The sequence below is a fragment of the Thauera sp. SWB20 genome (genome assembly GCF_000831325.1).
GTDB classification, from domain to species: domain Bacteria; phylum Pseudomonadota; class Gammaproteobacteria; order Burkholderiales; family Rhodocyclaceae; genus Thauera; species Thauera aminoaromatica.
The window spans coordinates 111,999-168,707 of the sequence record NZ_JTDM01000019.1 but is presented as its reverse complement, the minus strand read 5'-3'; the positions used below and the strand labels follow the sequence as shown (position 1 = coordinate 168,707).

The window sequence follows — 56,709 nt, the reverse complement described above, 5'->3', positions numbered from 1 at the left end:
GGATGGCGCCGGCGCGTCTCGGAGAAGCGCGCGATCAGCGCGTCGTCGCGCGCCTCGAGGAAGATGAAGCGCAGGTCGCGCACCGTCGAGCGCAAGACCTCGACCTGCTGCGGCAGGGCCGCGATGCTCGCGCCCGAGCGCATGTCCACCGCAACCGCCACCCGCCGCCAGCCCGCACCGTGCAGGTGCGCCGCCAGCTGTGGCAGGAGCACCGCCGGCAGGTTGTCGACCACGTAGTAGCCGGCATCCTCGAGCACGTTGAGCGCGATGCTCTTGCCCGAACCCGACAAGCCGCTGATTAGAACGATCTGCATTGCCCTTCCGGATGAAAAAGCCCGCCCACACTATAGCCCAGTGTCGGCGGGCGGGTCCTGCACGCGGGGACGGCGGGCTTCCCCCGCCCGATCAGCCTTCGCGCTTCCTGCGATCGGCGATCTTCACCCACAGGTCGGCATTCACGATGCCGAGCGCGCGCGGGTCGAACTGGGGCTCGAGGCGTCCCTGGGCCTGCTGCGCCTCGTAGTCCTTGAGCGCCAGCAGCGCCGGCTTCTGCAGCACCAGGATGGCAAAGATGTTGAGCCACGCCATCAGGCCGACGCCGATGTCGCCCAGGCCCCAGGCCAGGTCGCTGGTGCGCACGCAGCCATACAGGGCCGAACCGATCAGCGCCACGCGCAGCACGAAGATCAAGGCCTCCGAGCGCAGATTGCGCGTCAGATAGGCGACGTTTGTCTCGGCGATGTAGTAGTAGGCGATCACCGTGGTGAAGGCGAAGAAGAACAGCGCCACCGCCACGAACATCGAGCCGAAGCCCGGCAGCACCTGCTCCATCGCCGCCTGGGTGAAGCCGGTGCCCGCCGAGATGTTGGCCAGCCCGGTGAACACCTGCGCGCCGTCCGGTCCGGTGACGTTGTAGGTGCCGGTGATCAGCACCATGAAGGCGGTCGCCGAGCACACGAAGAGGGTATCCACATACACCGAGAAGGCCTGCACGAGGCCTTGCGCAGCCGGGTGCGGCACTTCGGCGGCAGCGGCGGCGTGCGGGCCGGTGCCCTGGCCGGCTTCGTTGGAATACACGCCGCGCTTGACACCCCACTGGATGGCCAGGCCGATCATCGCGCCGAAGCCCGCGTCGAGACCGACGGCCGAGGACAGGATCAGGCGGATGACCTCGGGCACCTTGTCGACGTTGAGCGCCACCACCACGGCCGCGGCGAGGATGTAGCCGAGCGCCATGAAGGGCACCACCACCTGGGTGACCTGGGCGATGCGGCGCACGCCACCGAAGATGATCAGGCCGAGCAGGATCACGATGATGGTGCCGGTGACCGCCGGCGCCACGCCGAAGGCGTTTTCCATGCTGGCCGCGATGCTGTTGGTCTGCACGCCGGGCAGCAGCACGCCGCACGCGAACACGGTGGCGACCGCGAACACGATCGCATAGACGCGCCAGCCCAGGCCCTTCTCGATGTAATACGCCGGACCGCCACGGTAGAGGCCGTGGTGTTCGGTCTTGTAGATCTGCCCGAGTGCCGACTCGACGTAAGCCGTGGCGGCGCCGAGGAAGGCCACCATCCACATCCAGAACACCGCGCCCGGACCGCCGAAGCCGATCGCGGTGGCGACGCCGGCGATATTGCCGGTACCCACCCGACCGGAGAGCGCGATGGTGAGCGCCTGGAAGGACGACACGCCCGCCGCGGAGCTCTTGCCGCGGAACATCGCCCGCACCATCTCGCCGATGTGGCGCACCTGCATGAAACGGGTGCGGATGGAAAAGTACAGGCCCACGATCAGGCACAGGTAAACGAGGGCGGGGCTCCAGACCCAGCCGTTGATCCAGTCGACGGTCGCTTGCATTCTTGTGTTTTCCCGAGAAACGAGCCGCGATTGTATCTGCTTGTTGCGAGCGGATGAGCGGCAGCATCGTTGGGAATAACCCGGACACTGCCCATTCAACGCCCTCCGCCGGGCTCCGCCCGAGCCGGCCCGCCCGGGGGCGCCAGAGCCAGCCACGCACTGCCCAGCAGCAGGAGCACGAGCCCGCTCCACAGCAGGGAGATCAGGGGGAAGACCTTCACCACGACGAACACCGCCCGGCCTCCAGCGCGTCCCGCAAGCGCCTCCACCACACCCGCGGGGGAAACCCAGAACTGCACCGCATGCTTCCAGCCCTGATCGACCAGGGGGTCGAGCAGATAACCGGGCCTGCCCATGTGGCGGGCGTAACGGTAGTCCAGCATCTCGCAGATCTGCCGCAGCGGGCCATCGTAGCGCTCCGGGGGCGCGCGCGAGTCCCGGTAGAGCGTCTCTCCGTCGAAGGTCCTGCCCGAGGGAGCGCGCGCCTCGATCGCGGTCAGCGCATGCACGCCGGCGGCGCCACCGACGCCTCCATCGCCTGCGCTCGCGACCCTCAGATCGACCAGCCTGAAGGCGTAGCCGTGGCGATCGCGCGTCCACGCGCTCGGCGCGCCGTCGAAGACGATCTCATGCTGCGAGTAGCTGTTCAGCGCGGTTGCCAGCAGGCCGCCGGAAAGGGCCAGCGCGACCCCCGCGTGGATGGCCAGCAGTGGCAAGGCCGGCGCAATCCCGCGCAGCCCATGCCGATGCACCATGAATACCGTCCACGCGCCACCGCCGAGCGCAAGATACGCACAGCCCGCGAGCACGGCGTCGAACTGCGGCAGGAGCGCCACGATCTGCTGGGAGAGGATCCCCGCACCCTCGTAGTGCCGCGTCATCAACCCGCCCCAGGCTGCGCTCGCCCCCGTCACAGCCAGCGCCGCCAGCAGCGACAGGCGGCCCGCCCCGACCGAGATGCGGCGGAAGAAGTACCAGCCTCCAGCCAGTCCGGCCCCGGCCAGCGACGGCAAGAGGCCGCGTGCGAGCACATGGCCGTCCACGTCCCACTGCTCGAAGGCCGCGCGCAGCGCCTCCAGTTCGCCTCCGCTCACGAGGTTGGCGAGCATCGCGAGGAAGGGCTTGTATTCCTCCGGACGTGGCGCGCCGCTCGCCGCCGCAGCGGACGCAAGCAGCAACTGCACCACGGCGACAGCGGCTGCGCCCAGGAAGCAGAGCTGTGCCAGCCACAGGCCCAGGCCAGCGGACGAACGCGCACCCCCCTGCCGCAGGCTCGCGCCGGCATCGCGACCGGAAAACGCTGCGACGAGGGCGAGCACCAGCAACGCGCTGCCGAGCGCACCATGTGCCACCCAGGACTCGGCCCCCACGTAGCGGTGCGAGCTCGCCAGCACCGGATTGCGCGTCACCGCCATCACGCAGGGCACCGCCGCAGCGGCCAGCACGGCGGCCAGCGGCATCATGCGCCAGTGCCTGCGGCCCACGCCCCAGCCGTTGATCCCGTGCAGGTGCGCCCCCAGCAGGCACCACAGGACGAACACCGCGGTCTGGACCGGATCCCAGTGCCACACCTGGCCATACATCGCATCCTCGAAGGCCCACAGCATGCCGAATCCGATCCCTGCGGTGAGCAGCAGCCAGGCCCTCCGCGCACGCATGCGCGCGCGCGCCGGCCACCTGCCCTGCCCGCCGCGCAGGGCGTCGAGCGCAGGCCCGGCGAGTGCCAGCACCCAGGCGTAGGCGGCAATCACCAGCGGGGCGTGGAACAGCATCCAGGGTTTCATCAGGTGCGCGTTCATGCCCTGCGAGGGCGACTGTGCCAGCCAGTCGGCGGGCGTTGCGGCGAAGGGAGCCAACCACAGGACGACCGCGCCATAGGCGGCGACGATCGCAGCCGCCACCGAGCGACGCCCGCTGTCCAGTCCGGCGCGGGCGCCACTCGCCGCCAGGCTCGCGCAGCAGGCCACCAGCAGCAGCGTGGTGCCTTCATCGCCGCCCCACAGGTTGGCGATCTTCAGGTGCAGCGGCAGCGCTGTGCTGCTGTACAGCCAGACGTAGCGCAGCGCGAAATGGTCGACTGCGAAGTGCCAGCCCAGGGCGAGCGTGCAACTCCAAAGCAGCGCCGCCGACAGGGCGAGCGCACTCGCGCGCCCCGTCGATCTGCACGCCGCATACGCCCCCAGCGCCGCTGCGGCGGCGAGGACGAACGCCCCCAGCTCCGCCCGGCATGCCAAGGCGATGGTCGCGGCGGCGACCAGCATCCAGACCGCCAGGTCACGACGTGGCGCGCTCACTTCAGCATGCCTCCGCCCGCAGCACTTCGGGGTAGTAGCACATGTGGCCGGTGGCGCAATGCGCCTCGGACGGCCGCAGGCGGGTGGCGAACGCGCGCACCGCGGCGGCATCCGCCCCTGCGCAGACCCGGTCGAGCACGGACCTCACCATGCGCACGCTCGCCAGTTTGCGCGCCGTCGGCGCCTCGCGCCCGGCGATCTTGACCGCGGCCACCCGTCCGCGCCTGAGCGCGGGCAGCGCGCACAGCCCGCATGGTCCGAAGGGCAAGCCTTCGGGCGTGGTGCTGAAGCCGCAGGAAAAGCGGTACCACAGCCAGCGCTCGTAGGCCTCGTCGTTCTCCTGCAAGCGTGCGGCGAGGCGTGCCGACAGCTCCCCGCCGTCGCGCCGACGATGGCGGAAGCGGTAGCGGTCGAGGCAGATCGGCCCGCCCAGTTGCCCCGGGAGGTGGATCGTGTGGCAGGCGCCCTCCTCGAAGATGCAGCCATCATTGAGCACGAAGGCTTCGATCTCGATGTCCGGCACCTCTTCGGCAATGGCCGTGGCTTCGGCGAGGGTCACGTCGCGCGGCAGGATCAGCCGGCGCGCACCGAGGGCTTGGCACAGCCGCGCCGCCGCCGCGTTGCGGCAGGTCGCCACCGAACTGACGTGCACGCGCAGCGCCGGGAAACGCGTCGCCAGGCGCTCCACCAGGCCCAGGTCGCTGACGATCAGGGCATCGCCACCGAGGTCCGCAAAGCGCCCGGCGATCTCTTCCGCGGCCTCGATCTGCGCTGCAGCGTAGTGCTGGGCATTGAGCACCAGCGACAGCGCGGCAGCGTGGGCATGCGCGCTCCGCACCGCCTCCGCCAGGTCTGCATAGCTCGCAAGATTGCCCGACGGCCGGCGATTGGCGCTGATCGACTGGAAGCGTCCGCGCCAGTCGGGCGGCACCAGGCCGCAATACAGCTCGGTGGCGCCGGCCTCGGCGAGCACTGCAACCTCGGCGACGCGCGAAACAGGCGCGACGATTCTCACAGCGGTTCTCCGGCAACGACCAGGCGGGCGATCCGCCCTGCGTCGGCGGCCCGCCGCAAGGCCTGCGCCATCGCGTCCGAATGGCGGCTGAACAAGGTGTTGCCGAGCTGGATCGTCCGGCAGGCATCGTCCCGTCCCGGGCGTGAGGCCTCGGCGGCAAGGCGCAGGCACTCCTTGCGGCAGCGGCGTCCGACGGCGAAGCGCTCCGGCCCCTTCATGGAAAGCCCACCCGCCCGGCACATGCGGCCCTTGGCCACATAGACGCAGGGCAGATGCACGCCGGCGGGGAGCGGCAGCCCCTCGAGCGCCCCATCGTCGGCAAAGACCGGCATGTCGAGCTCGAGCCGGAGGATGCCGAGGCGCTCGAAAAGTGCGCGCATCGTCGGCGCGGCCAGGCCGTGACCGCAGCGCCCCGCCCAGCCGGGATGCAGGCGCGGATCCTTGGTCATGCGGCACAGCACGCGGCCCGCCACCGGAAGCAAGGCCGGAAAGCGCGTGTGCAACTCGTGCGCCACACCCCAGTCGTTCGCCACCACTTCCGTCCCGGCGGGGAGCATGGGCAGCAGCCCGTGCAGTCGGGCCAACACATCGGGCGAGGCGACCGGCGTGAGCAGGACGAAGCGCAGGCTCGCCTCCTCCACCCACCGCAGCGCCTCGCGCAGCACCCGCTCCGAAGGCAGCAAGTGCTCGCAAAACTCGCTGCCGAAATGAAGATGCGTCGGCTGCAGCCCCGCGAGCCAGGCGGCCAGGGCAGCATCGCCATGGATGCGCAGCCAGTGGCGTTCGCGCTCCGCGGGCCCCCCCGCCGCCCACGCCAGATCGACTGCGTGCGTTGCCGTCACCGCCAACTCGGAAAAACTCATCACGCTTTCTCCCCGCGGCCTCGGGTGCCGCGACAAGGGATCGAAAGGGCATGGAGCGCCGCAGCCGCGCGACGCTCCCCCCTTACAGGGCCATGATCACCGACTTGCCCTCGGTGTACAGGTCGAGCACCGCGCGCCCCATCTCGCGGCCGATGCCGGACTGCTTGTAGCCGCCGAAGGGCATCGAGGCGTCGAGGATGTTGTGGCAGTTGACCCACACCGTACCGGCCTTGATCTTCGGCACCAGCCGGTGCACCCGCGACAGGTCGTTGGACCAGATGCTGGCGCCGAGGCCGTATGGGGTGTCGTTGGCGCGGCGGGCGACCTCGTCGAGATCGTCGTAGGGCATCGCCACCACCACCGGGCCGAAGATCTCCTCGCGCACCACGCGCATGTCGTCGCGGGTATCGACCAGCACCGTCGGCTTGACGAAGTAGCCCTCGCCCTCACCCGCTGCGCCGCCCGCCAGCGCGCGCGCGCCCTCCTCGAAGCCGCTGCGGATGTAGCCGAGCACGCGCTGCTGCTGGACGGCCGACACCAGCGGGCCGATCTGCGTCGAGGGCTCGATGCCGGCGCCGAGCTTCATGTCCGCGGCGATCCCCGACAGCCCCTCCACCACGCGCTCGAAACGACTCTTGTGCACATACAGGCGCGAACCCGCGCAGCACACCTGCCCCTGGTTGAAGAAGATCGCCTGCGCCGCGCCCGCAGCCGCTACCGCCGGGTCGGCGTCGTCGAGCACGATCACCGGGCTCTTGCCGCCCAGCTCCAGCGACACCCGCGTCATGTTGTCGAGCGCGGCCTTGCCGACCAGCTTGCCGATCTCGGTCGAGCCGGTGAAGGCCACCTTGTCGACGCCCTTGTGCGCGGCCAGCGCCGCACCCGCGGAGTGGCCGTGGCCGGTGACGACGTTGAACACCCCCGCGGGGTAGCCCGCCTGCTGCACCAGCTCGGCAAAGCGCAGCGCCGACAGCGGCGTCTCCTCGGCGGGCTTGAGCACCATCGTGCACCCGGAGGCGAGTGCCGGCCCCGCCTTCCACGCCACCATCAGCAGCGGGAAGTTCCACGGGATGATCGCCCCCACCACGCCCACCGGCTCGCGCCGGGTGTAGCCGAAGAACTCGCGGTCGCGCACCAGGGGGACCGACACCTCCATCGTCGAGCCTTCGATCTTGGTCGCCCAGCCGGCCATGTAGCGCAGGAAGTCCACCACCAGCGCCACGTCGACCGCACGCGCCATGGTCACCGGCTTGCCGTTGTCGAGCGCCTCGATCTCGGCCAGTTCCTGCGCATGCGCCTCCACCAGCTCGGCCAGGCGCAGCAGCAGGCGCTCGCGGTCCACCGGTCGCATGCGCGGCCAGTCGCCCTGCTCGAAGGCGCGCCGCGCCGCCGCCACCGCGCGGTCGATGTCGGTCGCCTCGCCCGCCGGCACGCGATCGAACACCTGCCCGCTGGCGGGATCCACCACCTCGAGCATGCCACCGCCGAGGGCCTCCACCCATTCGCCGCCGATCGCCATGCGCTTGGGCTGCGCCAGGAAGCGGCGCGTGTCGTCGCTCAGCAGTTCACCCTTGTATCGGTCCATTCCTCGTCTCCGTGTTTGATGTGTGTTGCCCGGGACGGCCGCAGGCCGCCCCCTCAATAGTTGAAAATCAGCACCGCCTGCAGATAGACATTGCGGCGGTCGTTGCCCTGCAGCGCCTTCACGTCCGCACCGCGCGGCTCGTAGAGGCCGATCAGGGGCACGAAGGTGAAGTGCTTGTCGATCTGCCAGAACGCGAACAGATCGAACTCGCGCCCGGCCAGGTCCGCGGCCTCGCCCTCGGGCGCGAACTTCCAGTACTGCACGCCGATGGAGAGATCCTCGCGGGGTGCCAGGCTCAGCTCCACGCGGTCCACCCGATTGCCGCTGTTGGCCGGGCCGGCGTAGTTGGACGCGACCTCGCCCTGGAACCAGGTCCCCAGGCCGCGGCTGAGGCCGAAGAACAGCGGGTCGAAGGCCTCGTTGCGGGCGGTGGCGGACTTGTCGGCGGAGAAGCGTGCGTGGCGGTAGTCGAGCGTGGGGCGCCAGGGCAGGTCGGCGAAGGTCCACCCGCCCTCGACGTGCCAGGCGTCGGCGTCGTTCTTCACCGCGGCGCTGCCGCCGCGCTGGTCGACGTACTCGAAGGCGAGGAACAGGTTCTCCACGCCGAGGCTGCCCTGGCCGCGTACGCTGGCGATGCGCATGCCGTCGCGACGGTCGAAGATGCCCAGCCCGGCGCCCTGGTCGACGTCGAGCACCTTCATCCAGCTCAGCCCGAGCGTCCCATGCGTCTCCGACACATACTCCAGGTTCGCGCCGCCGAGCTCGGTGTCCTGCTGGTAGGGGTTGCCCGACTGCAGCCAGAAGGCGTCGCCGCGCCAGGGCCCCTCGGGATCGATGCGCACGATCGCGGTGTTGCGGAAGCTCTTCTTGGCGGCGAGGTAGTAGGCCCCGCCCCGATCCACGTCCACACCGAGCGCATCGAGCCCCTTGCCGAGGTTGATCCGGTCGCTCGCGATCAGGAAGCCGTCGCCCAGCACGAACTGCTGGCGGCCGAACGAGACGTCGAACGCGCCACCTGCGCTGCGCCAGCCGACGTACGCATCCTCCAGGTCGACGTCGCGCTCGCGGCCGTCGGTATAGCCGCCGGCATCGCCGTCGCCCCAGGTGCCTTGTGCGATCGCGCCCAGGCCGCCGTACAGCTTGCCGCCGCCGGCACGGGTGGTGCCCGCCAGCACGCCATGGATGAAGCCCTCGCGCCACTGCCTGCCGCCCTCGCCGAGATAGTCCTCGCGCGTGGAGAAGGCGCCGGCCATGCCGTCGATATTCGCGCTCAGCGTGGTGCCGTCGCGTTCGTGCAAGGTCTCTGCCCGGGCCGTGCCGAGCGCCGCCAGTCCGGCCAGCAGGACGGCCGTGGTGATGCGCATGCGCATGATGTTCGTCTCCTCGATGATTGTTTTGGCGCGCGGGACACCGCGGTGCGCCGCTTGGCGCGCCGTGGTGTCCCGCTGCTGCGGGCTTGCCCCGTCCGGAAGCGGGCGCTCAGCGCACGAAGACCTGCCCGGTACCGAGCGACATGTCCCCGCCCGGCAGCTTCACCTGCCCGACCTTGGCCAGCGTGTCGGCGTCGTGGATGGAGATGTCGTTGAAGGTGCCGGTGAGGTAGAGCCGGCTGCCGGCCTGGTTGCTCAGCACGGTGTAGTAGGTGTGGTCGAGCTCGGCGGCCTGCACCAGCTTCTGCTGCGCGATGTCGTACTTGGTCAGGCGGTGCAGCAGGCCGTAGACGATGTTGCGGTCCTTCGGCGAACGCAGCCCGGTGAAGTAGATCTCGGTCAGCGGTCCGAACTCGCGTGCCTCGGTCTCGCCGCTCTTCAGGTTCACGTTCAGATAGCCGTACTGGTACTCGGCGGTCGCCATGTCCTGCTTGTCGTCCTGGTACTTCGCCGTGGTGTAGAGGATGGTGAAGTCCCGCGTCGGCGTCTGCACCGGCCAGATGTACAGCACATCGAGCGGCGCGTGCGTGGAACGCTGCCAGTCGCGGATCGGCAGGGCGACGGTCATCGCACCGGTGTTCACATCCACCTTGTAGAGGTTCGGTCCGGCCAGGTAGACCGAGCCGTCCTCACCCGCCTGCATGATGTTGGCCTGGCGCGGCGCCGGAAACACACGCACAGGCTTGGCCTCCAGACCGGCACGGGTATCGTAGACCGCGAAGCGCGGCGCCCCCACGCGATAGTGGTCGCGATGGATGGTGGTCGGGTTCTGCACCGCATAGACCTCCTTGCCGTCCGCGCTGACGGTGAAGGATGCGATCGACTTGGCACGCTCGTTGTCGCCCTGCGACATCTCGGCGCGGAAGGTGAGCCTGCAGGTGTCGAGATCGATGCCGTAGATCGTGCCGAAACGGTTGTTGAGGATGTAGGCGGTGCGGCGGTCGGGCGCGATCTGCGTGGTGCCGGGTCCGAAGGCGTCGGGCAGCGGGCAGGTCTTGTAGACGCTCTCGCTGGCCAGATCGACCACGTTCAGGTTGTTCGGGTAGTTGGCCACCATCAGGTATTCGCTGCCCGGCTCGAGCGGCCGCGCCTCGTTTGCCGCTGCGGCGGGCAGGACTCCGGCGGCCAGGCAGGCGAGCGCGGCCGCGCCGCGGCGCAGTGCACCGCCGATCATCGTCTTCTTCATGTCCGCCCCCTTACAGCTTGTCGCCCGGGAAGACCGAGCCGAGATTGCGCCAGTCCTCGCGCGAGTTGGTCGCGTCCTTGTTCCAGTCCGGGTAGGTGTTCATCACGTCCGGCACCTGGGCCGGCCACCAGCACGGATCGGCGCAGCCGTAGAGATCGGATTCCATCGGCTGGCACAGCGAGGACACACCGCCGAAGGCGTCCACTTCCCAGCCCGGGTCCACCGTCGCCGCGCAGCCGGCGATGGCGCTCATCGCCACCACCTCCTCGACCCGGTCCTCCGCGACCGCCTTGTCCAGCAGCCGCGCCTTGTTGTTGATCGCCTTGAGATGTTTCATGACGACGTCCTCGTTGAAATATGCTGTTCGATGAAGACCGGGTTCCCGGCCATGATGCGGCTGTAGACCTCGATGCCGAAGTCCACCCAGTCGCGCATCAGATCGCAGTAGTGGTAGGTGGGATGTGCGGGATCGCCGTAGCGCGCGTAGCTCTCGTGGTAGCAGCCGCCCGAGCACAGGTTGCGGATGCGGCAGCTCGCGCAGCCGGTATCCGTGCGATCCAGGCGCTGGGACAGGAAATCGCCGAGCTGCGCGCGCTGGATACCGTTCTTCACGTCGCCGAAGGTCGGCAGCGTGGAGCCGGTGAAGCGATGGCACAGGTTCAGTTCACCCTTGTGGTCGACCGCGAGCATCTTCAACCCGGCGCCACAGGGCAGCGCCTTCTTGTGGCCTTCGTGCAGGTCGGTGATCAGCTGGTGCATGTTGGAGAAACCGATGTTGCGTCCCTCCAGCGCCGCCTCCAGATAGCGCGCACCGAGCCGCTTCAGCCCGGCGAAGACCTCGACCAGCTCCGCGCCCGTGAGGTTGAAGGTGCTGATGTCGCCCGAGGTCACCGGCGCGAAGCCCACTTCGGCAAAGCCCAGCTCGTTGAACAGGTGGTCCCAGATGCGCTCGACCTCGGTGGTGCCGTGGGTGAGCGTGACCCGTGCCCCCACCGGCCGCGCGTGGTAGCGCGCCAGCAGGCGCTCGGCCTTGCGCCGCACGGTCTCGTAGGTGCCCTGGCCGCCGACGGTGAGCCGGTTGCGGTCGTGGATCGCCTTCGGACCGTCGATGCTGATCGACAGCCCGAAGCGGTGGGCATCGAGCCAGTCGATGGTGTCGTCGGCGAGCAGGGTCGCGTTCGTCGTCATGACGAAATCGACCTGCTTGCCGAGCTCGGCGAAGCGCGCCTCGCAGTACGCGACCACGTCCTTGATCAGCGGCAGGTTGCTGAGCGGCTCGCCGCCGAAGAAGACGACGTTGTAGCGCGGCTCGTCCGGCGACTCGCGCAACATCATCTCGATCGCGTCGCGCGCGGTCCCGAAGGCCATCTTGCGGCCCGCCGAGGGCTTGTCGAGGTCTTCCTTGTAGCAGTAGGTACAGCTCAGGTTGCAGCCGGTGTTGACGTTGAGCACCACCGTGGTGAGCGGGAAGCGCTCGAAGGTGTGCGCGAGCGTGCCGGCGCTGGCGGGGCGGCCGTCGTCGATGAGCTCGAGCGCGACCAGCTCGCGGATCGCCTCGGCCACCTCGTCGGCGTCGAACTCGGTACGCAGGCCATCGATCAGGGCCTCGACGGTGAGGCTCTGACGGCGGATGCGATCGATCAGCGCCGCGCTCAGCGGGTCGAGCGCGAACAGCGAACTGCTCGGGATGTGGAACAGCATGCGCGTCTCATCGATGCGCAGCTCGTGCAGGTTGTCCTGCACCAGATTCAAGACGGCACCCATGGGAGCCTCCTTCGGGGTCGGGATTGCGGAGGGCAGGCCGCGCCTGCCGGAACAGGACGCGCCACCGATCAGGGCAGCGGCGGGTTGTTCCAGCGCGGCGGCGCCACGATCACCTGGCCTTCGCCGCGCAGGCGTTCGCCACCCTGCGCCACCTCGGCCACCACCTTCAGGTTGCCCACGTTGCTCGCCGACATCCGCCGCACCGGGTTGGGACCGGCATCACCCGGCACGAAGACCCCGCTCGCGGCATCCATCAGGCCGGCGAACTCGACGTCCTGGTCGCGCACCGCCGCCTCGTCGAAGGGCTCGACCGACCACTTCGCCGGCACCACGCCGATGCGGAAGTCGTCCTCGGTGCCTGCCTTGCCGTCCGCGCCGGCTGCCCAGGCCTCGGCGTCGAAGCGCGCCTCGACCTTGGCCGTGGGCGTGCCGTTGCCGCCGATGCGTGCGACCGCGAACGCGGGCGACACCTTGACCGCGGCGATGCTGTCGTACAGCGCGAGGCTGCCGCCCGAAGCCTTGCCGACCGCCACCGCGTGCACCCCGCGCGCCGCGGCGTCGCTCTGCACGCGGACCACGACCTCGGTCGCCGATCGCTTGACCGTACCGACCAGCTTCACGCCCTGCGGCAGCGTCACCTCGCCCGCCAGCCCGGAGCCGACGATGCGCAGTTCGGCGCCTTCACCCGCCTTGAGGTAGGCCGGATGCACCGCCAGCACGCGGCTGTTGCCCGCCTGTTGCAGGCTGGCGACGACGTCGGCGCCGACCTCGTCCTGGTCGCGCAGGAACATGCGGCCGCGCATCATGCCGTCCTCGACCGCGAACACCTGGCGCATCGGCGTGCCGTCGACGACCAGGTCGCCGCGCCACTCGTAACCGGTGTAGATCAGCGCCCGCCCCCTGCCCTGCATCGGCCTGCCATCGTCCCAACGCCCGTCGAAGGCGAGCGTGTAGCGGTCCCGGCCCTCACCCGCCGTCACCTTCATCACGCCCGAGAATCCGCCGCGGCCGGTCAGATGGCCGCTCAGGCTCCACTCGCCCTTGACCGCCTGCGGCGCGCGCGCCTGCCACTGCTTCCAGGCCTCGGACTGCAACGGCAGCTTGCTCGCAAGCTCCGGCACCATTTCCTTCAACGCGATGCCGAACCAGTCGCGGTCGCGGCCGAGGGCCTGGTACTCGGTCGTCGGGAACTGGCCGAGATGGAAATGCACCAGATGCTCCCACTCCGCCGCCGGGCGACGCTGCAGCATCACGCGCGCACCGGAATGGCAGCGCGCGCACATCTGGGTGAACTTCTCCGACTCGAAGGCCTCGACGGTATTCAGGCGACGCTCCATCGCGTAGCGCACGCCGGTGGTCTCGGACGGCGCCAGGCCCTGGCGGTCGGCCAGGTGCTTGACCACCGTGCGGCGTTCCTCGTCGGTGATCTTCAGGCCGTGGACGATCTGCATGCGTGCCACCGACATCAGCCAGCCTTCCGGGGTCTTGCGCTGGTGGCTGATGCGGCTGATTCCGTCCTCGGTTTCGGTGTGACAGGGCAGGCACTTGGCGCGGATCAGCGCTTCGGCCGAGGCATGCGCCGGGGGGGCGGCCAGCACGACGCCGAGCGCAGCCATACTGCCCATGGCAGTGGCAAGGGTTCTGATTTTCAAGACCGGATCTCCTCTTCGTGTCCTTGGATGAGGCGTCCACCCGGTGGGCCGGCATCGCCGTCCCGTGCGCGGGGAACACCGCAGCGCTGCACAGACCGAGGGCAAGCACGGACACCGCTCGCGACGGGCGATCCGATCCTGTCTCCTCCTCACGCCACCGCAAGGTCACGCGAGTCCGCTTGCTGCCCTTCTGCGAGGGCCTGCACAACTGCTGCCTCTGCCTCCGCACGCCCGGTCGGCGCCGGGTCGATGTGGAAGGCGAGCAGATCGTAGGCGCGGACCTTCCGTGCGCGTTATCCGAAAACGGCAAGCCACGGCGGCGGCCGGTCCCGGACCCCGGGTTGCAAAACGACCCGCCGCCGTGCCATTCTGAAAAACGGCCGCACAGCACTGGGGAAGCGTTCATCCGCACCCTGAGCGGCAGGGACAAACATAACGACAAGCACGATCGGCCACCGATCGAGAGAGGAAGAGACATGTTGGCCAACGCCACCCGGCAACTGCCCAGGGGGTGCGGGCAATGAGCCCGGCTGCCCAGCCTTCGGGAAACGCCCCGTACTCCTACACCCTGCGCCACACGCTCGATGCCGACGAGCACGCCGCCTGCCTGACCAACTGGCATCAACGCTACGACCAGCTCACCGCGGGCGCCTTCGACGGCGTGTTCGAGGAGTTCTGCTTCGGCAGGGTGCAGCTGTTCCGCGAGGGCCTGAACCAGTCGGTGCATCAGGCTGGCGGGGCGTGGCCCGGCTCGCGCACCTTCGCCGTGCCGGTCGCGATCGAGGGCACGGGCTGGTTCGGCGGCGAGATGTATGACGCGCACTCCATGCTGACACTGGGAGGCGACGACGAGCTCGACTTCCGCACCCCGCGCCGGCTCGAGATCCTCGCCTGCACCGCCGACTCGGCCGCGCTCCACGACTACGCGCATCAGGTGGACCACCGCAACCTCGAGGCCGAGCTCGCCGGGCGCAAGCTGGCACCGACCACCCCGGCGGGAATCGCGGCGCTCGGGCAACTGCTGGCGACCATGACGGCCAGCCTGCGGGCAACCCCCGAGCTGCTTCTGCACCCGCAGATGCGCAAGGCGATGGAACAGGCGCTGTTCGCGACCCTGCTCGACACGCTCTCCTGTGGCGGCGGACGGGCCGGTGCACCGTCCTGTCGCGCCCGCCAGCAGGTGGTGGCGCGCGCGCGCGCCTACATGGAGGCCCACATCGACGAGCCGATCACGGTCGCCGACCTGTGCATCGAGCTCGGCATCTCGCGCCGCACCCTGCAGTACAGCTTCCAGGACGTGCTCGATCTCAACCCGGTCAAGTTCCTGCGCGCGATCCGCCTGAATGCGGTGCGCCGCGCGCTCAAGGCCGCGGACCCCAATGGTCGCGGCACGGTCGCCGACATCGCCGCACGCTGGGGCTTCTGGCACCTGTCGCACTTCTCCGCCGAGTACAAGACGATGTTCGGCGAGCTGCCGTCGGACACGCTCAGGCGCGCGGGCTGAGCAGGCGCGGCGGGCGCAAAATAAAATATTCTGCTGGAACCATTAGCCCAAATCGGCAACACGCTCCGCCGTCCGGGAGACGAAATGGATGCAGGCGGCGCTCAATCCAGCCAGTTCTGTGCCCGCATCCAGGCCAGCAAGGCGGCGGCACGCGCACGCTCGAGCCCGAAACGCGCGCACAGCAGCGCCTCGCCGGCAGCTTTTTCCAGCGCATCGCCTCCCTCTCGACGCAAGGCGGCAAGCATGGGCGCCACCGCCAGACCATCGAGGTGCCAAACGCCGAGCGGCTGGTCGGGCGTCACCACGACGTCTTGCTCGACGATCCGCCCCGCGCACACCACCGGCCCGCGCGCAACACGTACGGTCTCCGGCCTCACCTTGGCGTGCAGCGGCAGGGCATCCGGCCAGCCGCGGCGCGCGGCCCAGAATGGCGCCTGCGGCCAGCGCGCTTCCTGAGCGTAGAAATCGCGCCCGATTCGGGCGAAGCGGTGGAACAGGTGCTCGATACGCCGCGTATGGAAGTGCTGCGCGAGCGCGGTGCGGCCCCGATCGTGACGGAGGGTAGCCACCACCGCCGGTGCCTGCAGCGCGGACGACAGCGCCTGGAAGATGCCGTTGCCCGAGAGCGGATCGACCGCCATCGCCGCATCGCCGACGCGGATCCAGTCGTCGCCGGCCACCGATTCGTTGAGCACCGCCGTGCTGGTGCGCGCGTGCGGTTCGCCGACCGGCTGCGCATCGCGGACGAAGGGCGCCGCCGCCTCGACCGCGTGAAACCGTGCGCTGCAGTAGTCGCCCAGGGCCCTTTTCGGCGGCAGGTCGGCGCTGGCAACGTCCACCGTCAGCTGCAGATAGCGCCGTCCATCGGCCAACGCGGCCATCCACATCCAGCCATCCTCGACGCTGAGAACGGTCGAGCCCGCCTCGCCCGCCGGTCCCTGCCAGTACTGCAGCAGCGACACCGTCTCCACTCCGCGCACCCGCGGCGCCCCCCCGCCGGGCGCGGCGCGGCCGCGCGCCTCGACGAGGAAGCCCGCCGCCATGCGGCGCGGCCCGGCATCGGTGTCGATCTCCAGCTCATGGCCCCCTGGCGCGGGGTGCAGCGCCGTCACCCGGCCGCGCACCACGGGCACGCCGAGGCGCTCCAAGTCCTCGAGCAGCCCCTGGTCGAAGCGCTGGCGGTCGACCAGGCTCTCCACGTTCGCCTCGGTGTAGGTGCCATTCCACACCGCCCGCCGCGGCGAAGGCGGCGCGAACGCCGTCAGCGCCCGCTGCAGGCCGAGGCCGCGCAGCGCGTCGATGACGCGCGCCGAGACGCCCTCGACCGCGGCGAAACGGCGCGGCTCGCCCACCAGCACCACCGGCTCGCCCATCCGCGCCAGTCCGATCGCCACCGCCGCGCCCGCGGGGCCGGCGCCGAGGATGACGATGCCGTCAGCCGCCATGCTGTCTTCTCCTCGGGTCGTCCACACCGTGGTGGCGCGCCTGCTCGACCAGCCAGGCACGCAGTGCGTCCGCGTCGCCGCCCCGCGCGAAGTGCCGCGCGGCCAGTCCGGTGAACCAGGCACAGGCCATGCTCGCACCCGCGCCGGCGAGGCTACCGTCGAGCGGCCGCACATGGGCACCGAAATCGATCTCGGCGGAGCCGATCGCGGCGAGCTCGCCGGGTGCGCAGCGCGCATCTCCGGTCACCCGCAGCACGCCCGGAAAACCCGCCGGATACACGGTCTGGCCGCGCGCGGGCGCCGCCGCGCACAGCACGGTGCCGGCCGCCAGTGCGCGCGCGCAGGCCTCGGCCAGCACCGGCCGCGGTTCGCGCAGGCCCAGACTCAGATTGACGAGCTGGGCGCCGTTCGCCACCGCCCAGTCGATCGCCGCCGCCACCTGCGCCGCGGTGGTCGTGAGGCGCTCGCGGAACACCTGGACGACCAGCAGCTCGGCCTGCGGCGCGCAATGCAGCAGGATCCCGGCCACGCGACCGCCGTGGCCGAGCGCGTCGGCGGTGGCCGGCGCCTGGCGCACGGCACGGTCTTCGAGCACCAGGGCGACCGCGTCCCGCACCTGCAGCGCCTGTGCTGGCGTGCACCCGCTATCGACCACGGCGATCCGCACCGTCATGACCGCACCGTCACCGCCGCCGGCGGCAGCACCTCAAGCCGCCCGCGCTCGAGGTGCACGCGCAGATCGCAACCGGCGAGCGTCGCCGCGCGGTGGCTGATCAGGATCCGCGTGCGTCCGGCGAAGAGCGCATCGACCTCGGCGATGATCGCCGCCTCGGTCGCCTCGTCGACCGCCGAGGTCGCCTCGTCGAGCACCAGGACGCACGGCTCCTGCAGCAGCGCACGCGCGATCGCGATGCGCTGGCGCTGGCCGCCGGAGAGCTGCTGACCGCGCTCGCCGAGCGCTGTCTCCAGCCCCAGTGGCAGGCTTGCGATCAAGGCGTCGAGGTGCGCCCGCCGCGCCGCGGCACGCACCGCCCCCTCGTCCGCCTGCGGCGCGGCGTAGCGGATGTTCTCGGCGAGCGTGCCGCGGAACAGCACGATGTCCTGGCTCACCACCGCCACCGCGCGGCGTAGCGCGCCGAGCGGCAGCGCGCGCAGGTCGGCGCCGTCGAGCCGGATGGTCCCGGCCTGGGGGTCGTAATGACGGTGCAGCAGGTCGATCAGCGTGGACTTGCCGACGCCCGAAGCGCCGCTCAGTGCGACCTTGCTGCCCGCGGGTACCGTCAGTCGGGCGCCGTCGAGCACCGCCTCGGCGCGTCCCTGGTGGTGGAAGACGACCGCATCGAACTCGATCCGGCCCTGCCACGCCGGCACGGCCCGCTGTGCCGCGCCGGGGTGCGCGCCATCCACGACGTCGGCCGGCGCCTCGCGCAGCTCGCTCACCCGCCGCAGACTCACGCTCATGCGCTGGATCGCGACATACAGGCCGAGCAGGCTGTTGACCGGCCCGGTGGCCATGCCGAGGTAGGTGGAGAACGCGATCAGCGCGCCGAGCTGCCAGCTGCCCTCGATCACCCACCAGCCGCCGATCATGAACGCGGCGGCGCGCGTCGCCGAGGTCAGCGTGGACGGGATCGCATGGGTGAGGAACTCGGTGCGCTGCAGGCGCAGCAGATCGTCGAGGTAGCGCGCGCCGAGATCGTCGAGCCGGCTGCGCTCGTCGGCCTCGCGGCGCGAAGCCTGGATGAACTTCATCGCCGGCAGGGTCTCGACCAGAAAGCTCGAGACATCCGCCGCGCGCTCGCGCACGGTGCGCGTGCGCGCCTCGACCTTGCGCCGCATCCGCCGCAACCACAGCGTCTCGAGCGGCACCAGCACCAGCACCAGCAAGGACAGCTTCCACGACAGGCTCAGCATCAGCGCCACCGCGCCGAGCAGGCCGATCACGCTGCTCACCGCGGCGAACAGGCTATCCACCGCGAAACGCTGGATCTCGGCGACGTCGCCGTCGAGGCGCGACAGCAGGTCGCCCATGCGCTGACGGCCGTAGAAGGCGGGCGACAGCGTCTGCAGGTGGCGATAGAGGTCGCTGCGCAGCGCGAACAGGATGGAGCCGGACAGACGGGTGTGCAATTGCCGGTTCACCCCGGCGAGCACGGTGCCGACGATGCCGACCGCGATCATCGCGCCGGCGACCATCAGCAGGGTGCGGTAGTCGCGCGCGAGCAGGCCCTCGTCGATCAGCAGCTTGGTCAGCCAGGGCTGCAGCAGCACCAGCAGGGTGGCCGCGCAGGAGAGCAGCAGCAGGCCGGCAATGCGGCGGCGCTGCGGGCGCACGAAGCCGTACAGCCAGCGCAGGCCGCGGCGCAACTCGTCGGGCCGCTCTGCATGGATCAGGCCGGCGAGCATGACCCGGCTCGCGACGACGACGCGTCCATCGGGCCCGCTGCGCATTGGCGGTCGCGCGCGACGAAGAAGCGGCCAGGCACGCGCATCGCCCGCCTCAGCTCGCGACCAGCATGCCGTGCTCGCGCCGCGCCACGCCGGCGCGCTCGAGCTCCTTCACCAGCCAGGCGGCGAGCGCATCGGCGTCGAGGCCGAGGAAGCGCGCGTTGGCGGTGCGGTACAGCGGGGTCTCGTCGAGATGCCGCGGCAGCTCGACGAGCGCCATGCTGCGCACCTCGAGCAGCTTGAAGGTGATGCAGGCGCGGATCGCGTTGCGTGCCATGCGCGCGCCGTCGTCCTCGAAGGCGCGGAGGCGCGCGAAGGCGCGCTCGAGCGCGTCGTCGAATTCGGCGAAGGGGGCCCCATGGCCGGGAATCACCGCATCCACCGCGAGCCGGCCGATCGCCTCCAGGGTGCGGCGCGCCTCGCCGAGCGCGTCGCCCTGGCCCATCACCTCGGCGAACAGGATGCCGAAGCCGTCGCGCCAGAGCGCATCGCCCGAGATGAGAATGCGGCGATCGGGGTTGTAGTAGGCGAGCGCGTCCATGTCGTGGCCGGGGGCGGCCACCGCCTGCCATTCGAGCTCGCCGGCGACGAAGCGCGCCCCGGCCGCGAGCGTCGCGTCATGGCGGAAGCGCTCGCCGGCCTGCGCGCCGACGCTCAGCAGCAGCGCCTCCTCGTCCCACTCCTCGACCGCGCGCGCCATGCCCTCGGGCACCGTGATGCTGCAGCCGAAGGCGCGCTGCACGCTGGCGTTGCCGCCGATGTGGTCGGAATGCGAGTGCGTGTTGATGAGGCGGCCGAGACTGCGGCCATCGAGCGCGGCGCGCACCAGCTTCACCGTCTGGTCGGCATGGCTCACGTAGCCGGAGTCGATCAGGGTCGCCTCGTCGCCGTCGAACAGCAGCACGTTGTTGGCCGACAGCCAGCCGCGCTCGAAGACCTGCAGGCTGGCAGGCAGATGCGGACGCGCGCTCAATCGCTGCCTTCCCCGACGCGGGCTGCGACGTTGGGCGGCAAGGGCACGCCGGCCGCCTGCGCCGGGGACGCCGCCGCATCGGGCTGCCCCGCGACCTGCGCTCCGGGCGCCGGCGTGGGCACGCCGTTGATCTCGTCGGCAGTGCGACCGCAGCCCAGGCACACGCCCGAGTCCCAATCGATCATGCACACGCCGACACAGAGCGCGTCGCCGCTCATGTGCGCAAGTCCACGGCGGGGGAAGCCGCGGCCAGGTGCGTGCGGCGCTCGGCCACGGCGGCGAGGATGGCGCGGCGGTCGTCGTCGGTGCTGCGGCTCCAGCGCGTGATCTCTTCGATCGTGCGCTGGCAGCCCTCGCACCAGCCGGTGTCGGGACTCATGCGGCAGAGGTTGATGCAGGGGGAAGGAACGCTCATGGCAGTCATCTCTGTAGGGCGGCGGGCGGGCCATGCGTGTGGTCCGCCTCGTGATCCGGAAGCCGGATTATGAAGCAGTCGGCAAGCCATGGCTCGCGAGGACCGCGTTCGACCGCCTCCCCGCCCGCGTCGCACGCACCCTTCGTCGCTTCGTCCCGCGCTCAGGCGCAGGCCGTCTTGGCGCGCTTGGCCAGCACCGCACGCGCCACACGCGAGGCAGGCTCGCGGCCAAGCTGGGCGCTGATCCAGGCGGCGGTGTCGACGAGCGCGTCGAGATCGATGCCGGTATCGATGCCGAGCCCGTTCAGCAACCAGACCACGTCTTCGGTGGCGACGTTCCCCGAGGCGCCCGCCGCATAGGGACAACCGCCCAGGCCGCCGACCGAGGCGTCGAACACCGCCACGCCCATCTCCAGCGACGCGAAGACGTTGGCCACCGCCATGCCGTAGGTGTCGTGGTAGTGGCCGGCGAGCTTGTCCACCGGCACGCGCTTCGCCACCGCTTCGAGCATGCGCCGGATGCCGGCCGGGGTGCCGACGCCGATGGTGTCGCCGAGCGAGACCTCGTAGCAGCCCATCTCCAGCAGCGTCGCCGCCACGTCGGCCACCGCCTGCGGCGCGACCGCCCCCTCGTAGGGGCAACCCACCACGCAGGAGACGTAGCCGCGCACCCTCACGCCGGCCGCGTGCGCCGCCTCGGTGACCGGGCGGAAGCGTTCGAGCGACTCGGCGATCGAGCAGTTGATGTTCTTCTGGCTGAAGGACTCGGAGGCGGCGCCGAACACCGCGACCTCCCGTGCCCCGGCCGCCAGTGCGGCCTCGAAGCCCTTGAGGTTGGGGGTCAGCACCGGGTAGGCGACACCGGGCGCCGCGGCGGCGAGCACGCGCGGCAGCAACTCGGCGTTGTCGCCCATCTGCGGCACCCACTTGGGCGACACGAAGGAGGTGGTCTCGATCGCCTTCAGCCCGGCGCGCTCGAGGCGGCGCACGAGCTCGAGCTTGGTGTCGGTGGAGACGAGCTGCTTCTCGTTCTGCAGGCCGTCGCGCGGCCCCATCTCGACGATGCGGACGGCGGCGGGAAGGATGGAATTCGCCATGGAGGGGGTCTCCTCAAGAAGCGTTCAATTGGGCTGCAGGAGCGGCGATCAGCCGTCTTGGCCGATGCCGCCACGCCGACAAGAACACGCGAGCACGACAGACCCGCGATCAGGCGGTCTTCGCCTCGTCGAGCCCGAGCTCTTCCTTCATCCTCTGGCGGATCAGGAACTTCTGGATCTTGCCGGTCACCGTCATCGGGAAGCTGTCGACGAAGCGGATGTAGCGCGGGATCTTGTAGTGGGCGATCTGGCCCTTGCAATACTCGCGCACCTCATCCTCGGTGAGGCGCTCGCCCTCGCGCGGGATGATCTAGGCGCACAGCTCCTCGCCGAACTTCTGGTCGGGGATGCCGACCACCTGCACGTCGAGCACCTTGGGGTGGGCGTAGAGGAACTCCTCGATCTCGCGCGGATAGATGTTCTCGCCGCCGCGGATCACCATGTCCTTGATGCGGCCGACGATGTTGCAGTAGCCCTCGTCGTCGATCACCGCGAGGTCGCCGGTGTGCATCCAGCCGCCGGCGTCGATCGCCTCCTTCGTCCTGGCCTCGTCGTCCCAGTAACCGAGCATCACCGAATAGCCTCGGGTGCACAACTCGCCGGACTGGCCGCGCGGCACGATGCGGCCCTCGTTGTCGACGATCTTCACCTCGAGATGGGGCTGGATGCGGCCCACGGTGGATACGCGGCGGTCGATGGGGTCGTCGGTGCCGCTCTGGAAGCTCACCGGCGAGGTCTCCGTCATGCCGTAGGCGATGGTCACCTCGGACATGTTCATCTTGCCGATCACCCGCTTCATGACCTCGATCGGACACGGGCTGCCGGCCATGATGCCGGTGCGCAGGCTGGAAAGGTCGAACTCCGCGAAGCGCGGATGATCGAGCGCGGCGATGAACATGGTGGGCACGCCGTAGAGGCCGGTGCATTTTTCCTGGGCCACGGTCTCCAGCACCGCCAGGGGCTCGAAGGCCTCGCCCGGATAGACCATGGTGGCGCCGTGGGTCAGGCAGCCGAGGTTACCCATCACCATGCCGAAGCAGTGATAGAGCGGGACCGGGATGCACAGCCGGTCGCCGGGCATCAGCTTGATCGCCTCGCCGACGAAGAAGCCGTTGTTGAGGATGTTGTGGTGCGACAGGGTCGCACCCTTGGGGTGGCCGGTGGTGCCGGAGGTGAACTGGATGTTGATCGGGTCGTCGAACTGCAGCTTCTCGGACAGCACGGCGAGCGCGGTCAGTTCCTCGCGGCTGGGCGCGCGCAGCAAGTCGTCGAAGCTCATCATGCCGGGCGACTTCTCTGCGCCCATGCGGATCACCATCTCCAGGCTGGGCAGCAGGCCGGGCTCGCAATGGCCGAGCTCGGGCGCAAGGTCGGCGATCATCTCGAGGTAGTTGCTGGTCTTGAAGGCGGGCGACAGGATCAGCGCGCGGCAACCGACCTTCTCGAGCGCGTATTCGAGCTCGGAGCGGCGGTAGGCGGGGTTGATGTTCACCAGCACCAGGCCGGCCTTGGCGCTGGCGAACTGGGTCAGCGCCCACTCCATGTTGTTCTGCGACCAGATGCCGATGCGCTCGCCCGGTTCCAGGCCGAGGCGCATCAGGCCGCAGGCGAGCGCGTCGACCTTGCTCTTCAACTGCGCGTAGGTCAGGCGCACGTCCTGGTGACGCACCACCAGCGCCTCGCGGCCGGCGTGGCGGGCGCAGGCCTCGTCGAAGAAGCGGCCGATGGTCTGGCCGATCAGGGGTTTGGCGGAAGCGCCGTGCACATAGCTCGCAGTGCTGCTCATCGTGTCGTCCTCTCTCCTGTTCTTGTCGTCGCGCGGCATGTCGCGCTCGCAATCCTGTCCATCCCGTGCCCGCGCCACCACGGAACCGTTTCATTCGCGACTTGCGTCGCTCCTACACGAAGCCCCAGACGTGCGCGCCGTTTCCGTCATCACCGACGCACCCGATCGCAAGCGGGCGGGGAGCCCCACACGCGCGCGGTTTTCCGGCATCGCCGACGCACCCCATCGCAGGTGGGCAGGAAGCGCCAGATGCCCGGCGCTTCCCGTAGGAGCGACGCAAGTCGCGATCGGGCGGCTGCGCGGCACAGGCATGGCGCCGGTGCGCCCTGCGGCATGCATGGACGCCTCCTGCGGAAAACCGCCGCGCCTCGGGGGCCATGTGGGAGCGACGCCAGTCGCGATTGCTGCCGGGCACCCGCGACCGCGCCGAACAGGCGCAGGCGCCCCGCCACGGCGTTCGCCTCAAACCGCCGCGGCTTCGAACTCCACCAGCTCGGCACCGTCGCCGACCTGGTCGCCGACGCCGAAGCGGAAGGCCTTGACCGTGCCAGCCGCCGGCGCGGTGATGGTGTGCTCCATCTTCATCGCCTCCAGGATCAGCAGCGGCGCGCCCTTCTCCACCTTCGCCCCCTCTGCGGCGACCAGCGCGATCACCTTGCCCGGCATCGGCGCCATCAGCCCGCCCTCGGCGCCACCGCCCTCGCCACCGTGGTGCAGCGGGTCGACCGCGGCCAGTTGCCAGGCGCGGCCCCTGGCGAAGACGTGGCGACGGCCGGCGGCGGCGATCACGGTGGCGTCCATGCGGGTGCCGTCGAGCTCGACCCGCAGCAGGCCGCGCGGGTTGAGCTCGCCGCGCGCGACCACGCTGCTGCTGCCCACCGTCAGCCGCCAGGCGCCGGGCAGGTAGGCCACCTCGACCGCGCGCTCGCTCTCGCCGTGGCGGAACAACAAGCTGCGGCAGGCGGTGGCGTTCATGCGCCAGCCGTCGCGGGCATGCCAGGGCGAGGCCGGATCGGCGCCGCGCGCCGCGCGGCGGTCGGCGAAGGCGGCGTCGCGCAGCAGCTCGGCAAGCGCGGCGATCTGCAGGACCTCGGCCGGCACGGCCTCGTCGGCTGGAAACAGGTAGGCCTTCTCGCGCTCGATGAGCCCGGTGTCGAGGTCGGCGCCGGCGAAGGCCGGACAGGCCGTGAGGCGCGACAGGAACTCGATGTTGTTGGCCACGCCCACCACCCGGTAGTCGGCGAGGGCCTGCAGCATGCGGGCGAGCGCGCGGTCGCGGTTGATGTCCCACACGATCAGCTTGGCGATCATCGGGTCGTAGTGCGGGCTGATCTCGTCGCCCTCCTCGACGCCGGTGTCGACGCGCACGTGCAGGCTCTCGGCCGGCGGCGCCAGATGCACCAGCTTGCCGGTCGAGGGCAGGAAGCCCTTGGCCGGGTCTTCGGCGTAGATGCGCGCTTCCAGCGCATGGCCGCGGATCTGCAGTTGCTCCTGCGCCAGCGGCAGCTTCTCGCCCGAGGCGACGCGCAGCTGCCACTCGACGAGGTCCAGCCCGGTGATCATCTCGGTGACCGGGTGCTCGACCTGCAGGCGGGTGTTCATCTCCATGAAGTAGAAGGAACCGTCCTGGTTGGCGATGAACTCCACCGTGCCCGCGCCGACATAGCCCACCGCCTTGGCCGCATCGACCGCGGCCTTGCCCATCGCGGCGCGGCGCTCGAGCGTCATGCCGGGCGCGGGGGCTTCTTCGAGCACCTTCTGGTGGCGGCGCTGCACCGAGCAGTCGCGCTCGAACAGGTACACCACGTTGCCGTGGGTGTCGCCGAAGACCTGGATCTCGATGTGGCGCGGCTTGGTGATGTACTTCTCGACCAGCACGTGGTCGTCGCCGAAGCTGGAGATCGCCTCGCGCTTGCAGGAGGCGAGCAGATCGATGAAGTCCTCCGACCTGTCGACCAGGCGCATGCCCTTGCCGCCGCCGCCGGCCGCAGCCTTGATCAGCACCGGGTAGCCGATGGCGTCGGCCTGCTGGTGCAGCCAGGCCGGGTCCTGGTCGTCGCCGTGGTAGCCGGGCGTCAGCGGCACGCCGGCCGCCTCCATCAGCTTCTTGGCCTCGGACTTCGAGCCCATGGCGCGGATCGCCGACACCGGCGGGCCGATGAAGACGATGCCTTCGCGCTCGCAGGCGTGGCAGAAATCCTCGTTCTCGGACAGGAAGCCGTAGCCGGGGTGGATGGCCTGGGCACCGGTCTGCTTCGCGGCAGCGATGATCTTGTCGATCACCAGGTAGCTCTCGCGCGCCGCCGCCGGGCCGATCAGCACCGCCTCGTCGGCCAGGCGCACGTGGCGGGCATTGGCGTCGGCCTCGGAATACACCGCGACGGTCTTGATGCCCATGCGGCGGGCGGTCTTGATGACGCGGCAGGCGATTTCCCCGCGGTTGGCAATCAGGATCTTGTCGAACATTTCGTCTCCAGCGTGTCTTGTGTCGGTTCGGCACGTCGGCCGCTCAAGCCTGCGCGATCCACGCCGCGGGGCGCTTGTCGAGAAACGCCGCCAGGCCTTCCTTGGCCTCGGGCGTGGCGCGCAGGCTGGCGATGCGGCGCGCGGTGTCTTCCACCAACGCATCGCTCAGCGGCCGGTTGGCCACCGCGCGGATCAGGTCCTTGGCCGCGGCCTGCGACTTCGGACCGCCCTGCAGCAGGGCCTCGACGACCTCCTTCACCTTGGCGTCCAGTTCCTCGCTCGCCACCGCCTCGTGCGCCAGGCCGAGTTCGGCCGCGCGCGCCGCGCCGATGCGCTCGGCGGTCTGGAAGTAGCGGGTGGCCTGACGCTCACCGATGGCGCGGATCACGTAGGGGCTGATCGCCGACGGGATGATCCCGAACTTGACCTCGGAGGTCGCGAACACCGCCTTGTCCCCGGCGATGCAGATGTCGCAGGCGCTCGCCAGGCCCATGCCGCCGCCCAGCGCCGCGCCGTGCACGCGCGCGATCGTGGGCTTGTTCATCTCGGCCAGGGTGCGCAGCATGCCGGCAAGCCGCATCGCGTCGGCGAAGTTCTCCGCCTCGCTCGCCTCGCCGGCAGCCTTCATCCAATTGAGGTCGGCGCCGGCCGAGAAGCTTTTTCCCCGCCCGGCCAGCACCACCGCGCGCACCGCCTCGTCGGCATCCAGTTCGATGCAGGCCGTCGTGAGGTCGGCGATCAGTTGCGCGTTGAAGGCGTTGTGCACGTCCGGGCGATTCATCCAGATCGTCGCCACGCCGGCTGCGCGCACGATCTCCAGGGTCTCGTAGCTCATCTCGCCCCCTTACATCCGGAACACACCGAACTTCGTCTGCGGGATCGGCGCGTTGAGCGTGGCCGACAGCGACAGGCCGAGCACGCGGCGCGACTGCGCGGGGTCGATCACGCCGTCGTCCCACAGGCGGGCGGTGGCGTAGTAGGGATGACCCTGCACCTCGTACTGCTCGCGGATCGGCGCCTTGAAGGCTTCTTCGTCTTCCTTGCTCCAGGTGCCGCCCCTGGCCTCGATGCCGTCGCGGCGCACCGTGGAGAGCACGCTCGCGGCCTGCTCGCCGCCCATCACGCTGACGCGCGCGTTCGGCCACATCCACAGGAAGCGCGGCGAGTAGGCGCGGCCGCACATGCCGTAGTTGCCGGCACCGAAGCTGCCGCCCATGATCATGGTGATCTTCGGCACCTGCACGGTGGCGACCGCGGTGACCATCTTGGCGCCGTCCTTGGCGATGCCGCCGTTCTCGTACTTGCGCCCGACCATGAAGCCGGTGATGTTCTGCAGGAACAGCAGCGGGATGCCGCGCTGGCCGCACAGCTCGACGAAGTGCGCGCCCTTCTGCGCCGACTCGCCGAACAGGATGCCGTTGTTGGCGACGATGCCCACCGGGTAGCCGTAGAGGCGGGCGAAGCCGGTGACCAGGGTGGTGCCGTAGCGCGGCTTGAACTCGTCGAAACGCGAGCCGTCGACGACGCGCGCGATGACCTCGCGCACGTCGTAGGGCTTGCGCGGGTCGGCGGGGATGATGCCGTAGATCTCCTCGGGGTCGTAGGCGGGTTCCTCGCTGTCGGCGAGCGCCAGTTCGACCTCCTTGCGCTGGTTGAGGTTGGAGACGATGCGGCGCGCAATGTGGAGCGCGTGGCTGTCGTTCTCGGCGAGGTAGTCGGCCACGCCCGAGATGCGCGTGTGCACGTCACCGCCGCCGAGGTCCTCGGCGCTCACCACCTCGCCGGTGGCCGCCTTCACCAGCGGCGGACCGCCGAGGAAGATCGTGCCCTGGTTCTTGACGATCACCGCCTCGTCCGACATCGCCGGCACGTAGGCGCCGCCGGCGGTGCACGAGCCCATCACCACCGCGATCTGCGGGATGCCCTGGGCGGACATGTTGGCCTGGTTGAAGAAGATGCGGCCGAAGTGGTCGCGGTCGGGGAAGACCTCGTCCTGCGTCGGCAGGTTGGCGCCGCCCGAGTCGACGAGGTAGATGCAGGGCAGGCGGTTGGCCTGGGCGATCTCCTGCGCGCGCAGATGCTTCTTCACCGTCATCGGGAAATAGCTGCCGCCCTTCACGGTGGCGTCGTTGGCCACGATCATGCATTCGAGGCCCTGCACGCGGCCGATGCCGGCGATCACGCCGGCGCTCGGCGCGTCGTTGTCGTACATGCCGTAGGCCGCCATCTGGCCGATCTCGAGGAAGGCCGTGCCGGGGTCGAGCAGGTGGCCGACGCGGTCGCGCGGGAGCAGCTTGCCGCGCGCGGTGTGCTTGGCGCGCGCCGCCTCGCCGCCGCCGAGGCTGACCTCGGCGGCCTTGGCGCGCAGGTCCTCGACCAGGCCGCGCATGGCGCTGGCGTTGGCCTGGAAGTCGGCGCTGCGGGTGTTGATGCCGGATTTGATCACGCTCATGGGGGTGGCTCCGCTCAACGGGTCTCGGAGAAGAGTTCGCGGCCGATCAGCATGCGGCGGATCTCGCTGGTGCCGGCGCCGATCTCGTACAGCTTGGCGTCGCGCCACAGGCGGCCGGTGGCATATTCGTTGGTGTAGCCCACGCCGCCGAGGGTCTGGATCGCCTCGCCGGCCATCCAGGTGGCCTTCTCGGCGGTGTACAGGATCACACCGGCAGCGTCCTTGCGCAGCGTGCGCGCATGGTCGGTGCGGTCGCAGGCCTGGCCCACGGCGTAGGCATAGGCGCGGCAGGCGCTCCAGGTGGAGTAAAGGTCGGCGACCTTGCCCTGCATGAGCTGGAATTCGCCGATCGGGGTGTCGAACTGCTTGCGCTCGTGCAGGTAGGGCACCACCACGTCCATGCACGCCGCCATGATGCCGAGCGGGCCGCCGGAGAGCACCGCGCGCTCGTAGTCCAGGCCGCTCATCAGCACCTGCACGCCGCGACCGATGTTGGCCTCGCCGCCGAGCACGTTCTCCGCCGGCACCTCGACGTCGTCGAAGAACAGCGGGAAGGTGTTGGAGCCGCGCATGCCGAGCTTGTCGAGGTGGGTGCCGTGGCTGAACCCCTTCATGCCCTTCTCGATGATGAAGGCGGTGATGCCCTTGGGGCCGGCGGCGATGTCGGTCTTGGCATAGACAACCAGGGTGTCGGCGTCGCCGCCGTTGGTGATCCACATCTTGCTGCCGTTGAGGATGAAGCGGTCACCCTTGCGGTCGGCGCGCAGCTTCATGCTCACCACGTCGGAGCCGGCGTTGGGTTCGGACATCGCCAGCGCGCCCACGTGCTCGCCCGAGATCAGCTTGGGCAGGTACTTCTGCTTCTGCGCCTCGGTGCCGTTGCGGCGGATCTGGTTGATGCACAGGTTGGAGTGCGCACCGTAGGACAGGCCCACCGAGGCCGAGGCGCGCGAGATCTCCTCCATCGCCACGATGTGCGCCAGGTAGCCCATGTCGGTGCCGCCGTACTCCTCGCTCACCGTCATGCCGTGCACGCCGAGGTCGCCGAGCTTCTTCCACAGGTCGGCGGGAAACTCGTTGACGCGGTCGATCTCGGCCGCGCGCGGGGCGATCTCGGCGGCGCAGAAGGCCTGCAGGGTGTCGCGCAGGGCGTCGATGGTCTCGCCGAGGTTGAAGTTCAGGCTGGGCACGTTCATGGGGTGTCTCCTTCTCGAGGTTGTCCTGGCGCGTGGGGCGGTGCGCGGAAAATCCATTATGGACGGCACATGCCCGCGGTTGGGGCGAGATTAACCGGGCCGCTCGCGCGGCGAGTGCCATCGAGGTTGCAATTCGTGCCACGCCGGCTAGCATTCCGGCACATGAAGATCCTCGCCCCCTCGCCCGCCGAACTCACCCGCGGCCGCGCCGCCACGCCGATCGCCTTCATCCGTGCGATCGTTTCCGGGTATCGGCTGCGGGGCATGGATCCGGCCAGCGCGCTGGCGCAGGCGCAGATCCCGCCCGCGCTGCTGGAAGATCCGGCCGCACATGTCACCGCCGCGCAGATGGAGCTGCTCTCGGGCGTGGCGATGCAGGAGCTCGACGACGAGGCACTGGGCTGGTTCTCGCGCCGCCTGCCCTGGGGCAGCTACGGCATGCTCTGCCGCGCCTCACTGACCTCGCCGACGCTGGAGGTGGCGCTCAAGCGCTGGTGCCGTCACCACCGCCTGCTGACCGAGGACATCGTCTTCGAGCTCGCGCAACGCGGCGGCATGGCCACGATCCACGTCGCCGAGCACGCCGGACTCGGCGAGCTGCGCGAGTTCTGCCTCGTCAGCACGCTGCGCTACCTGCTCGGCTACGCCTGCTGGCTGGTCGATTCGCGCATCGCGCTCGGCGAGGCCGCCTTCCCCTTCCCTGCCCCGGCGCACGCCGACGCCTACGCCTACCTCTTCGCCGGCCCGGCGCGTTTCTCCGCCGCGGCCGCCTGCATCCGCTTCGACGCGCGCTACCTCGCCCTGCCGGTGCGCCGCGACGAGAAGGCGCTGCAGGCCATGCTGCAGCGTGCGCTGCCGCTCACCGTGCTGCAGTACCGCCGCGACCGCCTGCTGGTGCATGGCGTCGCGCAATTGCTCGCCGCCAACCCCGCCGCCGCCCACACCGCCGAGGAGGTTGCCGCACAGCTCAACCTGTCGGTGCGCACCCTGCACCGACAGCTCAAGGAAGAAGGCGTGTCGCTGCAGCGCCTGAAGAACGCGGCGCGGCGGGAGCATGCGGTGAAGCTGCTGCTGCAGAGCGCCAGACCGGTGAAGCAGATCGCGGCCGCCGTGGGCTTCGACAGCGAGAAGAGCTTCGCGCGCGCGTTCCGGGAGTGGACGGGGGTCGCGCCAAGCGCGTACCGGTCAAACGCAGAGCCCGCCTGCTAGCGGACGCCTTTCATCCACGGCCTAGATCAGGTTGCTCGGGTTGGAGCACGCCGACTTCGACACCGCCGGCGCAGGCGGCCGCCCCGAGAGGTCGATCGTCGCAGCGTAATAGGAATTGGAATTCGCGAAGGGTGCGATGCGCTGTCCGAGCTCGAGCCGGAACGGTGCCCGTCCCGGCGCGCTGCCCGAGAACACCCGTTGCCACTCGCCGGCGCCGAATTCCTCGCAAGCGATCTCGGTGAGCGTGACGCCGCGCACGCGCATTGCACCGACGATGTCGTAGGGTGGCTCGGCGCCGACCTCCATCCAGCTCATTCCCAGGGTTTTCGCGGCGGGCGAACCGGTCACCGAGACCTCGAACTTGCCCAGGCGACCGCTCGCCGACAGCTCTCGTGAGCGGGGCCTGGCCGCCCAGCGCACGCCGGCCAGGCGCTGGCGCAGACTCGCCAGCGGCACCGCTTCACCCGCCGAGGCCGGCAGGGCGGCCAGCAGTGCATCGGTCGCCTCCGCACTCTCGGTGACCTTGCCCCAGTCCGCCACACATTGCTCGTCGGCCCAGCGTGCAGCATCCGCACTGCGCGAAACATAGGCCTGGCGGCATCCGGCCAGGAAGCGCGAACGCGCCGCGGGCGGCACCACCAGGGGCGCGGGCGGGGAACCCGCCGCTGCGCCGACACCTGGCGCCGCCGGCACAGGCGCGGCCGCGGATGGTGCCGCCCCCGCATCACTCACCGCGACCGCTTCACCAAAGCCATGCCCGTTCCACGCCAGTTGCGCGGCACACTGCGTGCGGGGGTTGCTGCCTGCACCGCAGGCTGCCCCCTGGCGGGCGATCTGCACCTTGGCCGGCTTGCCGGCGAGCACCCGATAGCCGACGAGCCGATCGGAATAGACGCGGCGCGCCGCGTTGCGCGCATCGACGACGAAGATATCCACCCGCCCTGCGCCCCCCGGGCGGAACAGACCCGGCCGGCCGAGGCAGTCGTAATCGCCCTCGGAGAGCAGATAGTCGAGCCGGCCATCGCCCGTGAAATCCTGCGCCACGACGAAACGCCCTGCCCCGGCGCGACCGCCAGCGGCGACGCAGCGCCGGTCGAGCTCGTCCATGTGATCGAGCACCACGTTCGGGATGGGTGGGCGCGCCTGCGCGAAGACCGCCGAAGCGACGCAGAGGCCAAGAACGAGCGAACAGAATCTTGCGGGCATGGCAGCGACCTCCGGGTGGCTTCTGCAGCCTAGACGCTGCACCCGCCACGGGCAAGGCGCCCGCCCGATCGCGCCCCTCAACCCATCTCGCCACGCTTCACGAACACGTAGTGCTTCGCCACCGTCTCCAGCACCTCGAACACCCCGTTGAAGCCCGCCGGGATCACGCACGCCTCGCCCGGCCCGAACTCGCGTGCGAGACCGCCCTCGTCGGTGATGCGGATGCGTCCAGAGAGCACATGGAAGAACTCGTCGGTGTCGTCGGCGAAGGCGATCCGCCACGCGCCCGGCTCGCAGCCCCACAGCCCGGCGGACATGCCGTCGCGCTCGAAGTGGGCCCACGTGGCGCGCTGCGGATTGCCCGCGACCAGGCGCTCGAGGCGAGGGAAGTCGAAGCTCGGTTGCGTCTTTGCGGCGGAAAAGGCGGTGAGCGTCTTGTGCATGGCGGCAACGGGGAGGCAGTGGAGGCCGCATTCTAGCCTCGCTGCCCGATCTGGCGAGCCGGCCCCGACCAGTCAGCTCGCCAACGCACGCTCCAGCCCAAGGCGCACCGCCGTCCTCCTCCATGCCCGACCGCTCGCGCGGCCCCCTGTCCTCGCGCCCCCACCACGTTCCCCCGGCCGGGAGGCCGCCGCGGACTGCGCGCCGGCGGGTCTAGAATGAGCGTATCAGGACCCCAGGCCCCCACAATGAACGCGCCCTTCCTCGCCTTCCTGACCTGGCCGCAACGCTGGCTGCTGTTGGCCGTGCTGCTTGCCCTTTCTGCGCTCTTGTTGTTCGGACGCATCGCAAGCTTGGACGAGTTCATCAAGGCCAGGGGCGAGGGTGGCATCATGGCGCTCCAGTTCGCTGGATCGGCGGCCCGCGCCGCGCATCTCCTCGTCGCCTGGCGCGGCCTGGAGGATCTCTTGCGCTCGCAGACCCGCTGGGACTTCCTCTTCCTGCTGGTCTACCCGGCGGTACTCTCGCTCGCCTGCGCGATGCTGGCCGAGGCGCGAGGCAACCCTCTGCCGACGATCGGGATCTTCGTCGCCTGGCTCGCACTTGCGGCGATACCGCTCGACGCGATCGAGAATCTGGCCACGCTGCGCATGATCGACCACGGTGCGAGCGAACCGCTGGCGCGATGGATCACCGTCTGCGCAACGATGAAATTCGCCATCGTCCTAACTGCCGCCGGCTACCTGCTCGTGGCGGGAATCGCGACACTCTTCCAGCGCTGATGACCCGGCCGGGATCCCGCATCCCCCGCGGCGGGACGGGTGCAGGTCGACACCACAGCACCACGCCGCACGCCCGGATCAGCGACTCGGGGCGCCCCGGTCCGCGCACACCCCTGCAGCCCTTACACCGGTTCCGGCATGCTGTGCCACCAGATGGCACAGCGCGTGCACACGCCACTGCCGAACTCCGCCTTCAACACGCCGTCGAGCACCATGCGCGGCAGCGGGTCGCCCGGCTTGCGCGCGACCAGGTTGGTGCCGGTGGATTGCGCCCAGATCCGGAACAACTCCTCCGAGGCCACCTGGTAGGTGACGTGCCAGTGCGCGATGCCGCCGGCGGGCGAGGTGGCGAGGATCTCGTAGCGCACCTGCACGTCCTCCTGCAGCTTCACGCGCTGCCAGTAGGCGGCGAGTTGCGCATGTCCGCGCTGCACCGCAAAGGGGGTGTTGTGGTATTCGCCATCCTCCGCGAACAGGGCGCAGAACTGCGCCTCGTCGCGTTCCTCCCAGGCCTTCTTGTACCCTTGCATGAATTGTTCGATATCCATCTTTTAGCCTCCTCGCTCTCTTGTTATCGTCCACCTCCCAGCCACGGCAGTATAGGCGCCACGGCGCGCGGGCCACGAGGGCGGAACGGATCAGAGGGCGGAAGACATGCTGGGAAACAGCGAACGGGAACGGGTGCACACGCGCCGCATCGTGTGCGAGGCCTTTCGGCGCCGCGACGGGCTGTGGGAAATCGAGGCGACGGTGATCGACGAGAAGGGCGAGGACATGCCCTTCCGCTCTCGTCCGATGGTGCGCCCGGGGCAATCCCTCCACGACATCACGATCGCCGTGCTGATCGATGACGACGCCGTGATCCACGACGTCGCCGCGCGGATGCAGACCGTGCCCTGGGCGGCCTGTCCGGAAAGCCAGGCCGCCTACCGCCGCCTGATCGGGCTGCAGATCGGCGCGGGCTTCATGCGCGAGGTCCGCGAGCGCGTGGGCGGGGTGGCGGGCTGCACCCACCTCACCGACCTGCTCGTGCAGGTCGGCAACACCTACACCCAGGCGATCTGGCCCACGCTGATCGCCCGCCAGTTCGCCGCCGAGCCGGACCCACGAAAATGGACCGACCGCCGCGCGGTCGGCTTCGTCGGCGGCTGCGCAGCGTGGCGGCAAGACGGGGACACACTCAGGCAGGAATATCCGGAGCTGGCGGCGGAGTTCGTCGCGAAGCGGGACGAAACCTGAGGCCAGAACCCGGCAACGCCCACCCGCCGGGCGCAGGTCACACCTTCAGATCGACGACCTGCCCGGGCTGGACGCTCAGCGCAGGCCGGACACCGGCCGCGGGGGTGTACAGGTCAGAGGATGCTGTGGGCGCGGGGATCCGGCCGGATTCCTGCAGCCCAAGCCCCTGGGAAGGGCCCGCCTCGGCCGCATCGGCGAGCCGGCCGACCGCCGCCGATAAGGTCTGCGCCACACGGTCCATGCCACGCACCGAGGCTACCGCTTGCTTGCCGATTTCCGCGCGGGTGCGTGCCTGCCCCGCCTGGGTCTGAAGTTCGTCGGCGCGACGTTGGGCAGTGTCCGCCTCGTCACGCGCGCTCGCAGCCTCCGCGGAGAGCGCGGCCGCCTTGGCCTCGAGCTGTTCGGCACTTCGCCGTGCCTGCTCGCGCGAGAGCTGCGCGCCGACCCAGGAGGCCGTGGAGGCGGAGGATCCGAGACCTTGTATGGACATGATGGCCGGCCCTCAGCGGGCTTGAGCACCGCTGCGGGGACTCAGGTACGCAACACGCCCGGCTCGCGCTGGCCCGGCGCCGTCGGTTGCTCAGGCTGGCTCGGGCGCGCGGAAGCATTGTTGGCGCCCACCTGCGACATCGCCTCGTAGGACGCGAGCGCACGTTGCGCGGAGTAGTTGCTGCGCACGTCGCCATTGGCCGCGGCGGCGCGGGCCTGCTCGACCGCACGTGCCTCGACCGAGCCGCCCTGCGCAGGCGGCTGCGCCACGCCCTCGCCACGCGCGGCCGCGCTCAGCGTGACCACCGCGCTCGGCTGCGCGACCTGGCTTGCCGAGGCGTCACGTGCTGGGGGTTCCTGCGCACGCGCCGCCTGTTCGGGCGCGGCGGCCTGCGCCTGACGCGGCTCGCTTGGCCGCATCAGCTCGCGGGTGACGGAATTCATTGCAGGGGACACGGCTTCCATGACGCTCGCCTCGCTGATCGTTCTTCAAGCTTCTTAGCGCGCCCGGGCCTGCAAGCACAAAGCCATTCATTCGCAGCCCGCTCCGACGCTCCTGCAGCGGATGTTCTCACGAACGCGGCCGCTGCGGCTGTGGCACGGGTCACGACCGCCCGGCAGATTGCCCACGAGGGGCGACGGCGGTGCAGGAAACAGCTTCCCGAGCCGCACAGGACGCAAGGCCGCCCCCCGCCCAGGGAAGCCGGCCTGCAGCCGCGCCAGCGCAGGCTCAGCCCGCCAGCGCGCGCCCGATCACCAGCTTCTGGATGTCGCTGGCGCCTTCGTAGATCTGGCACACGCGCACGTCGCGGTAGATGCGCTCGACCGGGAAGTCGGTGACGTAGCCATAGCCGCCGTGCACCTGGATGGCGTCCGAGCACACACGCTCGGCCATCTCGGAGGCGAACAGCTTGGCCATCGAGGCCTCCTTGAGGCAGGGGCGGCCCGCGTCCTTCAGGCTGGCGGCGTGCCACACGAGCTGGCGCGCAGCCTCCAGTTGCGTGGCCATGTCGGCGAGGCGGAAGTTGACCGCCTGGTGCTCGAAGATCGGCTTGCCGAAGCTCTCGCGCTCCTGGGCGTACTTGACCGCAGCCTCCAGCGCCGCACGCGCCATGCCGAGGCACTGCGCGGCGATGCCGATACGGCCGGCCTCGAGGTTCGACAGCGCGATCCTGTAGCCCTCGCCTTCCTTGCCGACCACCGAATCCGCGGGGATGCGGCAATCCTCGAAGAGGATCTGGGTGGTGTCGGAGGCCTTCTGCCCCATCTTCTCCTCGATGCGGCCCACCTGGTAGCCGGGCGCATTGGCCGGCACCAGGAAGCAGGTGATGCCCTTCTTGCCGGCGGCCTTGTCGGTCACCGCGAACACGATGGCAACATCGGCGTGCTTGCCGGTGGTGATGAACTGCTTGACGCCGTTCAACACCCACTCGTTGCCGTCGCGGACCGCGCTGGTGCGGATCGCCGAAGCGTCCGAGCCCACATGCGGCTCGGTCAGACAGAAGCAGCCGAGCTTCTCGCCGCGGGCGAGCGGCTTCAACCACGCCTCCTTCTGCGCGTCGCTGCCGAAGCGGTTGAGGATGCCGCAGGGCAGCGAGTTCTGCACGCTGACGATGGTCGAGGTGGCGCCGTCGCCGGCGGCGATCTCTTCCAGCGTGAGCACCAGGCTCATGTAGTCCATGCCGGCGCCGCCCCATTCCTCGGGCACCACCATGCCGAGCGCGCCGAGTTCGGCGAGCTCGTTCAGCGCCTCGCGCGGGAAGGTGTGGTTACGGTCCCATTCGGCAGCGAAGGGGGCCAAGCGCTCCTGCGCGAAGGCACGCATGGAGTCGCGGATGAGTTCCTGTTCCTGGGTGAGAATCATTGCACTGCTGTCCTTGTAGAAATCCTTGCTGGTGTGGCGCTGCACGTCGTAGGGGCGCCCCGGCGGGTCGCACCTAACGAAACGCGAGTCCTGGCAGAGTCGTCTCGCGAGCGGCCGCAGCGCTTGATCCGATTCAGCCGCAGGCCACCGACGAATCGACCTCGATCGCCATCGCGGTGGCTTCGCCGCCGCCGATGCACAGGCTGGCCACGCCGCGCTTGAGGCCGCGCTTGCGCAGCGCGCCGATCAGCGAGACCAGGATGCGCGCGCCCGAAGCGCCGATCGGGTGGCCGAGCGCGCAGGCGCCGCCGTTCACGTTGACCTTGTCGTGCGGCAGCTTCATCTCGTGCATCGCCGCCATGGTGACGACCGCGAAGGCCTCGTTGATCTCCCACAGGTCGACCTGCTCGGTGGTCCAGCCCGCCTTGGCCAGCACTTTCTGCATCGCGCCCACCGGCGCGGTGGTAAACAGCGCCGGTTCCTGCGCATGCGTGGCGTGGCCGATGATGGTCGCGACCGGCTTCACGCCGAGCTTCTCGGCGGTGGACTTGCGCATCAGCACCAGCGCGGCGGCGCCGTCCGAGATGGAGCTCGAGTTGGCCGGCGTAACGGTACCGTCCTTCTTGAACGCCGGCTTGAGCGAGGGGATCTTGTCGATCTGCGCCTTCAGCGGCTGCTCGTCCTTGTCGACCACCACGTCGCCCTTGCGGCTGGCCACGGTGACCGGCACCACCTCCCAGCTGAAGTCGCCGTTGTTGATCGCGGCCTGCGCGCGCGTGGTCGAGGCGATCGCGAACTCGTCCTGGGCCTGGCGGGTGAAGTTGAAGTGGCCGGCGCAATCCTCGGCGAAGGTGCCCATGAGGCGGCCCTTGTTCTCCTTGGAGTAGCTGTCTTCCAGGCCGTCGAGGAACATGTGGTCGAACATCTGGCCGTGGCCGAGGCGATAGCCGGCACGCGCCTTGGGCAGCAGGTAGGGGGCGTTGGACATCGACTCCATGCCACCGGCGACCATGACCTCGTTGCTGCCGGCGAGGATGAGGTCGTGCGCCAGCATGGTGGCCTTCATGCCCGAGCCGCACACCTTGTTGATCGTGGTGCAGCCGGCCGACAGCGGCAGGCCGGCGCCGAGCGCGGCCTGGCGGGCAGGCGCCTGGCCGAGACCGGCGGGCAGCACGCAGCCCATGATCACTTCCTGCACCTGCGCGGGCGCGACGCCGGCACGCTCGACCGCGGCCTTGATCGCGATCGAGCCGAGCTGCGGCGTGGTGAGGCTGGACAGGTCGCCCTGGAAACCACCCAGCGGGGTGCGAGCGACGGAAACGATGACGACGGGATCGGACATGGAACTCTCCTGTTATGGGTGTTGATCGATTCGATTTGCGCGGCGCTCAGTTGCCGAGCGCCTCCAGCGCCGCGACGTAGCGCGGCATGAGATCGTCGGAACGGCTGAGGTTCATCCCGAGGTCGCGGATCAGACCGTCCTGCAGGCCGTAGATCCAGCCATGCACGGTGAGGCGCTGGCCGCGCCGCCAGGCGTCCTGCACGACCACGGTCTGCGCCACGTTGGCCACCTGCTCGATGACGTTGAGCTCGCACAGGCGATCGTGGCGCAGTTCGGGCGCCAGGCCATCGACGGCCTTCAGATGGCGCACATGGACGTCCTGCACGTGGCGCAGCCAAAGATCGACGAGGCCGACGCGCGCACGTTCGAGCGCGGCCTTGACGCCGCCGCAGCCGTAGTGGCCAACGACCATGATGTGCTTCACCTGCAGTACATCGACCGCGTACTGGATCACCGCCAGCGCGTTGAGGTCGGTGTGCACGATCACGTTGGCGATGTTGCGGTGGACGAAGACCTCGCCCGGCAGCAGGCCGACGATCTGGTTGGCCGGCACGCGCGAGTCGGAACAGCCGATCCAGAGGTACTCCGGGGCCTGAAGCTGCGCCAGCTTGCCGAAGAAGCCGGGGTCGAGCTGCTGCATCTGGCGCGACCACGCCTGGTTGTAGTCGAAGAGGTGGAAGAGGTTCTCGTTGCTGACCTCGTCCTCCGACCAGTTCTCCAGGTCCAGGGTCAGGAAGATCGCACCCTCGATCGGCGAGGGGTAGCAGGCGGGCACTTCCTTGAAGCCGAGCTCGCGGTAGAGCTTGACCGCGATCCGCATCGACGGGATGGTGTCGAGCAGGATGCGGCGGTAGCCGAACAGACGCGCCGCCTTGATGGCGGCGAGCGCGAGCTTGCGCCCCACGCCGCCGCCACGGAAGGCCGGATCGACGTAGAGCCGCTTCATCTCGCACACGCCCTCGGAGAAGCGGCGGATGCCCACGCAGCCGGCCGGCTTGCCATCGACCTCGGCGTAGAACAGGCGGCCGTCGGCGGCGCCGTAGGCCCCCGGCAGGTTGGCGATCTCGTCGGCGAAGCCCTGGAAGCTCAGGTCCACGCCGAGCCAGGCGGCGTACTGGCGGAAGAAGCCGCGCACGTGCTCGAGCTCGACGGTGTCGTTGGCGCCGAGGGCGCACAGACGGGTGGGCATGGCAGGACTCCGGGAAGGTTCGGGGACGGATCTCTCGGGGGAGGGGGAAGAGCAAGCCTTCAGGCGGCGCGCTCCTTCTTGCCGTGCATGGCCATGATCGTCTGCTGCATCAGCGCACACAAGGTCCACTTGCCGTCGCGGATGGCGAAGACCTCGGCCTTGGTGATGATCAGCGTGCGCCCCGGCTTGACCACCTCGCCGCGCGCCACCAGGCGCTCGCCGTCGGCGGGGGCGACGAGATTGAGCTTGTACTCGACGGTGAGCACGCTGGTGTCGGCCGGGGTCAGGGTGTTGGCCGCGTAGCCCGCGGCCGAGTCGGCGATCATGCCGACCACCCCGCCGTGGACGAAGCCGTGCTGCTGGGAGATCTCCGCCTTGAAGGGCAGGTGGATCTCGGTGTAGCCGGGCTCGACCACCGGAATCTCGGCGCCGATCAGGCGCATTGCCTGCTGCAGGGCGAAGCTGGCGCGCACGCGCTCGGCGTAGCCGGGGTCACGGGGCTGGAACTGGGGCAATTCGGGGCGCATCTTCGTGTCTCCGTCGAGTGTGTAATTATGCCAGCCAATACGTTAACGTTAACGTAATCGATCCCATTCCGGAACGGCCCGACGGCGTGAGCGCCGTCCGCGCACGCCGGTCCGCACGCTGAACGTGCCCGCCCCCCGTAGAGGAGACCCCATGAGCCCCCCCGACCCCACGGTCCTCGAATACCCCTTCGACAGCCTGCCCTCGCCCGGTCACTCGATCGAGATCGCCCCCGGCCTGCGCTGGGTGCGCATGCGCCTGCCCTTCGCGCTCGACCACATCAACCTGTGGCTGCTCGACGAAGGCGAGACGCTCGCGGTGGTGGACTGCGGCTTCGCCCGCGACGAGACGCGCGAGGCGTGGGACGCCGTGCTCGCCGCGGACGGCCGGCCACTGCGCCGCGTCGTGGTGACCCACCACCACCCCGACCACATCGGCCTCGCCACCTGGCTGGCCGCGCGCGACGACGCGGCGATCCACATGACCCAGGGCGAGTTCTTCGCCGCCCAGGCAGTGTGGCACCAGCTGCCGGGCTATTGCGCCACCGACATGGTCGAGCAGTTCCGCCGCCACGGCCTCGACGAGATGCGCCGCGACGCCCTGCTGACCCGCGGCAACGCCTACCGCATCGGTGCGCCGCAGGTGCCCGGCCGCTACGAGCGCATGTTTGCCGGCGACGAGTTGCGCATCGGCGCCCATACCTGGCGCGTCATCGTCGGCTTCGGCCACGCACCCGAGCACGCCAGCCTGTACTGCGCGGAGCTCGGCGTGTTGATCGCGGGCGACATGTTGCTGCCGCGCATCTCCACCAACGTCAGCGTTTATGCTGCAACGCCGCATGGCGACGCCCTGGGATGGTTTCTCCACTCATTGCGAGAATTCTGCACCTTGCCCGACGACACGCTCGTGCTACCATCACATGGCAAACCTTTCAAGGGTATCCGGGCACGCGTGGAGCAGCTCGTCGAGCATCATCGCGAACGTTGCGAGGTGCTTGTGGCGGCTTGTGCCATGCCGCAAAGCGCCGCAGCATTGCTGCCGACGCTGTTTCCGCGCGAGCTCGATACCCATCAGGTCATGTTCGCCATGGGGGAAGCGATCGCTCACCTCAACCATCTCGAGAAGAGGGGAGAGCTCTCGAGACGCGTCGATGCGGACGGCCTGATCCGTTTCACCCATTGTCCGTAACATTGTCCGCAACAGACCGCCCCGCCGCAAAAACAGGAGCCCGAACAAGATGGCCGCACCCAGCAACGAGACCCCCGCCTGCGACCTGCCCGACCCGCAGGAAGTCGCCAAGACCTATGCCGAAGTCGCCCGCCGCGCCTCGCACCTGATCAGCGACCACGTGCACCGCCAACTCAAGAAGGGCGTGAGCACCCCCGCCGACGAGCTCGGCATCGCCCAGGCCTTCATGGACATGATGGCCAAGCTGCTGGCCAACCCGTACAAGCTCGCCCAGGCGCAGATGAATCTGGTGTGGGACTACTTCTCGCTGTGGCAGCACTCGATGATGCGTGTCGCCGGCCTGAGCGCCTCGCCCGTCGCCGCCCCCGAGAAGAGCGACAAGCGCTTCAAGGACGAGGAGTGGGAGCAGCACTTCCTGTTCGACTTCATCAAGCAGTCCTACCTGATCGCCGCGCGCCACATCCACGACACCGTCAGCGGCGTCGACGGCCTCGACGAGCAGACGCAGAAGAAGGTCACCTTCTACACCCGCCAGTATATCGACGCGCTGTCGCCGTCGAACTTCGCGATGACCAACCCCGAGGTCTTCCGCGAGACGGTCAAGAGCCACGGCCAGAACCTGCTCAAGGGCCTCAACAACCTGCTGCGCGACGTCGAGGACGGCGGCGGCAACCTGCGCGTCAAGATGACCGACACCTCGGCCTTCGAGCTGGGCAAGAACGTCGCCACCACGCCGGGCAAGGTCGTTTTCCAGACCGAGATGATGCAGCTGCTGCAGTACACCCCGAGCACCGAAAAGGTCCTCAAGAAGCCGCTGCTGATCGTGCCGCCCTGGATCAACAAGTTCTACATCCTCGACCTGCGCGAGAAGAACTCCTACATCAAGTGGGCAGTGGACCAGGGCCACACCGTGTTCGTGATCTCCTGGGTCAACCCCGACGAGCGCCTGGCGCAGAAGAGCTTCGACGCCTACGTCAAGGAAGGCGTCATCGCCGCCCTCGACGCGATCGAGCGCCAGACCGGCGAGAAGGAAGTGAATGCCGCGGGCTATTGCCTGGGTGGGACCCTGCTGGCGACCACGCTCGCCTACCTCGCCGCCAAGCGCCAGAAGCGCATCCTCTCGGCGACCTTCTTCACCACCATGACCGACTTCACCGATCCGGGCGAACTCGGCGTGTTCATCGACGAAGGCCAGGTTTCCAGCCTCGAGAAGAAGATGTTCGAGCGCGGCTACCTGGAAGGCTCGGAGATGGCCGGCACCTTCAACATGCTGCGCGCCAACGACCTCATCTGGTCCTTCGTGGTCAACAACTACCTGCTCGGCAAGGATCCGTTCCCGTTCGACCTGCTGTACTGGAACTCGGACTCGACCCGCATGCCGGCGGCCATGCACAGCTTCTACCTGCGCACGATGTACATGGAAAACCGCCTGATCGAGCCGGGCGGCATCGAGATCGACGGCACCCCGATCGACCTCGGCAAGATCAAGGTGCCGTGCTACTTCATTTCCACGATCGAGGATCACATCGCGCCGTGGAAGAGCACCTACATGGGCGCCCGTCGCTTCGGCGGCCCGACCCGCTTCGTGCTCGGCGGCTCCGGCCATATCGCCGGCATCGTGAACCCGCCCGCCGCCAATAAGTACGGCTACTGGCTCAACCCGAGCGCGAAGCTCGCCGAGACCGCCGACGCCTGGCTGGAAGGCGCTCAGCAGCACCCGGGCTCGTGGTGGACCGACTGGCAGGCCTGGGTCACCGCACACGACAGCGAGCAGACCGAGGCGCGCGATCCGGTGAACGGCAAGCTCGAGGTCCTCGAAGACGCCCCGGGCAGCTTCGTCAAGATCCGCATCGACGCCAAGGCCGCCGCCTGAGCCTTGTCGCGACGAGTACGGGGAGGGGAAGCCCTCCCCGTTTTTCGTTCACCACGCTGCATCGCCGCGCCGGCGACCCGGCTCACCCACTGCGAACGTGACCGAACCCTCCTCGCAAGCCCCCCTGCCGCCCACCCTCGTGCTCGACACCAACACGGTGCTCGCGCTGTGGATGTTCCGCGACCCCGCGCTCGAGGCATTACGCGCGTGGATCGACGCAGGATCGTGCCGCCTGGTCTCGCGTGCAGATGCGCTGGAAGAGTTGCGCCGCGTGCTCGCCTATGCGCAGTTCGGTCTCGACCCGGGCCGCCAGGATGGCCTGCGCGCACGCTACATCGACCGCATCGCAGTGCTGGCGGACGATGCCGACGCCGGCACGCTCCCCAGCTGTCGCGACCCCGACGACCAGAAGTTCCTCGAAATCGCCGGCGCCGCCGGCATGGCGACGCTGATCACCCGCGACAAAGCCCTGTTGCGCCTGGCGCGCCACCGCCTCGTACGCGAGCGCTTCGCCATCCTCACCCCGGAACAAGTGCAGCACACGCTCGCACAGCCGCGCGCAACGCCGGCCTGAGCCCCCGGCTCACGCCAGCCCGCGCCGCAGCGCCATCAGCCAGCGCAGGCCGCGCGCGGCACGGCTACCGTACCACGACACCATCTCGCCATCGACCAGCAGCGCCGGGCGCGCAGCCAGGCGCGCGACCTCGGCGAGATGCGCCGCGCGGAAGCGGTAGGGCTCGGTGGACAGCAGCACGCGCTCGACTCCGGCGAGCCAGGGCGCATTCCAGTCGAAGGCGGGATAGCGCGCCGCTCCGGTCTCGCCACCTTCCACCGCTGGCAGGGTGCTCCAGCCGACCTCGGCGAGCGTGGCGGCGATGTAGGTGTCGCGCGCCACCGTCATCCAGGGCTCGCGCCAGATCAGGTAGAGCACGCGCTCGCCGGCGAGCGCCGCGCGCAACGCCGCGGCCTCGTCGAGCACTGCGCGCAGTTCGTGGGCGAGCCGGGCGGCGGCTCCTTCAGCGCCGAAGACGCCGCCGAGCAGCGCGAAGAGGACCAGGTTGTCCTGCGGCGTGTTGGGATGGGTGACGACGATGTGGGGCACGAAGGCGGCGAGCGCGTCGACGGTTTCGCGGCGGTTCTCGTCCATGTTGACGAGAACATGCGTGGGCGCGAGCTCGCGGATGCGCGCGAGATTGACGTCCTTCGTCCCGCCGACCTTGGGAACGGCGCGCAAGGCCTCGCGCGGGTGTACGCAGAAGCCGGTGCGCCCGACGAGGCGCTCGCCCAGGCCGAGGTCGAACACCAGTTCGGTCAAGGAGGGCACCAGGGAGACGATGCGCGCGTCCGCGCCGGCGGGCGAATGCAGCCGCCCGGCAGCGTCGATCCAGGTCGGGCACCCGTCCTGTGAAGCCTTGGAATGCATGGTCAATGCTCGGATGAAACGTGCGGAGCCGCATCTTATCGCGCCACACCCTCCCGCCCTCGCGCCCTGCGGGGAATTCATGTGCAAGCCGCGCACCTCGGGAAATCCCGAGTGCAGGCAGGAATCGTTTTGTGCCAAGCTTGGCCATTCTTGGTGGGCGCTCGTGGCCGCTTTCGCGGCCACCCGGCTCCCGCCCCGATCCGCAGCACGTGTCCTCCCTGTCGGCGCCCCTTCGGCCAGCCGGCGTTCCACCTTCACGGAGAAAGCTCACATGAAAAGACTGACTGCCCTGGCTGCCGCCTTCGCAATCGCCGGCTCGCTCGGCGCCGCCCCCGCGCACGCCCAGCAGAAGTTCATCACGATCGGTACCGGGGGTGTCACGGGCGTCTACTACGCCGCGGGCGGCGCGATCTGCCGCCTGATCAACAAGGACCGCGCCCAGCACGGCGTGCGCTGCTCGGTCGAAAGCACCGGCGGTTCGGTGTACAACGTGAATACCATCAAGGCCGGCGAACTCGACTTCGGCGTCTCGCAGTCGGACATCCAGTACAACGCGCTCAAGGGCGAGGTCCAGTTCAAGGACGGCGGCGCCTTCGCAGACCTGCGCTCGGTGTTCTCGCTGCATGGCGAGCCGCTGACCGTGCTGGCGCGCAAGGAAGCCAACATCGGCAAGATGGAGGACTTCAAGGGCAAGCGCTTCAACATCGGCAACCCGGGTTCGGGCCAGCGCGCGACCCTCGAGGTGCTTCTGCCGGCGATGGGCATGAGCTTCGCCGACTTCTCGCTCGCCTCCGAGCTCAAGCCCGACGAGCACGGCGCCGCGCTATGCGACAACAAGATCGACGGCTTCGCCTTCGTGGTCGGCCACCCGGCGGCCAACATCCAGGATCCGACCACCACCTGCGGCGCCAAGCTGGTGCCGATCACCGGCGCGGGCGTGGACAAGATCCTCGCCCAGTACCCCTACTTCGCTCCGGTCACCATCCCGGGCGGCATGTATGCCAACAACCCGGATGCGACCAAGACCTTCGGCGTGGTGGCGAGCATCGTGACCTCGGCCAAGGTGCCGGTGGAGTCGGTCTACATCATGGTCAAGGCGGTGTTCGAGAACTTCGAGGACTTCAAGAAGCTGCACCCGGCCTTCGCCAACCTGCAGCCGCAGGACATGATCAAGAACGGCATGTCGGCCCCGCTGCACGAGGGCGCGGTGAAGTACTACAAGGAAAAGGGCTGGATGTAAGTCCACCGCTTGCCACATCCCTGGCGAGCAAGCCCGATGTCACGAGAACGGCGGCGGTCCCGAGGCCCTCGCCGTTTTCTTTCCATCGTCCGTCGAATGCGGACTTTCACGACGAGGTAGGCCATGGCCAGCCCGGAAAAACAAGAACACGGTTTCGAGCTCACCGACGAACAACTCCGCCAGATCGTCGCCGAGGCCGACACGGGTGGGCGCAAGCCGACCGGATGGCCGGCGCGGCTCATCGTGCTGGTCGCGCTGGCATGGTCCCTGATGCAGCTCTGGATCGCCTCGCCGCTGCCGTTCTCGCTCGGCATGTTCGTCTTCAACGACACCGAGGCGCGCTCGATCCACCTCGCACTGGCCGTGTTTCTCGCCTTTCTCGCCTACCCGGCACTGAAGCGCTCTCCACGCGACCGGATCCCGCTCGGGGACTGGGTACTTGCAGCGGTTGGGGCGTTCTGCATGGGCTACCTGTTCCTCTTCTACAGGGAACTGGCCGCCCGCCCCGGCCTGCCGACCACGACGGACCTCGCGGTCGCCGTGTGCGGCCTGATCCTGCTGCTCGAAGCCGCACGCCGCGCACTCGGCCTGCCCATGGTCGTGCTGTCGGTGGTGTTCATCGGCTACGTCTTTCTGGGCCCCTACATGCCCGAGATGATCGCCCACCGCGGCGCCTCGCTGGCGAAGGGGATGAGCCACCTGTGGCTGACCACCGAGGGCGTGTTCGGGGTGGCCCTCGGGGTATCGACCAGCTTCATCTTCCTTTTTGTGCTGTTCGGCTCCCTGCTCGAGACCGCGGGCGCCGGCAACTACTTCATCAAGTCGGCGATCTCGCTGCTCGGGCATCTGCGCGGCGGCCCGGCCAAGGCCGCCGTGGTGGCTTCCGCGAGCACGGGATTGATCTCCGGCTCCTCGATCGCCAACGTCGTCACCACCGGCACCTTCACGATCCCGCTGATGAAACGCGTGGGGTATGCGCCCAAGAAGGCGGCGGCGGTCGAGGCCGCGGCCTCGGTCGATGGCCAGATCATGCCGCCGGTCATGGGCGCTGCGGCCTTCCTGATGGTCGAGTACGTGGGCATTCCCTACACCGAGGTCATCAAGCATGCCTTCCTGCCGGCGCTGATCTCCTACATCGCGCTCTTCTACGTGGTGCACCTCGAGGCGCTCAAGGCCGACATCCGCGGGCTGCCGCGCCGGGTGACGAAATCCGCCGGACATCGCCTGCTGTCCTTCGGCCTCACCGTGTCGGGCCTGATCGTCCTTGCCGGGGCGGTCTATTACGGCATGGGCTGGATCAAGGCGCTGGCAGGCGACGCCTCGGCGATCATCGTCGCGGTGCTCATGTTCGGCTGCTACATCGGCCTGCTGTGGTACGCGACGCGGCACCCCGAGCTGCACATGGACGACCCCAGCAGCCCCCTGACCGAGCTGCCGGAGACCGGCCCGACGCTGAAGACGGGCCTGTACTACCTGCTGCCGGTGGTCGCGCTGATCTGGAACCTGATGGTGGAGGAGCTCTCGCCTGCGCTGTCGGCGTTCTGGGCGACCCTGTTCATGATCTTCATCCTGGTCACGCAGCGCCCGCTCAAGGCGATCTTCCGCAACACCGGCAACGTGGGTGAGGCAACCCGGCAGGGCTTCGCCGACCTCCACACCGGCCTGGTCACCGGGGCGCGCAACATGATCGGCATCGGCATCGCGACCGCGACCGCCGGCATCATCGTCGGCACCGTCACGCTGACCGGTGTCGGCCTGGTGCTCACCGAGTTCGTCGAGGCGGTGTCTGGCGGCAATCTGATGGTGATGCTGGTCATGGTCGCGGTCATCTGCCTGATCCTCGGCATGGGCCTGCCCACCACGGCGAACTACATCGTGGTGTCGACCCTGATGGCGCCGGTCGTGGTCGAGGTCGGCGCGCAAAGCGGCCTGCTCGTCCCGCTGATCGCGGTGCATATGTTCGTCTTCTACTTCGGCCTGATGGCCGACGTCACCCCACCGGTCGGCCTCGCCTCCTACGCCGCCGCGGGGATCGCACGCTGCGACCCGATCGCTGCGGGCGTGCAGGCCTTCCTGTACTCGATGCGGACGGCGATCCTGCCCTTCATGTTCATCTTCAACACCCAGTTGCTGATGATCGGCGTCGATTCGGTGTGGCTGTTCGCCCTGACGGTATCGAGTGCGATCGTGGCGAACCTGATGTTCGCGGCGGCCACCCAGGGCTGGTTCATCACCCGCAACCGCGTGCACGAGTCGATCCTGCTGTTGCTGGTGACCTTCACGCTGTTCCGCCCGGGCTTCTGGATGGACATGCTGTACCCACCCTATCAGGAGCTGCCGGCCTCGGAGCTGACCCGCCTGGTCGAGGAGGCTCCACGCAACGACAACCTGCGCATCTGGGTGGAGGGGATTTCGCTCGAGGGCGAGGAAGTCTCGAAAGGCATGCTGCTTCCGCTCGGCGACACTGCGCCCAGCGCCAGGGAGCGCCTGGGCAGGGTCGGGCTGACCTTGATGAGCCTTGGAGATGAAGTCCAGGTCGCCGCGGTGCGCTTCGGGAGCCAGAGCGAGAAGCTGGGGCTGGAGCAGGGGTACAAGATCGCCCGCATCGAGGTACCGTCCGTCGACCGTCCGTCGAGGGAATGGATGTTCGTGCCCGCGCTCGCGCTGCTGGGCTTCGTCTGGTTCGCGCAGACTCGCCGCGCGCGACGGCAGCAGCCCACGCGCGCCTGAAAGACCGTGGGGGACGGACGTCGCTACCTCCAGAGCGACGTCCGTCCCCCACGACTGCCGGGCACGTCAGGAAGTTTCAGATCAGCGACGGCCCCTCGACGATTGCCGCCGCGTCCTTCTCGCTGATGCGCACGCTCGCGTTCATGATCACCAATGCGATCAGCCAGTCGCGCAAGCGCTCGGCGCCATCGCCCTCGAGCGCGCGGAAGCGGCAGCCCGCCTGCCCGCTCGCAGCGATGAAATTCACCGCCTGCGCCCGACCGCGGATGTGGTCGGGAACGCCCTCGCGCTGCAGCACGAAGTCGAAAGGCTCGCCGCCCGCCGGAGGCGTTTCGGCGGCGATGGCGAAACCATCGACCGAGATGTCGCGCAGCTCAATGCGCTCGTCGCCGATCATCACCCAGAACCAAGGCTGGCCACGGCGCTGGGCCAGGAAGCGCTGAATGCGGCGGCGCTCGGCGGCCTCGACCGCCTGCGGCACGGCGCTGGCGCCACGATCGCTCATCTTCAGCCGCGCTCCTTGCGTACGCGGGCGATCAACTCGTCGGCGACCTTGAGCGTATTCTCGTGGCTGCCGGTGAGCGAGGCCGAGGTCAGGTAGCGTCCGCCGACCACCATGGACGGCACGCCCTGGATCTTCAGCGCGCGCGCGAGCTGGTCGGCGCGCTGCACCATCGAACCCACGCCGAAAGACTTGTAGGTCTCGACGAACTTCGCCGCATCGCCCACCTTGCCGGCGACCCACTCGGAAACCTGCTGCTCGTTGAACAGCGGACGCTTGTCGTCCTGCACCGCGGCGAAGATCGCCGGCTCGAGCGCGGCGAGATCGCCGGTGATCTGCGCGGCGTAGAACAGCCGGGCGAGACCGCTCAGCTGGGCGTTGTTCCACACCGCCGGCACCGCGCGGAAGGCGACGTCGGCCGGCAGCTTCTTCTTCCACGCGGTGATCAGCGGATGAAAGTCGCGGCAGTGCGGGCAGCCGTAGTGGAAGAACTCGAGCACCTCGATCTTCGAGGGATCGTCCGCCTTCTGTGCCGGCTCGATGATCTGGAAGGGCTCGTTCGCCTGCACGACCGAGGCGGCGGGAAGGGCGAGGGCCAGGCCGGCCAGCTTGAGGGCATCACGACGATTCATGCGGAACTCCTTTGACTGAGGCTGGGTGAGACGCGGACGGCGCACGGACGTTCAATCCGCAGCGTGTCCAGGCTCACTGGTTGCGGCTCACCGAGGCATTGAAACCCGCATCGGAGAGGCGGGCCCGCATCGGGTTCATGTCCTCGGGCTTGGCGAAGGGGCCGACGCGCACGCGGTGCACGATGCGCCCGTCGGGCAGCTGGGTGCGCTGCGCGCTCGCCTGGATGCCCGAGAGCGCCAGCCGCGCCTTGAGGTTGTCCGCTTCGGACGGGTTCTCGAACGAGCCCACCTGCAGGTAGATGCGCTCGTTGCGCTGGGGCGCGGGCGGCGTCACCGCCGCGGGCTGCGGCGAGGCCTCGAACACCGGCGCGGGGGCCTGCTGCGCGGGCACGGGCGGGGGCGGCGCCTGCACCTGGGGCGCGGGCACCGGCACGACCTGCGCCGCCGACGAAGGCACGTTGTCGCCCTGCGGCAGGATGCGGTAGAACTCGAAATCCTGCTTGGCCACCGGGCGGTCGCCCGGCTTGCCGGGCAGCGCCGCCGGCCCCTGCTCCGCCGGCGCCTGCACGCGCGGCGCCACCGGCGCAGCCTGGAAGGGATTGCTGCGGGTGAAGTACCACGCCGCGCCAGCCGCGATCAGCGCACCGAAGACGAGGCCGATGAAGATGCCGATCAGCGTTCCGCCGGCGCTCTTGGCCGGTGCGCGCGCCGGCTTGCGGACCGGGCCGCGATCTCGACTCACGATTGCCCCCCCTGCATCACATCGACTCGGGCGCGGACACGCCCAGCGTCTTCAGGCCGGTGACCAGCACCTGGCGCACCGCCGCGGCGAGCGCGAGGCGGGCGAGCTTGAGCGCCTCGTCCTCGACCAGCATGCGCTCGGCGTTGTACCAGCTATGGAAGTCGGCAGCGAGATCCTTGAGGTAGAACGCGATCTGGTGCGGCGCGTAGCCGGCGGCGGCGTCCTGCACCAGCTCGGCGAAGCTCGCCAGACGCGCGCACAGCGCGAGCTCGCGCTCGTTCTGCAGCAGGCCGAGGTCGGCACCGGCCAGCTCCGCGGCCTCGCCGCCCCACTGGTCGAGCACCGAGCACACGCGGGCGTGGGCGTACTGGACGTAATACACCGGATTCTCGTTGCTCTGGCTCTTGGCGAGGTCGAGGTCGAAGTCGAGGTGCTGGTCGGACTTGCGCAGCACGTAGAAGAAGCGGCAGGCATCGTTGCCCACCTCGCGGCGCAGCTCGCGCAGGGTGACGAACTCGCCCGAGCGGGTGGACATCGAGGTCTTCTGGCCGTCGCGGTAGAGCACCGCGAACTGCACCAAGGCCACGTCCAGTCGGGCCGGATCGAGCCCGAGCGCGGCGATCGCGCCCTTCACGCGCGGGATGTAGCCGTGGTGGTCGGCGCCCCAGATGTCGATCATGCGGTCGAAGCCGCGCTCGTACTTGTTGAGGTGGTAGGCGATGTCGGAGGCGAAGTAGGTGAAGAGGCCGTTCTCGCGCTGCACGACGCGGTCCTTCTCGTCGCCGAAGGCGGTGGAGCGGAACCACTTCGCGCCGTCCTGGAGATAGATGTGACCGGCCTTCTCGAGCTGGATCACCGCGCGCTCGACCAGGCCGGTGTCGAACAGGCTCTGCTCCGAGAACCACTTGTCGAAGCGCACGCCGAACTCCTGCAGGTCCTCGCGACCATCGCCGAGCTGCTCGTTGAGCGCGAAGCCGTGCACCCAAGGGTAGTCCTCGCCGAGCAGCTTCTTGGCGTTGGCGATCAGCGCGTCGAGGTGTTCCTCGCGCTGTTGCTTGGCCTCGTCGTCCTTGCGATCGGAAGGCGGCAGGCCGGGCGTCCCGGCCAGGATCTGCATGGCGGTGACCTTGGCGAAGCGGTCCTGGTGGGCGTCGCGCATCTCGCGACCCATGTCGACCACGTAGTCGCCCCGGTAGGCGTTGGGCGGGAAGGGAATCTCGATGCCGAAGAAGGCGAGGTAGCGCAGCCAGGTCGACAGCGCCAGGATGTCCATCTGGCGGCCAGCGTCGTTCACGTAGTACTCGCGGCTGACCTCGTAGCCGGCGAAGGCGAGCACGTCCGAGAGCGAGGCGCCATAGGCGGCGCCGCGACCGTGGCCGACGTGGAGCGGGCCGGTGGGGTTGGCGGAGACGAACTCCACCTGCACCTTGATGCCCTTGCCTGCCCCGCGGCCGAAATCCGCGCCCCTGGCCAGCACCTCGCGCACCACCGCGGTCTTGGCGTCGGAGGCGAGCGTGAAGTTGATGAAGCCGGCGCCGGCGACCTCGGCCCTGGCGACCAGCTTCGAGGGCGGCAGCTCGGCGAGCAGCAGGCCGGCGAGCTCGCGCGGGTTGCGCTTGAGCGGCTTGGCGAGCTGCAGCGCGAGGTTGGTGGCGAAGTCGCCGTGGCTCGCCTGCTTGGGGCGCTCCAGCAGGATGGGGGTGGCTGCCAGCTCCGGCGCCACGCTCTTCAGCGCAGTCTGGAGCAGGTCGGTCAGCAGGACTTTGGGATCGGCGCTCATGGCACTCGGAATGAATTCGAAACGCGCGATTATAGCGGATCGGCACGGTCCGCCCCGGCGAGGATGTGAGCGCAGGTTGCGCTGCGGTGCGCTCCCGCCCGTTCCCCCGCAGGCGCTTTCGGGCTAAAGTCCGCGGTTTGCGTCTGCCCGGCCTGTTAACGTGCGCCTCTTCCGCCTCGCCAAGATCGTCTCCGTCAGCCTGCGCTTCGGCCTCGACCGCATGGTGCTCGACGCCGACAGCAGTGGCCGGCTGGCGCACGTGTGGCACAAGGTCTTCTTCTGGCGCACCTTTTCCGAGTCGCGCGGCGCGCGCCTGCGCCAGGCGCTGGAGTCGCTCGGGCCGATCTTCGTCAAGTTCGGCCAGATGCTGTCGACCCGGCGCGACCTGTTGCCGCCCGACCTCGCCGACGAGCTCGCCCTGCTGCAGGACCGCGTCCCGCCCTTCCCGACCGAGCAGGCGCTCGAAGTGCTGGAAGGCTTCTACGGTCGTCCGATCGACGAGGTCTTCGACGACTTCGAGCGCACGCCGGTGGCCTCGGCCTCGGTGGCGCAAGTGCATTTCGCGCGCCTGCCCGACGGCACCGACGTCGCGGTCAAGGTGCTGCGCCCGGGCATCGAGCGCGTCATCGAGCACGACCTCGCCCTGCTCGAAGTCGCCGCGGTGCTGCTGGAGAAGATCTGGCCCGAAGGCCGCCGCCTCAAGCCACGCGAGGTGGTCGCAGAGTTCAGCAAGTACCTGCACGACGAGCTCGACCTGATGCGCGAGGCGGCCAACTGCTCGCAGCTGCGGCGCAACTTCACCGACTCCTCGCTGCTGATCGTGCCCGAGGTGTATTGGGACTGGTGCGGCAGCAAGGTCATGGTGATGGAGCGCATGCGCGGCGTGCCGATCTCGCAGACGCCGGCGCTGCTCGCCCAGGGCACCGATTTGAAAGCACTCTCCCGTGCCGGCGTGGAGATCTTCTTCACCCAGGTCTTCCGCGACGGCTTCTTCCACGCCGACATGCACCCGGGCAACATCTTCGTGCATCAGGACGGGCGCTACATCGCGCTCGACTTCGGCATCATGGGCACGCTCAACGAGGTGGACAAGAACTACCTCGCGACCAACTTCCTCGCCTTCTTCAAGCGCGACTACCGGCGCGTGGCGCTCGCCCACATCGAGGCCGGCTGGGTGCCGGCAAAGACGCGGGTGGACGAGTTCGAGGCGGCGATCCGCACCGTGTGCGAACCGATCTTCGACAAGCCCTTGAAGGACATCTCCTTCGGCAAGACCCTGCTGCGCCTGTTCCAGACCGCGCGCCGCTTCGAGATGGAGGTGCAGCCGCAGCTCGTGCTGCTGCAGAAGACCCTGCTCAACATCGAGGGTCTGGGCCGCCAGCTCGACCCCGAGCTCGATCTGTGGAAGACCGCCAAGCCCTTCCTCGAGCGCTGGATGGACGAGCGCATGGGCGTGCGCGCGCTGGTGCGCGGGGTCAAGGAAGAGGCGCCGGCCTGGGCCGGCACCCTGCCGCAGCTGCCGCGCCTGGTGCATCAGGCGCTCACCGAATCGGCCCGTCACCAGAGCGCCCAGCAGCAGCGCCTCGAAGAGCTCGCCGCCGGGCAACGCACCCAGGGCCGCCTGCTGCTCTTCATCGGCGCCGTCGCCATGGGCCTGCTCGGCCTGGAGCTCTACCGCCTGTTCGGCTGACGCGCGCCGCGGCATTCAACGCCGACGTTGCGCCCATGCAATAAAGCGCGAACGATCAAGCCCTTGGCGCGCGCATCCCGCCCCCCGCGGCGGCGTTCTGTTGGTACACTCGCGCCCTCTTTTTTCGCTCACCGCGCGCGGATGCGCCAACACGAAAGGCCCAACCATGCTGCTCTGGCTTGTCGTCGCCTACCTGGTCGTCTCCATCGGCATCGGCCTGTATGCCGCCACCCGGGTGCACAATGCGCGTGACTACATCACCGCAGGGCGCAACCTGCCGATGATCGTCGTGCTGGCGATGGTGTTCGCCACCTGGTTCGGCGCCGAGACCGTGCTCGGCATCTCCGCCACCTTCCTCGAGGAAGGCTTCCACGGCCTGATCTCCGACCCGCTCGGCGCCTCGGCCTGCCTGGTGCTGTTCGGCCTCGTCTTCGCCCGCCCGTTGTACCGCATGAACCTGCTCACGCTGGGCGATTTCTTCCGCGTGCGCTACAACCGCACGACCGAACTCGTGCTGTCGATCTGCATCGTGCTCTCCTACCTGGGCTGGGTGGCGGCGCAGGTCACCGCGCTCGGGCTGGTGTTCAACGTGCTCTCGGGCGACGCGGTCACGATGAACCAGGGCATGCTGATCGGCGCCGGCGTCGTCCTCGTCTATACCCTGTTCGGTGGCATGTGGTCGGTGGCGATGACCACCTTCGTGCAGATGATCGTGATCGTGATCGGCCTGGTCTGGGTGAGCTGGATCGCCGGCGACATGGCGGGCGGCTTCGACAACGTGATCGCCAAGGCCGCGGCCGAAGGCAAGTTCGAGTTCCTGCCCGCGCTGGACGCGGTCGAGATCGTCGCCTGGATCGCCGCGTTCGCCACCATGGCGCTCGGCTCTATCCCGCAGCAGGACGTGTTCCAGCGCGTGAATTCCTCCAGGAACGAGCGCGTCGCGATCTGGGGCACGACGCTCGGCGGGGTGAGCTACTTCTTCTTCGCCGCGGTGCCGCTCTTCCTCGCCTACACCGCCAACATCATCGATCCCGGCATGGTCGAGCGCCTGATGGAGCAGGACTCGCAGCTCATCCTGCCGACGCTGATCCTGCAGTACATGCCCTTCTACGCCCAGGTGATCTTCTTCGGCGCGCTGCTGTCGGTCATCATGTCGACCGCCTCCGGCACCCTGCTCGCCCCCTCGGTGACCTTCTCCGAGAACGTGCTGCGCGGCTTCTTCCCGGGCATGGGCGACCGCGCCTTCCTGCTCAGCACGCGCATCACCGTGGTGCTGTTCACCGCCTTCGTCACCTGGTACGCCACCAGCACCGAATCCTCGATCCACGAGATGGTCGAGAACGCCTACCGCGTCACCCTGGCCGGCGCCTTCGTGCCGCTCGCCGCCGGCCTGTTCTGGAAGCGCGCCAACAACCTCGGCGCCGCGCTGGCGATCATCCTCGGCCTGTCGACCTGGATCCTCTTCGAGCTCTTCGTCCCCGAAGGCGACATCGAGCCCCAGCTCTACGGCGTGGCGGCGAGCGCGCTCGGCATGCTGGCGGGTGGACTGATCGGCCGGCAGCCGCACCACCGCCCGCACATCGGCGGCCACCATGCGGCGGCGGGTACCCACCACACGCATCGCTGACCGTCCCGCGCCCGCCCGGGTGCGTGCAGCCCGCACCGGCGGCCGACGCGTTTGATGGTGATCAACGCGTCGGTCGCCGGTCTCGTTTATGGTTGCGGCGTTTTTTTCCTCTGGAAACCCCGCTCCATGTCCGTGTCTTCCCCGATCGAACTCGTCTGCCCCGCGGGCAGCCTTCCGGCCCTCAAGACGGCCATCGATCACGGCGCCGACTGCGTCTATCTCGGTTTCAAGGACGCCACCAACGCACGCAACTTTTCCGGGCTCAATTTCGATCCGGCGCAGGTGCGCGAGGGTGTCGCCTATGCGCACGCACGCAAGCGCAAGGTGCTGCTGGCGCTCAACACCTATCCCCAGACCGACAACTGGTCGTCCTGGACACAGGCGATCGACCGCGCCGCCGACTACGGCGTTGACGCGGTGATCCTCGCCGATCCCGGGCTCATGGCCTACGCCGCAAAGACCCACCCGCAGCTGCGCCTGCACCTGTCGGTGCAGGGCTCGGCGACCAGCTACGAGGCGATCAACTGGTACCGCGAACGCTTCGGCATCCAGCGCGCGGTGCTGCCGCGCGTGCTGTCGATGGCCCAGGTCGAGAGCGTGGTCGCCAACACCCAAGTCGAGATCGAGGTGTTCGGCTTCGGCGGCCTGTGCGTGATGGTCGAGGGCCGCTGCGCACTGTCGGCCTACGCCACCGGCGAGTCGCCCAACTGCAACGGCGCCTGCTCGCCGGGCAAGCACGTGCGCTGGGAAGACACCCCGCGCGGCATGGAGACGCGGCTCAACGGCATCCTCATCGACCGCTTCTCCGAAGGCGAGCGTGCCGGCTATCCCACCCTTTGCAAGGGTCGCTTCGAGGTCAACGACGAGACCTACTACGCCCTCGAGGAGCCCACCAGCCTCAACACGCTCGAGTTGCTGCCCGAACTCGCGCGCATCGGCATCCGCGCGATCAAGATCGAGGGTCGCCAGCGCAGCCCGGCCTACGTCGCCCAGGTCACCAAGGTGTGGCGTGCCGCGCTCGACAAGTTGAACAGCGGCGGCGCCGCAGGTTTCAGCGTGCTGCCGGCGTGGATGGCCGAACTCAACAAGGTCTCCGAAGGCCAGAGCCACACCCTCGGCGCCTACTACCGCCCGTGGAAGTGAGCCTCGCGCCGACCGCCCGCGCCGTCCCGACCCGATCCGATCGCCGCCGCGCGGAGCAGGCGCCCGCAGCGCGCCCGCCCGCGGCGTCGAGCCCCCCATCCGAATGAGAACCGCCCGATGAAACTCGCCCTCGGCCCCCTGCTCTACTACTGGCCCCACCAGAGCGTGCTCGACTTCTACGCCGACCTGGCCGAAGCCCCGCTCGACAGTGTTTACCTCGGCGAGACGGTGTGCTCGCGCCGCCACGAACTGCGCCTGGACGACTGGCTGGAGGTCGGCAAGGTTCTCGCCGCCGCCGGCAAGGAGGTGGTGATCAGCTCGCAGGCCCTGATCGAATCCGAGTCCGACCTCAAGACCCTGCGCCGCATCGTCCGGCAGCACGACTTCCGCGTCGAGGCCAACGACATGGGCGCGGTGCGCCT

Annotated in this window: 49 protein-coding genes and 1 pseudogene (2 of these 50 running past the window's edge); 13 read left to right on the top strand and 37 right to left on the bottom strand. The window is 69.2% G+C overall.

Features of this window, described 5'->3' with window-relative positions:
• The 11 genes from rapZ to peaA all read right to left on the bottom strand — a co-directional run.
• A protein-coding gene (rapZ, locus tag PO78_RS12605; protein ID WP_004307996.1) for an RNase adapter RapZ crosses the window boundary here: on the bottom strand, positions 1-314 show its start. The gene continues 586 nt to the left of window position 1, outside the view; the window shows 314 of its 900 coding nt (coding positions 1-314); the start codon lies at positions 312-314; its stop codon lies off the left edge, out of view.
• Positions 315-405: 91 nt separating this feature from the next.
• Complete coding sequence (locus PO78_RS12600) at positions 406-1,860, bottom strand: alanine/glycine:cation symporter family protein (RefSeq protein WP_004307999.1); 1,455 nt, start codon at positions 1,858-1,860, stop codon at positions 406-408.
• A gap of 95 nt (positions 1,861-1,955) precedes the next feature.
• On the bottom strand, positions 1,956-4,154 hold the full coding sequence (ccsA, locus tag PO78_RS12595) for a cytochrome c biogenesis protein CcsA (RefSeq protein WP_231570710.1): 2,199 nt from the start codon (positions 4,152-4,154) through the stop codon (positions 1,956-1,958).
• 1 nt (position 4,155) lies between these two features.
• Positions 4,156-5,169 carry a U32 family peptidase gene (locus PO78_RS12590; protein WP_043744138.1) on the bottom strand — a complete coding sequence of 338 codons (1,014 nt, stop codon included), beginning with the start codon at positions 5,167-5,169 and terminating at the stop codon, positions 4,156-4,158.
• Positions 5,166-6,032 carry a hypothetical protein gene (locus PO78_RS12585; RefSeq protein ID WP_043744135.1) on the bottom strand — a complete coding sequence of 289 codons (867 nt, stop codon included), beginning with the start codon at positions 6,030-6,032 and terminating at the stop codon, positions 5,166-5,168. The genes PO78_RS12590 and PO78_RS12585 overlap by 4 nt, the downstream gene beginning before the upstream one ends.
• 82 nt (positions 6,033-6,114) lie before the next feature.
• Positions 6,115-7,617 (bottom strand): aldehyde dehydrogenase family protein, encoded by a 1,503-nt coding sequence (locus PO78_RS12580; protein ID WP_004308006.1) that lies wholly within the window; start codon positions 7,615-7,617, stop codon positions 6,115-6,117.
• Between the two features lie 53 nt (positions 7,618-7,670).
• Positions 7,671-8,987 (bottom strand): alginate export family protein, encoded by a 1,317-nt coding sequence (locus tag PO78_RS12575; RefSeq protein WP_012584628.1) that lies wholly within the window; start codon positions 8,985-8,987, stop codon positions 7,671-7,673.
• 109 nt (positions 8,988-9,096) lie between these two features.
• Positions 9,097-10,233, bottom strand: coding sequence for a quinohemoprotein amine dehydrogenase subunit beta (peaD, locus tag PO78_RS12570; protein WP_082047756.1), 1,137 nt, complete (start codon positions 10,231-10,233; stop codon positions 9,097-9,099).
• Between the two features lie 10 nt (positions 10,234-10,243).
• Complete coding sequence (gene qhpC / locus PO78_RS12565) at positions 10,244-10,570, bottom strand: quinohemoprotein amine dehydrogenase subunit gamma (protein WP_004308014.1); 327 nt, start codon at positions 10,568-10,570, stop codon at positions 10,244-10,246.
• Positions 10,567-11,997, bottom strand: a complete 1,431-nt coding sequence (gene peaB / locus PO78_RS12560) for a quinohemoprotein amine dehydrogenase maturation protein (RefSeq protein ID WP_043744128.1) — start codon at positions 11,995-11,997, stop codon at positions 10,567-10,569. The genes qhpC and peaB overlap by 4 nt, the downstream gene beginning before the upstream one ends.
• 68 nt (positions 11,998-12,065) lie before the next feature.
• On the bottom strand, positions 12,066-13,613 hold the full coding sequence (gene peaA, locus PO78_RS12555) for a quinohemoprotein amine dehydrogenase subunit alpha (protein WP_443080476.1): 1,548 nt from the start codon (positions 13,611-13,613) through the stop codon (positions 12,066-12,068).
• A 556-nt stretch (positions 13,614-14,169) separates the two neighbouring features.
• On the opposite strand from peaA, the gene PO78_RS12550 reads away from it, so the two are divergent.
• On the top strand, positions 14,170-15,153 hold the full coding sequence (locus PO78_RS12550; RefSeq protein ID WP_043744122.1) for a helix-turn-helix domain-containing protein: 984 nt from the start codon (positions 14,170-14,172) through the stop codon (positions 15,151-15,153).
• Between the two features lie 101 nt (positions 15,154-15,254).
• On the opposite strand, the gene qhpG is transcribed toward PO78_RS12550, so the two are convergent.
• The 12 genes and pseudogenes from qhpG to PO78_RS12490 form a co-directional block, all read right to left on the bottom strand.
• Entirely contained in the window at positions 15,255-16,598 is a 1,344-nt protein-coding gene (gene qhpG, locus PO78_RS12545; protein WP_012584625.1) for a flavin-dependent monooxygenase QhpG, read from the bottom strand.
• A complete protein-coding gene (qhpE, locus tag PO78_RS12540; protein ID WP_004315446.1) occupies positions 16,588-17,271 on the bottom strand; it encodes a subtilisin-like serine protease QhpE in 684 nt (227 codons plus the stop codon). Before qhpE ends, qhpG begins: the two co-directional genes overlap by 11 nt.
• A complete protein-coding gene (locus PO78_RS12535; protein ID WP_043744116.1) occupies positions 17,268-19,004 on the bottom strand; it encodes an ABC transporter ATP-binding protein in 1,737 nt (578 codons plus the stop codon). The genes qhpE and PO78_RS12535 overlap by 4 nt, the downstream gene beginning before the upstream one ends.
• 94 nt (positions 19,005-19,098) lie before the next feature.
• Complete coding sequence (locus PO78_RS12530) at positions 19,099-20,019, bottom strand: MBL fold metallo-hydrolase (protein ID WP_004315441.1); 921 nt, start codon at positions 20,017-20,019, stop codon at positions 19,099-19,101.
• The gene (locus tag PO78_RS12525; RefSeq protein ID WP_043744112.1) at positions 20,016-20,237 is read right to left on the bottom strand and encodes a DUF1289 domain-containing protein; all 222 of its coding nucleotides are present in this window, start codon (positions 20,235-20,237) and stop codon (positions 20,016-20,018) included. Before PO78_RS12525 ends, PO78_RS12530 begins: the two co-directional genes overlap by 4 nt.
• Positions 20,234-20,434: a DUF1289 domain-containing protein gene (locus PO78_RS12520; RefSeq protein ID WP_052484412.1), complete on the bottom strand. Its 201-nt coding sequence runs from the start codon at positions 20,432-20,434 to the stop codon at positions 20,234-20,236. The genes PO78_RS12525 and PO78_RS12520 overlap by 4 nt, the downstream gene beginning before the upstream one ends.
• A 161-nt stretch (positions 20,435-20,595) precedes the next feature.
• On the bottom strand, positions 20,596-21,531 hold the full coding sequence (locus PO78_RS12515; protein ID WP_043744105.1) for a hydroxymethylglutaryl-CoA lyase: 936 nt from the start codon (positions 21,529-21,531) through the stop codon (positions 20,596-20,598).
• A gap of 109 nt (positions 21,532-21,640) precedes the next feature.
• Positions 21,641-23,317, bottom strand: a pseudogene (locus PO78_RS12510) (AMP-binding protein).
• 462 nt (positions 23,318-23,779) lie between these two features.
• A complete protein-coding gene (locus PO78_RS12505) occupies positions 23,780-25,783 on the bottom strand; it encodes an acetyl/propionyl/methylcrotonyl-CoA carboxylase subunit alpha (RefSeq protein ID WP_012584619.1) in 2,004 nt (667 codons plus the stop codon).
• Positions 25,784-25,826: 43 nt separating this feature from the next.
• Entirely contained in the window at positions 25,827-26,618 is a 792-nt protein-coding gene (locus tag PO78_RS12500) for an enoyl-CoA hydratase/isomerase family protein (protein ID WP_004315431.1), read from the bottom strand.
• A 9-nt stretch (positions 26,619-26,627) separates the two neighbouring features.
• On the bottom strand, positions 26,628-28,235 hold the full coding sequence (locus PO78_RS12495) for a carboxyl transferase domain-containing protein (RefSeq protein WP_004315429.1): 1,608 nt from the start codon (positions 28,233-28,235) through the stop codon (positions 26,628-26,630).
• Between the two features lie 14 nt (positions 28,236-28,249).
• A complete protein-coding gene (locus PO78_RS12490; RefSeq protein WP_004315427.1) occupies positions 28,250-29,431 on the bottom strand; it encodes an isovaleryl-CoA dehydrogenase in 1,182 nt (393 codons plus the stop codon).
• A gap of 162 nt (positions 29,432-29,593) precedes the next feature.
• Here PO78_RS12490 and PO78_RS12485 point away from each other — a divergent pair, with 162 nt between their 5' ends.
• Positions 29,594-30,640 carry an AraC family transcriptional regulator gene (locus PO78_RS12485; protein ID WP_004315425.1) on the top strand — a complete coding sequence of 349 codons (1,047 nt, stop codon included), beginning with the start codon at positions 29,594-29,596 and terminating at the stop codon, positions 30,638-30,640.
• 21 nt (positions 30,641-30,661) lie between these two features.
• On the opposite strand, the gene PO78_RS12480 is transcribed toward PO78_RS12485, so the two are convergent.
• Positions 30,662-31,747 carry a hypothetical protein gene (locus tag PO78_RS12480; protein ID WP_231570707.1) on the bottom strand — a complete coding sequence of 362 codons (1,086 nt, stop codon included), beginning with the start codon at positions 31,745-31,747 and terminating at the stop codon, positions 30,662-30,664.
• Between the two features lie 176 nt (positions 31,748-31,923).
• Complete coding sequence (locus PO78_RS12475; RefSeq protein ID WP_004312062.1) at positions 31,924-32,289, bottom strand: cupin domain-containing protein; 366 nt, start codon at positions 32,287-32,289, stop codon at positions 31,924-31,926.
• A gap of 246 nt (positions 32,290-32,535) precedes the next feature.
• On the opposite strand from PO78_RS12475, the gene PO78_RS12470 reads away from it, so the two are divergent.
• The gene (locus PO78_RS12470; protein ID WP_004312063.1) at positions 32,536-33,069 is read left to right on the top strand and encodes a hypothetical protein; all 534 of its coding nucleotides are present in this window, start codon (positions 32,536-32,538) and stop codon (positions 33,067-33,069) included.
• A 122-nt stretch (positions 33,070-33,191) separates the two neighbouring features.
• On the opposite strand, the gene PO78_RS12465 is transcribed toward PO78_RS12470, so the two are convergent.
• Positions 33,192-33,617, bottom strand: a complete 426-nt coding sequence (locus PO78_RS12465) for a nuclear transport factor 2 family protein (protein WP_012584613.1) — start codon at positions 33,615-33,617, stop codon at positions 33,192-33,194.
• 106 nt (positions 33,618-33,723) lie between these two features.
• On the opposite strand from PO78_RS12465, the gene PO78_RS12460 reads away from it, so the two are divergent.
• Positions 33,724-34,308 (top strand): DUF2889 domain-containing protein, encoded by a 585-nt coding sequence (locus tag PO78_RS12460; RefSeq protein ID WP_004312066.1) that lies wholly within the window; start codon positions 33,724-33,726, stop codon positions 34,306-34,308.
• Positions 34,309-34,345: 37 nt separating this feature from the next.
• Here the strand turns inward: PO78_RS12460 and PO78_RS12455 are convergent, their stop codons facing one another.
• From PO78_RS12455 to PO78_RS12430, 6 genes are all read right to left on the bottom strand, one after another.
• On the bottom strand, positions 34,346-34,798 hold the full coding sequence (locus tag PO78_RS12455; protein WP_004312067.1) for a hypothetical protein: 453 nt from the start codon (positions 34,796-34,798) through the stop codon (positions 34,346-34,348).
• Between the two features lie 41 nt (positions 34,799-34,839).
• Positions 34,840-35,262, bottom strand: coding sequence for a hypothetical protein (locus PO78_RS12450; RefSeq protein ID WP_040829175.1), 423 nt, complete (start codon positions 35,260-35,262; stop codon positions 34,840-34,842).
• 265 nt (positions 35,263-35,527) lie between these two features.
• Positions 35,528-36,661, bottom strand: coding sequence for an acyl-CoA dehydrogenase (locus PO78_RS12445; RefSeq protein WP_004312069.1), 1,134 nt, complete (start codon positions 36,659-36,661; stop codon positions 35,528-35,530).
• Positions 36,662-36,794: 133 nt separating this feature from the next.
• On the bottom strand, positions 36,795-38,003 hold the full coding sequence (locus tag PO78_RS12440) for an acetyl-CoA C-acetyltransferase (protein ID WP_043744098.1): 1,209 nt from the start codon (positions 38,001-38,003) through the stop codon (positions 36,795-36,797).
• Between the two features lie 46 nt (positions 38,004-38,049).
• Positions 38,050-39,192 (bottom strand): carbonate dehydratase, encoded by a 1,143-nt coding sequence (gene can / locus PO78_RS12435; protein WP_043744095.1) that lies wholly within the window; start codon positions 39,190-39,192, stop codon positions 38,050-38,052.
• Between the two features lie 59 nt (positions 39,193-39,251).
• Complete coding sequence (locus tag PO78_RS12430) at positions 39,252-39,719, bottom strand: PaaI family thioesterase (RefSeq protein WP_004312072.1); 468 nt, start codon at positions 39,717-39,719, stop codon at positions 39,252-39,254.
• A gap of 151 nt (positions 39,720-39,870) precedes the next feature.
• Between PO78_RS12430 and PO78_RS12425 the strand changes: the two genes are divergently transcribed.
• From PO78_RS12425 to PO78_RS12415, 3 genes are all read left to right on the top strand, one after another.
• Positions 39,871-40,905, top strand: a complete 1,035-nt coding sequence (locus PO78_RS12425; RefSeq protein WP_012584604.1) for an MBL fold metallo-hydrolase — start codon at positions 39,871-39,873, stop codon at positions 40,903-40,905.
• 49 nt (positions 40,906-40,954) lie between these two features.
• Positions 40,955-42,778 (top strand): class I poly(R)-hydroxyalkanoic acid synthase, encoded by a 1,824-nt coding sequence (phaC, locus tag PO78_RS12420; protein WP_004312074.1) that lies wholly within the window; start codon positions 40,955-40,957, stop codon positions 42,776-42,778.
• A 97-nt stretch (positions 42,779-42,875) separates the two neighbouring features.
• Positions 42,876-43,352 (top strand): PIN domain-containing protein, encoded by a 477-nt coding sequence (locus PO78_RS12415; RefSeq protein WP_043744090.1) that lies wholly within the window; start codon positions 42,876-42,878, stop codon positions 43,350-43,352.
• 9 nt (positions 43,353-43,361) lie between these two features.
• Here PO78_RS12415 and PO78_RS12410 read toward each other — a convergent pair whose 3' ends face one another.
• Positions 43,362-44,201, bottom strand: a complete 840-nt coding sequence (locus PO78_RS12410; RefSeq protein WP_004312076.1) for a helical backbone metal receptor — start codon at positions 44,199-44,201, stop codon at positions 43,362-43,364.
• 271 nt (positions 44,202-44,472) lie between these two features.
• On the opposite strand from PO78_RS12410, the gene PO78_RS12405 reads away from it, so the two are divergent.
• Together PO78_RS12405 and PO78_RS12400 are read left to right on the top strand one after the other, a co-directional pair.
• Positions 44,473-45,441 (top strand): TAXI family TRAP transporter solute-binding subunit, encoded by a 969-nt coding sequence (locus PO78_RS12405; protein WP_004312078.1) that lies wholly within the window; start codon positions 44,473-44,475, stop codon positions 45,439-45,441.
• Between the two features lie 123 nt (positions 45,442-45,564).
• A complete protein-coding gene (locus PO78_RS12400; protein WP_004312079.1) occupies positions 45,565-48,171 on the top strand; it encodes a TRAP transporter permease in 2,607 nt (868 codons plus the stop codon).
• Between the two features lie 76 nt (positions 48,172-48,247).
• Here the strand turns inward: PO78_RS12400 and PO78_RS12395 are convergent, their stop codons facing one another.
• From PO78_RS12395 to argS, 4 genes are all read right to left on the bottom strand, one after another.
• Positions 48,248-48,676, bottom strand: coding sequence for a PilZ domain-containing protein (locus PO78_RS12395; protein WP_004312080.1), 429 nt, complete (start codon positions 48,674-48,676; stop codon positions 48,248-48,250).
• Positions 48,677-48,678: 2 nt separating this feature from the next.
• Positions 48,679-49,305 carry a thiol:disulfide interchange protein DsbA/DsbL gene (locus tag PO78_RS12390; RefSeq protein WP_012584602.1) on the bottom strand — a complete coding sequence of 209 codons (627 nt, stop codon included), beginning with the start codon at positions 49,303-49,305 and terminating at the stop codon, positions 48,679-48,681.
• Positions 49,306-49,378: 73 nt separating this feature from the next.
• The gene (locus PO78_RS12385; protein ID WP_012584601.1) at positions 49,379-50,047 is read right to left on the bottom strand and encodes an SPOR domain-containing protein; all 669 of its coding nucleotides are present in this window, start codon (positions 50,045-50,047) and stop codon (positions 49,379-49,381) included.
• A 16-nt stretch (positions 50,048-50,063) separates the two neighbouring features.
• Positions 50,064-51,827 carry an arginine--tRNA ligase gene (argS, locus tag PO78_RS12380; RefSeq protein ID WP_004306791.1) on the bottom strand — a complete coding sequence of 588 codons (1,764 nt, stop codon included), beginning with the start codon at positions 51,825-51,827 and terminating at the stop codon, positions 50,064-50,066.
• A 160-nt stretch (positions 51,828-51,987) separates the two neighbouring features.
• Here argS and ubiB point away from each other — a divergent pair, with 160 nt between their 5' ends.
• The 4 genes from ubiB to PO78_RS12360 form a co-directional block, all read left to right on the top strand.
• Positions 51,988-53,517 (top strand): ubiquinone biosynthesis regulatory protein kinase UbiB, encoded by a 1,530-nt coding sequence (gene ubiB, locus PO78_RS12375; RefSeq protein WP_004306790.1) that lies wholly within the window; start codon positions 51,988-51,990, stop codon positions 53,515-53,517.
• Positions 53,518-53,683: 166 nt separating this feature from the next.
• The gene (locus tag PO78_RS12370; protein WP_012584598.1) at positions 53,684-55,144 is read left to right on the top strand and encodes a sodium:solute symporter family protein; all 1,461 of its coding nucleotides are present in this window, start codon (positions 53,684-53,686) and stop codon (positions 55,142-55,144) included.
• 126 nt (positions 55,145-55,270) lie between these two features.
• Positions 55,271-56,287 (top strand): ubiquinone anaerobic biosynthesis protein UbiU, encoded by a 1,017-nt coding sequence (gene ubiU, locus PO78_RS12365; protein WP_012584597.1) that lies wholly within the window; start codon positions 55,271-55,273, stop codon positions 56,285-56,287.
• A gap of 117 nt (positions 56,288-56,404) precedes the next feature.
• Positions 56,405-56,709 carry the 5' end (the start) of a U32 family peptidase gene (locus tag PO78_RS12360; RefSeq protein WP_004306781.1) on the top strand. The gene runs 592 nt beyond the window's last position, so the window shows 305 of its 897 coding nt (coding positions 1-305); it begins with the start codon at positions 56,405-56,407; the stop codon falls past the right edge of the window.

Excerpts from the sequence above, each read along its gene's own strand:
- PO78_RS12600 (WP_004307999.1), bottom strand. The coding sequence starts at position 1,860 with ATGCAAGCGACCGTCGACTGGATCAACGGCTGGGTCTGGAGCCCCGCC.
- PO78_RS12585 (WP_043744135.1), bottom strand. The coding sequence starts at position 6,032 with ATGAGTTTTTCCGAGTTGGCGGTGACGGCAACGCACGCAGTCGATCTG.
- PO78_RS12580 (WP_004308006.1), bottom strand. The coding sequence starts at position 7,617 with ATGGACCGATACAAGGGTGAACTGCTGAGCGACGACACGCGCCGCTTC.
- PO78_RS12575 (WP_012584628.1), bottom strand. The coding sequence starts at position 8,987 with ATGCGCATGCGCATCACCACGGCCGTCCTGCTGGCCGGACTGGCGGCG.
- peaD (WP_082047756.1), bottom strand. The coding sequence starts at position 10,233 with ATGAAGAAGACGATGATCGGCGGTGCACTGCGCCGCGGCGCGGCCGCG.
- qhpC (WP_004308014.1), bottom strand. The coding sequence starts at position 10,570 with ATGAAACATCTCAAGGCGATCAACAACAAGGCGCGGCTGCTGGACAAG.
- peaB (WP_043744128.1), bottom strand. The coding sequence starts at position 11,997 with ATGGGTGCCGTCTTGAATCTGGTGCAGGACAACCTGCACGAGCTGCGC.
- peaA (WP_443080476.1), bottom strand. The coding sequence starts at position 13,613 with ATGGCTGCGCTCGGCGTCGTGCTGGCCGCCCCCCCGGCGCATGCCTCG.
- PO78_RS12550 (WP_043744122.1), top strand. The coding sequence starts at position 14,170 with ATGAGCCCGGCTGCCCAGCCTTCGGGAAACGCCCCGTACTCCTACACC.
- qhpG (WP_012584625.1), bottom strand. The coding sequence starts at position 16,598 with ATGGCGGCTGACGGCATCGTCATCCTCGGCGCCGGCCCCGCGGGCGCG.
- qhpE (WP_004315446.1), bottom strand. The coding sequence starts at position 17,271 with ATGACGGTGCGGATCGCCGTGGTCGATAGCGGGTGCACGCCAGCACAG.
- PO78_RS12535 (WP_043744116.1), bottom strand. The coding sequence starts at position 19,004 with ATGCTCGCCGGCCTGATCCATGCAGAGCGGCCCGACGAGTTGCGCCGC.
- PO78_RS12525 (WP_043744112.1), bottom strand. The coding sequence starts at position 20,237 with ATGAGCGGCGACGCGCTCTGTGTCGGCGTGTGCATGATCGATTGGGAC.
- PO78_RS12520 (WP_052484412.1), bottom strand. The coding sequence starts at position 20,434 with ATGAGCGTTCCTTCCCCCTGCATCAACCTCTGCCGCATGAGTCCCGAC.
- PO78_RS12515 (WP_043744105.1), bottom strand. The coding sequence starts at position 21,531 with ATGGCGAATTCCATCCTTCCCGCCGCCGTCCGCATCGTCGAGATGGGG.
- PO78_RS12505 (WP_012584619.1), bottom strand. The coding sequence starts at position 25,783 with ATGTTCGACAAGATCCTGATTGCCAACCGCGGGGAAATCGCCTGCCGC.
- PO78_RS12500 (WP_004315431.1), bottom strand. The coding sequence starts at position 26,618 with ATGAGCTACGAGACCCTGGAGATCGTGCGCGCAGCCGGCGTGGCGACG.
- PO78_RS12495 (WP_004315429.1), bottom strand. The coding sequence starts at position 28,235 with ATGAGCGTGATCAAATCCGGCATCAACACCCGCAGCGCCGACTTCCAG.
- PO78_RS12490 (WP_004315427.1), bottom strand. The coding sequence starts at position 29,431 with ATGAACGTGCCCAGCCTGAACTTCAACCTCGGCGAGACCATCGACGCC.
- PO78_RS12485 (WP_004315425.1), top strand. The coding sequence starts at position 29,594 with ATGAAGATCCTCGCCCCCTCGCCCGCCGAACTCACCCGCGGCCGCGCC.
- PO78_RS12480 (WP_231570707.1), bottom strand. The coding sequence starts at position 31,747 with ATGGACGAGCTCGACCGGCGCTGCGTCGCCGCTGGCGGTCGCGCCGGG.
- PO78_RS12475 (WP_004312062.1), bottom strand. The coding sequence starts at position 32,289 with ATGCACAAGACGCTCACCGCCTTTTCCGCCGCAAAGACGCAACCGAGC.
- PO78_RS12470 (WP_004312063.1), top strand. The coding sequence starts at position 32,536 with ATGAACGCGCCCTTCCTCGCCTTCCTGACCTGGCCGCAACGCTGGCTG.
- PO78_RS12465 (WP_012584613.1), bottom strand. The coding sequence starts at position 33,617 with ATGGATATCGAACAATTCATGCAAGGGTACAAGAAGGCCTGGGAGGAA.
- PO78_RS12460 (WP_004312066.1), top strand. The coding sequence starts at position 33,724 with ATGCTGGGAAACAGCGAACGGGAACGGGTGCACACGCGCCGCATCGTG.
- PO78_RS12455 (WP_004312067.1), bottom strand. The coding sequence starts at position 34,798 with ATGTCCATACAAGGTCTCGGATCCTCCGCCTCCACGGCCTCCTGGGTC.
- PO78_RS12450 (WP_040829175.1), bottom strand. The coding sequence starts at position 35,262 with ATGGAAGCCGTGTCCCCTGCAATGAATTCCGTCACCCGCGAGCTGATG.
- PO78_RS12445 (WP_004312069.1), bottom strand. The coding sequence starts at position 36,661 with ATGATTCTCACCCAGGAACAGGAACTCATCCGCGACTCCATGCGTGCC.
- PO78_RS12440 (WP_043744098.1), bottom strand. The coding sequence starts at position 38,003 with ATGTCCGATCCCGTCGTCATCGTTTCCGTCGCTCGCACCCCGCTGGGT.
- can (WP_043744095.1), bottom strand. The coding sequence starts at position 39,192 with ATGCCCACCCGTCTGTGCGCCCTCGGCGCCAACGACACCGTCGAGCTC.
- PO78_RS12430 (WP_004312072.1), bottom strand. The coding sequence starts at position 39,719 with ATGCGCCCCGAATTGCCCCAGTTCCAGCCCCGTGACCCCGGCTACGCC.
- PO78_RS12425 (WP_012584604.1), top strand. The coding sequence starts at position 39,871 with ATGAGCCCCCCCGACCCCACGGTCCTCGAATACCCCTTCGACAGCCTG.
- phaC (WP_004312074.1), top strand. The coding sequence starts at position 40,955 with ATGGCCGCACCCAGCAACGAGACCCCCGCCTGCGACCTGCCCGACCCG.
- PO78_RS12410 (WP_004312076.1), bottom strand. The coding sequence starts at position 44,201 with ATGCATTCCAAGGCTTCACAGGACGGGTGCCCGACCTGGATCGACGCT.
- PO78_RS12405 (WP_004312078.1), top strand. The coding sequence starts at position 44,473 with ATGAAAAGACTGACTGCCCTGGCTGCCGCCTTCGCAATCGCCGGCTCG.
- PO78_RS12400 (WP_004312079.1), top strand. The coding sequence starts at position 45,565 with ATGGCCAGCCCGGAAAAACAAGAACACGGTTTCGAGCTCACCGACGAA.
- PO78_RS12395 (WP_004312080.1), bottom strand. The coding sequence starts at position 48,676 with ATGAGCGATCGTGGCGCCAGCGCCGTGCCGCAGGCGGTCGAGGCCGCC.
- PO78_RS12390 (WP_012584602.1), bottom strand. The coding sequence starts at position 49,305 with ATGAATCGTCGTGATGCCCTCAAGCTGGCCGGCCTGGCCCTCGCCCTT.
- argS (WP_004306791.1), bottom strand. The coding sequence starts at position 51,827 with ATGAGCGCCGATCCCAAAGTCCTGCTGACCGACCTGCTCCAGACTGCG.
- PO78_RS12370 (WP_012584598.1), top strand. The coding sequence starts at position 53,684 with ATGCTGCTCTGGCTTGTCGTCGCCTACCTGGTCGTCTCCATCGGCATC.
- ubiU (WP_012584597.1), top strand. The coding sequence starts at position 55,271 with ATGTCCGTGTCTTCCCCGATCGAACTCGTCTGCCCCGCGGGCAGCCTT.